General features: G+C 64.4%; 57 protein-coding genes, 1 other RNA gene and 1 pseudogene (1 of these 59 running past the window's edge). 26 read left to right on the forward strand and 33 right to left on the reverse strand.

What is annotated here, in order from left to right; translation table 11 throughout:
- Positions 1 to 138: 138 nt before the first annotated feature.
- The 8 genes from fabZ to V3H18_RS08170 all read left to right on the forward strand — a co-directional run bounded on the left by fabZ (position 139) and on the right by V3H18_RS08170 (position 9,268).
- Positions 139 to 603, forward strand: coding sequence for a 3-hydroxyacyl-ACP dehydratase FabZ (fabZ, locus tag V3H18_RS08135; protein WP_332081515.1), 465 nt, complete (start codon positions 139 to 141; stop codon positions 601 to 603).
- A gap of 22 nt (positions 604 to 625) precedes the next feature.
- Positions 626 to 1,435 carry an acyl-ACP--UDP-N-acetylglucosamine O-acyltransferase gene (lpxA, locus tag V3H18_RS08140; RefSeq protein ID WP_332081517.1) on the forward strand — a complete coding sequence of 270 codons (810 nt, stop codon included), beginning with the start codon at positions 626 to 628 and terminating at the stop codon, positions 1,433 to 1,435.
- A 26-nt stretch (positions 1,436 to 1,461) separates the two neighbouring features.
- Positions 1,462 to 2,754, forward strand: a complete 1,293-nt coding sequence (locus V3H18_RS08145) for a lipid-A-disaccharide synthase (RefSeq protein WP_332081583.1) — start codon at positions 1,462 to 1,464, stop codon at positions 2,752 to 2,754.
- 194 nt (positions 2,755 to 2,948) lie between these two features.
- Positions 2,949 to 3,782, forward strand: a complete 834-nt coding sequence (locus tag V3H18_RS08150; RefSeq protein ID WP_332081518.1) for a hypothetical protein — start codon at positions 2,949 to 2,951, stop codon at positions 3,780 to 3,782.
- Positions 3,783 to 4,134: 352 nt separating this feature from the next.
- The gene (locus tag V3H18_RS08155) at positions 4,135 to 5,574 is read left to right on the forward strand and encodes an amino acid permease (RefSeq protein ID WP_332081519.1); all 1,440 of its coding nucleotides are present in this window, start codon (positions 4,135 to 4,137) and stop codon (positions 5,572 to 5,574) included.
- A 101-nt stretch (positions 5,575 to 5,675) separates the two neighbouring features.
- Positions 5,676 to 7,097: a cryptochrome/photolyase family protein gene (locus V3H18_RS08160; protein ID WP_332081520.1), complete on the forward strand. Its 1,422-nt coding sequence runs from the start codon at positions 5,676 to 5,678 to the stop codon at positions 7,095 to 7,097.
- 82 nt (positions 7,098 to 7,179) lie between these two features.
- Complete coding sequence (cobT, locus tag V3H18_RS08165; protein ID WP_332081521.1) at positions 7,180 to 8,202, forward strand: nicotinate-nucleotide--dimethylbenzimidazole phosphoribosyltransferase; 1,023 nt, start codon at positions 7,180 to 7,182, stop codon at positions 8,200 to 8,202.
- Between the two features lie 109 nt (positions 8,203 to 8,311).
- Positions 8,312 to 9,268 carry a LysM peptidoglycan-binding domain-containing protein gene (locus tag V3H18_RS08170; protein WP_332081522.1) on the forward strand — a complete coding sequence of 319 codons (957 nt, stop codon included), beginning with the start codon at positions 8,312 to 8,314 and terminating at the stop codon, positions 9,266 to 9,268.
- On the opposite strand, the gene V3H18_RS08175 is transcribed toward V3H18_RS08170, so the two are convergent.
- From V3H18_RS08175 to mnmA, 4 genes are all read right to left on the reverse strand, one after another.
- Entirely contained in the window at positions 9,240 to 9,842 is a 603-nt protein-coding gene (locus tag V3H18_RS08175; RefSeq protein ID WP_332081523.1) for a 5-formyltetrahydrofolate cyclo-ligase, read from the reverse strand. The genes V3H18_RS08170 and V3H18_RS08175 overlap by 29 nt on opposite strands.
- Positions 9,843 to 9,865: 23 nt before the next feature.
- Positions 9,866 to 10,020, reverse strand: a non-coding RNA gene (gene ssrS / locus V3H18_RS08180) — 6S RNA.
- A 60-nt stretch (positions 10,021 to 10,080) separates the two neighbouring features.
- Complete coding sequence (locus V3H18_RS08185) at positions 10,081 to 10,803, reverse strand: class I SAM-dependent methyltransferase (protein ID WP_332081524.1); 723 nt, start codon at positions 10,801 to 10,803, stop codon at positions 10,081 to 10,083.
- Positions 10,803 to 12,032 (reverse strand): tRNA 2-thiouridine(34) synthase MnmA, encoded by a 1,230-nt coding sequence (gene mnmA, locus V3H18_RS08190; RefSeq protein WP_332081525.1) that lies wholly within the window; start codon positions 12,030 to 12,032, stop codon positions 10,803 to 10,805. Before mnmA ends, V3H18_RS08185 begins: the two co-directional genes overlap by 1 nt.
- 247 nt (positions 12,033 to 12,279) lie before the next feature.
- On the opposite strand from mnmA, the gene V3H18_RS08195 reads away from it, so the two are divergent.
- Complete coding sequence (locus V3H18_RS08195) at positions 12,280 to 13,221, forward strand: ribose-phosphate pyrophosphokinase (protein WP_332081526.1); 942 nt, start codon at positions 12,280 to 12,282, stop codon at positions 13,219 to 13,221.
- 6 nt (positions 13,222 to 13,227) lie between these two features.
- Here V3H18_RS08195 and V3H18_RS08200 read toward each other — a convergent pair whose 3' ends face one another.
- Positions 13,228 to 13,683 carry a hypothetical protein gene (locus V3H18_RS08200; protein ID WP_332081527.1) on the reverse strand — a complete coding sequence of 152 codons (456 nt, stop codon included), beginning with the start codon at positions 13,681 to 13,683 and terminating at the stop codon, positions 13,228 to 13,230.
- Positions 13,684 to 13,821: 138 nt separating this feature from the next.
- Here V3H18_RS08200 and V3H18_RS08205 point away from each other — a divergent pair, with 138 nt between their 5' ends.
- On the forward strand, positions 13,822 to 14,766 hold the full coding sequence (locus V3H18_RS08205) for a helix-turn-helix domain-containing protein (RefSeq protein ID WP_332081528.1): 945 nt from the start codon (positions 13,822 to 13,824) through the stop codon (positions 14,764 to 14,766).
- 108 nt (positions 14,767 to 14,874) lie between these two features.
- Here V3H18_RS08205 and V3H18_RS08210 read toward each other — a convergent pair whose 3' ends face one another.
- Both V3H18_RS08210 and V3H18_RS08215 read right to left on the reverse strand, forming a co-directional pair.
- Positions 14,875 to 15,294 (reverse strand): PIN domain-containing protein, encoded by a 420-nt coding sequence (locus V3H18_RS08210; RefSeq protein WP_332081530.1) that lies wholly within the window; start codon positions 15,292 to 15,294, stop codon positions 14,875 to 14,877.
- Between the two features lie 4 nt (positions 15,295 to 15,298).
- Positions 15,299 to 15,538: a type II toxin-antitoxin system prevent-host-death family antitoxin gene (locus tag V3H18_RS08215; RefSeq protein WP_332081532.1), complete on the reverse strand. Its 240-nt coding sequence runs from the start codon at positions 15,536 to 15,538 to the stop codon at positions 15,299 to 15,301.
- Between the two features lie 116 nt (positions 15,539 to 15,654).
- On the opposite strand from V3H18_RS08215, the gene V3H18_RS08220 reads away from it, so the two are divergent.
- Positions 15,655 to 17,178: a class I adenylate-forming enzyme family protein gene (locus V3H18_RS08220; RefSeq protein ID WP_332081534.1), complete on the forward strand. Its 1,524-nt coding sequence runs from the start codon at positions 15,655 to 15,657 to the stop codon at positions 17,176 to 17,178.
- Between the two features lie 114 nt (positions 17,179 to 17,292).
- On the opposite strand, the gene V3H18_RS08225 is transcribed toward V3H18_RS08220, so the two are convergent.
- Positions 17,293 to 17,697: an integration host factor subunit alpha gene (locus V3H18_RS08225; RefSeq protein WP_332081535.1), complete on the reverse strand. Its 405-nt coding sequence runs from the start codon at positions 17,695 to 17,697 to the stop codon at positions 17,293 to 17,295.
- A gap of 615 nt (positions 17,698 to 18,312) precedes the next feature.
- Here V3H18_RS08225 and V3H18_RS08230 point away from each other — a divergent pair.
- Positions 18,313 to 18,858 carry a Rab family GTPase gene (locus V3H18_RS08230; protein WP_332081536.1) on the forward strand — a complete coding sequence of 182 codons (546 nt, stop codon included), beginning with the start codon at positions 18,313 to 18,315 and terminating at the stop codon, positions 18,856 to 18,858.
- 95 nt (positions 18,859 to 18,953) lie between these two features.
- On the opposite strand, the gene V3H18_RS08235 is transcribed toward V3H18_RS08230, so the two are convergent.
- The gene (locus V3H18_RS08235) at positions 18,954 to 19,613 is read right to left on the reverse strand and encodes a response regulator transcription factor (protein ID WP_332081537.1); all 660 of its coding nucleotides are present in this window, start codon (positions 19,611 to 19,613) and stop codon (positions 18,954 to 18,956) included.
- Positions 19,614 to 19,791: 178 nt separating this feature from the next.
- Between V3H18_RS08235 and V3H18_RS08240 the strand changes: the two genes are divergently transcribed.
- Positions 19,792 to 20,130, forward strand: coding sequence for a hypothetical protein (locus tag V3H18_RS08240; protein ID WP_332081538.1), 339 nt, complete (start codon positions 19,792 to 19,794; stop codon positions 20,128 to 20,130).
- A 111-nt stretch (positions 20,131 to 20,241) separates the two neighbouring features.
- Here V3H18_RS08240 and V3H18_RS08245 read toward each other — a convergent pair whose 3' ends face one another.
- Positions 20,242 to 20,553 carry an AprI/Inh family metalloprotease inhibitor gene (locus V3H18_RS08245; protein WP_332081539.1) on the reverse strand — a complete coding sequence of 104 codons (312 nt, stop codon included), beginning with the start codon at positions 20,551 to 20,553 and terminating at the stop codon, positions 20,242 to 20,244.
- Between the two features lie 381 nt (positions 20,554 to 20,934).
- Here V3H18_RS08245 and hemN point away from each other — a divergent pair, with 381 nt between their 5' ends.
- The 3 genes from hemN (at position 20,935) to V3H18_RS08260 (ending at position 23,978) form a co-directional block, all read left to right on the forward strand.
- Positions 20,935 to 22,281, forward strand: coding sequence for an oxygen-independent coproporphyrinogen III oxidase (gene hemN / locus V3H18_RS08250; protein ID WP_332081540.1), 1,347 nt, complete (start codon positions 20,935 to 20,937; stop codon positions 22,279 to 22,281).
- A 90-nt stretch (positions 22,282 to 22,371) separates the two neighbouring features.
- Positions 22,372 to 22,761, forward strand: a complete 390-nt coding sequence (locus V3H18_RS08255) for a hypothetical protein (protein WP_332081541.1) — start codon at positions 22,372 to 22,374, stop codon at positions 22,759 to 22,761.
- 122 nt (positions 22,762 to 22,883) lie between these two features.
- Positions 22,884 to 23,978, forward strand: a complete 1,095-nt coding sequence (locus V3H18_RS08260; protein WP_332081542.1) for an ATP-dependent DNA helicase — start codon at positions 22,884 to 22,886, stop codon at positions 23,976 to 23,978.
- A 91-nt stretch (positions 23,979 to 24,069) separates the two neighbouring features.
- On the opposite strand, the gene V3H18_RS08265 is transcribed toward V3H18_RS08260, so the two are convergent.
- From V3H18_RS08265 to V3H18_RS08280, 4 genes are all read right to left on the reverse strand, one after another.
- Positions 24,070 to 25,263 carry a hypothetical protein gene (locus V3H18_RS08265; RefSeq protein ID WP_332081543.1) on the reverse strand — a complete coding sequence of 398 codons (1,194 nt, stop codon included), beginning with the start codon at positions 25,261 to 25,263 and terminating at the stop codon, positions 24,070 to 24,072.
- A gap of 191 nt (positions 25,264 to 25,454) precedes the next feature.
- Entirely contained in the window at positions 25,455 to 25,988 is a 534-nt protein-coding gene (locus V3H18_RS08270) for a hypothetical protein (RefSeq protein ID WP_332081544.1), read from the reverse strand.
- Between the two features lie 30 nt (positions 25,989 to 26,018).
- A complete protein-coding gene (locus tag V3H18_RS08275; RefSeq protein WP_332081546.1) occupies positions 26,019 to 26,591 on the reverse strand; it encodes an HNH endonuclease in 573 nt (190 codons plus the stop codon).
- Between the two features lie 368 nt (positions 26,592 to 26,959).
- Positions 26,960 to 28,192: a TCR/Tet family MFS transporter gene (locus tag V3H18_RS08280; protein ID WP_332081547.1), complete on the reverse strand. Its 1,233-nt coding sequence runs from the start codon at positions 28,190 to 28,192 to the stop codon at positions 26,960 to 26,962.
- 291 nt (positions 28,193 to 28,483) lie between these two features.
- On the opposite strand from V3H18_RS08280, the gene V3H18_RS08285 reads away from it, so the two are divergent.
- The 3 genes from V3H18_RS08285 to V3H18_RS08295 all read left to right on the forward strand — a co-directional run bounded on the left by V3H18_RS08285 (position 28,484) and on the right by V3H18_RS08295 (position 33,753).
- Positions 28,484 to 30,118 carry a porin gene (locus V3H18_RS08285; RefSeq protein WP_332081548.1) on the forward strand — a complete coding sequence of 545 codons (1,635 nt, stop codon included), beginning with the start codon at positions 28,484 to 28,486 and terminating at the stop codon, positions 30,116 to 30,118.
- A 102-nt stretch (positions 30,119 to 30,220) separates the two neighbouring features.
- On the forward strand, positions 30,221 to 30,982 hold the full coding sequence (locus tag V3H18_RS08290; RefSeq protein WP_332081550.1) for a tetratricopeptide repeat protein: 762 nt from the start codon (positions 30,221 to 30,223) through the stop codon (positions 30,980 to 30,982).
- 845 nt (positions 30,983 to 31,827) lie between these two features.
- Positions 31,828 to 33,753, forward strand: coding sequence for an OprO/OprP family phosphate-selective porin (locus tag V3H18_RS08295; RefSeq protein WP_332081552.1), 1,926 nt, complete (start codon positions 31,828 to 31,830; stop codon positions 33,751 to 33,753).
- Between the two features lie 185 nt (positions 33,754 to 33,938).
- Here V3H18_RS08295 and V3H18_RS08300 read toward each other — a convergent pair whose 3' ends face one another.
- Positions 33,939 to 34,226, reverse strand: coding sequence for a hypothetical protein (locus V3H18_RS08300; protein ID WP_332081553.1), 288 nt, complete (start codon positions 34,224 to 34,226; stop codon positions 33,939 to 33,941).
- 375 nt (positions 34,227 to 34,601) lie between these two features.
- Here V3H18_RS08300 and V3H18_RS08305 point away from each other — a divergent pair, with 375 nt between their 5' ends.
- Entirely contained in the window at positions 34,602 to 34,823 is a 222-nt protein-coding gene (locus V3H18_RS08305) for a DUF2093 domain-containing protein (protein WP_332081554.1), read from the forward strand.
- Here V3H18_RS08305 and lpxK read toward each other — a convergent pair.
- The 4 genes from lpxK to V3H18_RS08325 form a co-directional block, all read right to left on the reverse strand.
- Positions 34,807 to 35,790, reverse strand: coding sequence for a tetraacyldisaccharide 4'-kinase (gene lpxK / locus V3H18_RS08310; protein ID WP_332081555.1), 984 nt, complete (start codon positions 35,788 to 35,790; stop codon positions 34,807 to 34,809). The two genes, V3H18_RS08305 and lpxK, sit on opposite strands and share 17 nt — an antisense overlap.
- A 27-nt stretch (positions 35,791 to 35,817) precedes the next feature.
- Complete coding sequence (locus V3H18_RS08315; protein ID WP_332081556.1) at positions 35,818 to 37,095, reverse strand: 3-deoxy-D-manno-octulosonic acid transferase; 1,278 nt, start codon at positions 37,093 to 37,095, stop codon at positions 35,818 to 35,820.
- A gap of 137 nt (positions 37,096 to 37,232) precedes the next feature.
- Positions 37,233 to 37,493 carry a DUF4170 domain-containing protein gene (locus V3H18_RS08320; protein ID WP_332081557.1) on the reverse strand — a complete coding sequence of 87 codons (261 nt, stop codon included), beginning with the start codon at positions 37,491 to 37,493 and terminating at the stop codon, positions 37,233 to 37,235.
- Entirely contained in the window at positions 37,493 to 38,335 is an 843-nt protein-coding gene (locus V3H18_RS08325; protein WP_332081558.1) for a 3'(2'),5'-bisphosphate nucleotidase CysQ, read from the reverse strand. Before V3H18_RS08325 ends, V3H18_RS08320 begins: the two co-directional genes overlap by 1 nt.
- 310 nt (positions 38,336 to 38,645) lie before the next feature.
- Between V3H18_RS08325 and V3H18_RS08330 the strand changes: the two genes are divergently transcribed.
- Positions 38,646 to 39,095 (forward strand): DUF6101 family protein, encoded by a 450-nt coding sequence (locus V3H18_RS08330; protein ID WP_332081559.1) that lies wholly within the window; start codon positions 38,646 to 38,648, stop codon positions 39,093 to 39,095.
- 9 nt (positions 39,096 to 39,104) lie between these two features.
- Here the strand turns inward: V3H18_RS08330 and V3H18_RS08335 are convergent, their stop codons facing one another.
- From V3H18_RS08335 to V3H18_RS08355, 5 genes are all read right to left on the reverse strand, one after another.
- On the reverse strand, positions 39,105 to 40,205 hold the full coding sequence (locus tag V3H18_RS08335; protein ID WP_332081560.1) for a CobW family GTP-binding protein: 1,101 nt from the start codon (positions 40,203 to 40,205) through the stop codon (positions 39,105 to 39,107).
- Between the two features lie 82 nt (positions 40,206 to 40,287).
- Positions 40,288 to 41,163 carry a metal ABC transporter substrate-binding protein gene (locus tag V3H18_RS08340; RefSeq protein WP_332081561.1) on the reverse strand — a complete coding sequence of 292 codons (876 nt, stop codon included), beginning with the start codon at positions 41,161 to 41,163 and terminating at the stop codon, positions 40,288 to 40,290.
- Positions 41,164 to 41,168: 5 nt separating this feature from the next.
- Positions 41,169 to 42,038: a metal ABC transporter permease gene (locus tag V3H18_RS08345; RefSeq protein ID WP_332081562.1), complete on the reverse strand. Its 870-nt coding sequence runs from the start codon at positions 42,036 to 42,038 to the stop codon at positions 41,169 to 41,171.
- Positions 42,028 to 42,798: a metal ABC transporter ATP-binding protein gene (locus V3H18_RS08350; protein WP_332081563.1), complete on the reverse strand. Its 771-nt coding sequence runs from the start codon at positions 42,796 to 42,798 to the stop codon at positions 42,028 to 42,030. Before V3H18_RS08350 ends, V3H18_RS08345 begins: the two co-directional genes overlap by 11 nt.
- Positions 42,795 to 42,992: a hypothetical protein gene (locus V3H18_RS08355; RefSeq protein WP_332081564.1), complete on the reverse strand. Its 198-nt coding sequence runs from the start codon at positions 42,990 to 42,992 to the stop codon at positions 42,795 to 42,797. Before V3H18_RS08355 ends, V3H18_RS08350 begins: the two co-directional genes overlap by 4 nt.
- Positions 42,993 to 43,217: 225 nt before the next feature.
- Between V3H18_RS08355 and rpsU the strand changes: the two are divergent.
- Both rpsU and V3H18_RS08365 read left to right on the forward strand, forming a co-directional pair.
- Positions 43,218 to 43,442 (forward strand): annotated as a pseudogene (gene rpsU / locus V3H18_RS08360) (30S ribosomal protein S21); the annotation flags it as partial.
- A gap of 109 nt (positions 43,443 to 43,551) precedes the next feature.
- Positions 43,552 to 44,424, forward strand: a complete 873-nt coding sequence (locus V3H18_RS08365) for a tetratricopeptide repeat protein (RefSeq protein WP_332081565.1) — start codon at positions 43,552 to 43,554, stop codon at positions 44,422 to 44,424.
- Between the two features lie 168 nt (positions 44,425 to 44,592).
- Here the strand turns inward: V3H18_RS08365 and V3H18_RS08370 are convergent, their stop codons facing one another.
- Complete coding sequence (locus tag V3H18_RS08370) at positions 44,593 to 45,294, reverse strand: TerC family protein (protein WP_332081566.1); 702 nt, start codon at positions 45,292 to 45,294, stop codon at positions 44,593 to 44,595.
- 203 nt (positions 45,295 to 45,497) lie between these two features.
- Here V3H18_RS08370 and V3H18_RS08375 point away from each other — a divergent pair, with 203 nt between their 5' ends.
- Complete coding sequence (locus V3H18_RS08375) at positions 45,498 to 45,890, forward strand: PRC-barrel domain-containing protein (RefSeq protein WP_332081567.1); 393 nt, start codon at positions 45,498 to 45,500, stop codon at positions 45,888 to 45,890.
- Here the strand turns inward: V3H18_RS08375 and V3H18_RS08380 are convergent.
- Entirely contained in the window at positions 45,887 to 47,110 is a 1,224-nt protein-coding gene (locus V3H18_RS08380) for a MiaB/RimO family radical SAM methylthiotransferase (RefSeq protein ID WP_332081568.1), read from the reverse strand. The genes V3H18_RS08375 and V3H18_RS08380 overlap by 4 nt on opposite strands.
- Positions 47,107 to 47,934 (reverse strand): diaminopimelate epimerase, encoded by an 828-nt coding sequence (gene dapF / locus V3H18_RS08385; protein WP_332081569.1) that lies wholly within the window; start codon positions 47,932 to 47,934, stop codon positions 47,107 to 47,109. Before dapF ends, V3H18_RS08380 begins: the two co-directional genes overlap by 4 nt.
- A gap of 185 nt (positions 47,935 to 48,119) precedes the next feature.
- Between dapF and V3H18_RS08390 the strand changes: the two genes are divergently transcribed.
- Positions 48,120 to 48,839 carry a GyrI-like domain-containing protein gene (locus V3H18_RS08390; protein WP_332081570.1) on the forward strand — a complete coding sequence of 240 codons (720 nt, stop codon included), beginning with the start codon at positions 48,120 to 48,122 and terminating at the stop codon, positions 48,837 to 48,839.
- 103 nt (positions 48,840 to 48,942) lie between these two features.
- On the opposite strand, the gene V3H18_RS08395 is transcribed toward V3H18_RS08390, so the two are convergent.
- From V3H18_RS08395 to V3H18_RS08420, 6 genes are all read right to left on the reverse strand, one after another.
- Positions 48,943 to 49,575 (reverse strand): cupredoxin domain-containing protein, encoded by a 633-nt coding sequence (locus V3H18_RS08395; RefSeq protein WP_332081571.1) that lies wholly within the window; start codon positions 49,573 to 49,575, stop codon positions 48,943 to 48,945.
- Between the two features lie 18 nt (positions 49,576 to 49,593).
- Positions 49,594 to 50,394 carry a hypothetical protein gene (locus V3H18_RS08400; RefSeq protein ID WP_332081572.1) on the reverse strand — a complete coding sequence of 267 codons (801 nt, stop codon included), beginning with the start codon at positions 50,392 to 50,394 and terminating at the stop codon, positions 49,594 to 49,596.
- 25 nt (positions 50,395 to 50,419) lie between these two features.
- Positions 50,420 to 51,121 carry a hypothetical protein gene (locus tag V3H18_RS08405; RefSeq protein WP_332081573.1) on the reverse strand — a complete coding sequence of 234 codons (702 nt, stop codon included), beginning with the start codon at positions 51,119 to 51,121 and terminating at the stop codon, positions 50,420 to 50,422.
- 228 nt (positions 51,122 to 51,349) lie between these two features.
- Positions 51,350 to 51,568 (reverse strand): helix-turn-helix domain-containing protein, encoded by a 219-nt coding sequence (locus V3H18_RS08410; RefSeq protein ID WP_332081574.1) that lies wholly within the window; start codon positions 51,566 to 51,568, stop codon positions 51,350 to 51,352.
- Complete coding sequence (locus V3H18_RS08415; protein ID WP_332081575.1) at positions 51,568 to 52,146, reverse strand: DUF2975 domain-containing protein; 579 nt, start codon at positions 52,144 to 52,146, stop codon at positions 51,568 to 51,570. The genes V3H18_RS08410 and V3H18_RS08415 overlap by 1 nt, the downstream gene beginning before the upstream one ends.
- Positions 52,143 to 53,033 carry a hypothetical protein gene (locus V3H18_RS08420; protein WP_332081576.1) on the reverse strand — a complete coding sequence of 297 codons (891 nt, stop codon included), beginning with the start codon at positions 53,031 to 53,033 and terminating at the stop codon, positions 52,143 to 52,145. Before V3H18_RS08420 ends, V3H18_RS08415 begins: the two co-directional genes overlap by 4 nt.
- Before the next feature lie 89 nt (positions 53,034 to 53,122).
- Between V3H18_RS08420 and V3H18_RS08425 the strand changes: the two genes are divergently transcribed.
- Positions 53,123 to 53,192 carry the 5' portion of a hypothetical protein gene (locus V3H18_RS08425; RefSeq protein ID WP_332081577.1) on the forward strand. It continues 521 nt past the right edge of the window, so the window shows 70 of its 591 coding nt (coding positions 1-70); the start codon lies at positions 53,123 to 53,125; its stop codon lies beyond the right edge, outside the window.

The raw sequence follows: 53,192 nt of genomic DNA on the forward strand, positions 1-53,192 counted from the left end.
GCGGGTCGGGGGCGTCCCGGCGCGGCCCTTGCGGCGGCATTTGCGCGGCGAGGCGCTGCTCGACAGACTCGCGCGCCGCGACAAGCCGACGTAAGACAGGCTCCAAAAACGCCAATCCTGGTTACGGGGGGAACGACCATGGCCGAGGCTGCCGCCGGCGCGACGCTTGAGAGCGCCGACATTCTGGAGATCATGCGCTATCTGCCGCATCGCTATCCGTTTTTGCTCGTCGATCGCATCATCGACATTCGGGGCGACGAATCCGGCGTCGGCGTCAAGAACGTCACTGTGAACGAGCCGCATTTCCAGGGACATTTTCCCGAACGTCCGGTCATGCCCGGCGTGCTGCTCGTCGAGGCGATGGCGCAGACGGCGGGCGTCATCGCGATGCGCGCGCAAGGAGAGGTCGAGCGCCCGCGCCTCGTCTATTTCGTCACGATCGACAAGGCCAAATTCCGCAAGCCGGTCACGCCAGGCGACCGCGTGGAGTTCCACATGACGAAGACTGCGCAGAAGCGTAACATCTGGTGGTATTTGGGTCGCGCGCTTGTCGACGGCACGCTCGTCTGCGAGGCGGAAATCAGCGCCATGATGGGCGCGTGAAGCGAAAGCTCCGGGCGGGGCGATGACTGCGACGCTGCATCCTTCAAGCGTCGTCGAGCCGGGCGCGCGGCTCGGCGACGATGTCGTCGTCGGACCCTTTTGCCATATTGGCGCGAATGTCGAGATCGGCGCGGGCTCGGAGCTCGTCTCGCATGTCGTCGTCGGCGGGCGCACGAAAATCGGCGCGCGCGCGCGCATTTTTCCTTTCGCCGCCGTCGGCCTGCCCTCGCAGGATCTTAAGGCGCGACTCGCCGAGGGCGCGCTTTCGATCGGCGACGACTGCGTCATCCGCGAGGGCGTGACGATCAACGCCGGCGCGGGCGCAGGGACCGTCATTGGCGCGCGCTGCGCTTTTCTCGCCGCTTCCCATGTCGCGCATGACTGCCGTCTCGGCGACGATGTCGTCCTGTCGAACCAGGTCCTGCTCGGCGGCCATGTCGAAATCGGCGACTGCGTGATGATCGGCGGCGGGACGGCCGCGCATCAGAATGTGCGCATCGGCGCGCATGCTTTCGTTGGCGGACTTTCGGGCGTCGAAGGCGATGTCGCGCCCTTCGGGCTCGCGTCGGGAAATCGCGCGCATCTTTTCGGCCTCAATCTCGTCGGCCTGCGTCGGCGCGGCTTCGCGCAGGAGCGCATCGAGCGCCTGCGCAAAGCCTATCGTCTGCTCTTTGCACGCAATGACGCGCGCGTTTTCGCCGCGCGCATCGAGGCGCTGGCGCGCGACTTCGCCGGCGACGCCGATATCGCCGTCCTTCTCGATTTTCTGCGCGCGCCCGCGACGCGTCCGCTTTGCGCGCCGCGCGCGAAACCGGCGGCGCTCGAAGAATGACCCGCGTCATTGCGAAGAGCGGCGCGATGCGGCGATCCAGCGCGCGACGAAAATCATTGCGCATTTTTCTCGTCGCTGGCGAAGCATCGGGCGACGAACTCGGCGCGGGGCTGATGCGCGCCTTGCGCGTCGCGCGAAGCGACGTCGAATTCGCGGGCGTCGGCGGCGAGGCCATGGCGCGCGAGGGGCTCGCCTCGCTCTTTCCGCTTTCCGACATCGCCGTGATGGGACTGATCCCCGTGCTCGCGCGGCTGCCGCGCATCATGGCGCGCATCGACGCCACTGTTCGCGCGGCGATCGATTTCGCGCCCGATTGTCTCGTCATCGTCGACGCGCCGGATTTCACCCATCGCGTCGCGCGCGGCCTGCGCGCCGCACGGCGCGATGTTCCGATCGTCGATTATGTCAGTCCGACGGTCTGGGCGTGGCGGCCTGGCCGCGCCCGCGCCATGCGCGATTATGTCGATTGCATATTGGCGCTTTTGCCTTTCGAGCCTGAGGCGCATGCGCGGCTCGGCGGCCCGCGTTGCGTCTATGTCGGCCATCCGCTCGTCGAGCGGCTCGATGAATTGACGCCTGATAGTTCCGCTCAAGAGAGAGAAGAAGCACGGCCGCTTCTTCTCATTCTCCCCGGTTCGCGGCTTGCGGAAATACAGCGGATGACGCCGCTCTACGGCGAGACGCTCGAACTTCTTTTACGCGCGCGTCCGAACATCGACGTCGCCATTCCCGTTGCGCCGAATATGGAAGCGGCGCTCGCGCGCGAATTGCGCGACTGGCCGCTAGATCACGCCGCATTTGGGCGGAATCGCCCAAATGCGGATCACGTGATCGATTCTAAAAGTTTAGAGCGCGCTTTAAGCGAAAAACCGGATTCCACTTTTTCGCGGCGCGCTCTGGCGCCACGGCTCCTGAGCCAAGCGGAAAAATTCGCGGCCTTTCGCAAAGCCCGCGCGGCGCTCGTCACGTCGGGCGCGGCGACGCTCGAACTCGCGCTCGCGGGCGCGCCGATGGTCGTCGCCTACAAAGTCTCGAAGGCGGAGTCGCTATTGCGCTTTCTCGTCAAGGTCGATTCAATCGTTCTGCCCAATCTCGTCATCGGCGAAAGGGCCGTTCCCGAATTCCTGCAGGAAGCCGCGACGCCGCGCGCGCTCGTCGACGCGCTGACGCCGCTCTTCGATGACGGCCCCGCGCGCGCGGCGCAACTCGCCGCCTTTGCGCGCGTGCGCGCCAAGCTTCTCGAAGCGGGAGGCAACCCCAGCGCACGGGCTGCGGAGATTGTGCTGGAATATGCGGAGAGAGGCGCGCGGTCCATATAGAAGGTAGTGGCTCAGTTTGAATTTCGGCCTATGACCCATTGCTGTTTTGCCAAACGTCTGCTGGCGGGACCGGCTGGCCGGCCGGACGGGGCGGTTTGCAGACGAAAATGAAACGCCTACAGTGGCGCCGGTCGTCTGATCGGAGAGTTTAGAGGCCCCATCGTCGCATTCGATCATTGGATAAAGCTTTTAAAATGCGAGCAGACATAAATTCCCCAAAGGATTTGAAGGTTTGGTTGCAGGAGCGTCCGCCGGTGGTCGCCGCTGTGATCGCATCGCGACTGGGATTGCGGCTTATTCCATTCGTTATCGATCCGCTACCAGCCGGTGATCTTTCTGCCAAGGAAAGGCTTCAAATCGTTAGGGCGTTTCGCTACGTGGCAATTGGTCGCCTTGCCACGAAGCATCCGTCGGCCGCTCTAGATCAACTGATGACAGTCATTAATTCCGTTGCTCCGTCTCGGACCAATTTCGCCGGCGCCGCGATCGCAGAAGCCTCTCGTTCCGGCGTGTCGCTATTTGAGGCCGCGCGTGGAGACTTCTATGCTGACGCCCCTTCATCTCGCGCCTGGTACGCGGCAGGCCTCGCCTCCGCGGTACAAGAAGCCGGTTCGCCTTGGTTCGCGATCGCGGAAGATGCGGCGTGGATCGATAAATTTGACGATCCCCATAAGTTGCTAGCTGAACCGATCTGGCTCACCGAACGGACGTCAGCGTCAATGCCGCAGCCCTTTCTTTCTCGTTGGATTTCAATGTGCGCCTTGCTCTCGCATGATGACGATAGTTGGAAGGTCTGGACCGGCTGGTATCAGGACCGGCTCGATGGAGCGATCCCGGAAAAAGACGAAATTGAATATCTTCGACTCTCTCTCGTTCCAAATGCGGCCACCAAGGCGAATGATGACTCCGAGGAAGGCCGGCAGAATTGGTGGCGAGAAATCGAAGCTAACAGCACGATTTTCAAAAATGACCCGAGAAAAGCAAACCGTCTCGCAGCAAGATATATCGCTGATTTCAGGCAGCCGTAAATCGAGGCCAACAGGCCTCGCTCGGGTTCGCATGCGGGGGTCGTCCGGCCTTGTCGGGCTATAGCGTGCCAGAGTTGAAAGCAGCATTGTCCGCTTTCGGTCGAGAGTTCTTGTAGGCCTGCGGCCCGATAGCGGCCATTCTCGATGGCCGCGCGCCAATGTCTGGCAAGGCGATCACATTTTCAGCGAGACCGCTCTACCGGCTTGATATTGAGCGCGAATGTCCTTGTTTCCCGCCGGCTCCGCCGCGCGGCCTTTTCGCTTGTATCTTTAGGCGTCGCAACCATAATCGGCGCCAAGTTGAACGCGGCGCGAATTTCCTTGCTCCGCGCCTTTGTGAAAGGGCGACGCTTTGTCTCAATCTGCGAGCAAGAATTACCTCAACCGCAAATCCGTATATAAGCTCATCGCCGATCACGAGGCCGAACAGGGCGACGGCCTGAAGCGCGCGCTCGGCTGGGCGTCATTGATGGCGATGGGCATCGGCGGCATCATCGGCGCCGGCATTTTCGTGCTCACCGGCACGGCCGCGGCGAAATATGCGGGGCCCGGGGTCACGGTCTCCTTCCTGCTGTCGGGCCTCGCCTGCACCTTCGTCGCTTTGTGCTATGCGGAGCTTGCCGCGCTCATTCCCGTCGCGGGCAGCACTTACACCTATGCCTATGTCACGCTCGGCGAAGTATTCGCCTGGGCGATCGGCTGGAATCTCGTGCTCGAATACGCCGCGGGCGCGGCGACAGTCGCGGTCGGCTGGGGCGGCTATTTCAATCGCGTCGTGCAGGGCTTTGGAATCAATTTGCCGCCTGAACTCACCCACGCTTATTTCGCCGATCCCGGCGCGCATGGCCTGTTCAACGTTCCCGCGGCGGCGATCATTCTCATTCTGACCGCGCTCCTCGTGCGCGGCACGACCGAGTCCTCGCTCGTCAATAACATCATCGTCGCGATCAAAGTCACCGTCGTGCTGCTCGTGATCTTCTTTGGCGCGGCCGCCGTCAATGCTGCCAATTGGTCGCCGCTCATCCCCGAGAATACGGGCGAATTTGGCATTTATGGCTGGAGCGGCGTGCTCCGCGGCGCCTCCGTCGTCTTCTTCGCCTATATCGGCTTCGATGCGGTCTCGACCGCCGCGCAGGAAGCGCATACGCCGCAGCGCGACGTGCCGATCGGCATTCTCGGCTCGCTCATCATCTGCACCATTCTTTACGTCGCCGTCGCGGCGGTGGCGACGGGCGTCGTGAACTATAAGGAGCTTGGCGTGCCGGATCCGATCGCGCTGGCGATGGATCATACGGGCGTCTCCTGGCTTTCATGGACCGTGAAGCTCGGCGCGCTCGCCGGCCTCACCACAGCGATCCTCGTGCTGCTCTTTGGCCAGACGCGCGTCTTTTACGCCATGGCGCAGGACGGGCTGCTGCCGCAGATCTTCGCGCGGCTGCATCCGAAATTCCGTACGCCGGCCGTGAGCCAGATTATGATCGGCGTCGTCGTAGCCGTCGCCGCGGGACTATTCCCCATCGACATTCTCGGCGAGATGGTCAGCATCGGCACGCTCGCCGCCTTTGCGCTCGTCTGCATGGCGGTCCTTCGCCTGCGCCGCATGCATCCCGACCTGCATCGGCCGTTCCGCGCGCCGGGCATTCCCTGGCTGCCGATCGCGGGCATTTTCTCTTGCGCTGCGCTGATGGTCGCGTTGCCGCTCGACACCTGGCTGCGGCTCCTCATCTGGACAGGCATCGGCATGGCGATCTATGTTTTCTACGGCGTCAAACACGCCAAGCGCCAGCATTGACGGGAGGCTCGCACGCCTCCGGGTCGGCGGCGATCGCCGCCGACTTACCGACGAAATGTCGCGCATGACGTTTTGCATCAGTCGAGCGGAGTTCGTTAAGGATGAGCGCGCCGGCGATCGTATGGTTTCGCAACGATCTGCGCATCGCCGACAATCCCGCATTGACGGCGGCGGCGCATAGCGGCGCGCCGCTGGTCGCGCTCTACGTTCTCGACGATGACAGCGCCGGCGACTGGCGCATGGGCGCCGCGGCGCGGTGGTGGCTGCATCATTCTCTCGCTTCCTTGGCGCAGAGCCTCGCCGAGCGTGGTCTGTCGCTGACATTGCGACGCGGACGCTCCCATTATGTCTTCGAGCAGGTCGTCGCCGAAACGGGCGCGGGCGCCGTCTATTGGAACCGGCTTTACGAACCCTGGGCGATGCGGCGCGACGAGGAAATCCAGTCGCAGCTTAAGGAAGACGGCGTCGAAACGCATTGCTTCCACGAGTCGTTGCTGTTCGAACCCGGCAAGCTGCGAAACAAGATGGGCGAGGTCTTTCGCGTCTTCACGCCGTTCTGGCGCGCCTGTCTCGCCGCGCCGCCGCCAGCGCCGCCTTTGCCGGCGCCGAAAAAATTCGACGCCGCGCCGCTTCCGCCCGAGAGCGACGATCTCGACGCCTGGCGCCTTCTGCCGATAAATCCCGACTGGGCAGGCGGCATGCGCAAGGTCTGGCTCGTCGGAGAGTCGGCGGCGCGCGCGGAACTCGCCGAGTTCGCGCGCAATCATGTCGCCGACTATAAGGCCGAGCGCGACTTCCTCGGGCGCGTCGGCGTTTCGCGCCTTTCGCCGCATCTGCATTTTGGCGAAGTTTCGCCGCGCGACGTCTGGCATGCGATTACGGAGCCCGATAGCGTCGGCGGCGCGGCTTATTTGCGCGAACTCGGCTGGCGAGAGTTTTGCCATCATTTGCTCGTCGCCCATGGGGACATGCCCGAGCGTCCGCTGGACAAGGCGTTTGAGAGATTTCCCTATCGCCATGACGTCGACGCGCTCGACGCCTGGCGGAAGGGCGAGACGGGCTATCCGCTCGTCGACGCGGCGATGCGCGAATTGTGGATCACGGGGTGGATGCACAATCGCGCGCGTCTCGTCGCCGCGAGCTTTCTCATCAAGCACCTCCTGATTGATTGGCGCCAAGGCGAACGCTGGTTCTGGGACACGCTGGTCGACGCCGATCTCGCCAACAACAGCGCCAACTGGCAATGGGTCGCGGGCTGCGGCGCGGACGCAGCGCCTTATTTTCGCATCTTCAATCCGGCGCTGCAGGGCGAGAAATTCGATCCCGACGGCGCTTATGTTCGGCGGTTCGTTCCAGAGCTCGCGGCGCTCGACGCCCGCTATATTCATCGCCCCTGGCAGGCGCCGGAGAATTTGCTGCGCGACGCGGGCGTTCGGCTTGGCGAAACCTATCCGCGCCCGATCGTCGATCATGCGACGGCGCGCGCGCGGGCGCTGGCGGCTTTTGCGGAGATGCGACGTTAGCCCCTTATTGCGAGGAGCTAGCCCCCAATGACGCAGCTGCGACATCTCGCCAATCTCCTTGGAACCCGCTAAAGCCTGCCGTATGCCCCCCGACATCCGTCCTTTTGAAGAAATCCGCATGTTGTTCGCCAATATGCCGGCGCCGGACGCGCAGGCCCTCGCGGCCGTCCGCGCGCGCGATAGCGAACTCACTAAGCCGCCGGGCGCGCTCGGACGTCTCGAGGAAATCGTCGAATGGCTCGCCGCCTGGCAGGGCAGGGCGGAGCCTGTCATCGAGCGTCCGCTCGTCGCCGTCTTCGCCGGCAATCACGGCGTCGTCGCGCAGGGCGTCTCCGCCTTTCCCGCGAGCGTCACGCAGCAGATGGTGGCGAATTTCCAGAGCGGCGGGGCGGCGATCAATCAGATTTGCAAGATCCATGGCCTCGGGCTGAAAGTCTTCGAACTGGCGCTCGAACGTCCGACGGTGGACTTCACCGAGGCGCCCGCCATGGACGAACGCGAAGCGGCGGCGACTTTCGCCTATGGCATGGAGGCGGTCGGGGGCGGCGTCGATCTCCTCGCGCCGGGCGAGATGGGCATCGGCAATACGACGAGCGCCGGCGCGATCTACGCCGCCCTTTATGGCGGGCCGGCGTCGCGCTGGACCGGGCGCGGCGCGGGCGTCGACGCCGCCGGCCTTGTCCGCAAGAACGCGGCGATCGAGAAGGCGCTGGCGCTGCATGGCCCGCATCTTTCCGATCCGCTGGAAATTTTGCGCCGGCTGGGCGGGCGCGAGATCGCGGCGATCATGGGCGCGATCATGGCGGCGCGCCTCAACCGCATTCCCGTCGTCCTGGACGGCTATGTCGCCTGCGCGGCGGCGGCGCTGCTCCACGCGCTGTCGACGGAATCGATCGCTCACTGCGTCGCCGGCCATGTCTCCGCCGAGGGCGCGCATCGCGACATATTGGCGCGCTTGGGCAAGCGTCCGCTGCTCGATCTCGATATGCGGCTTGGGGAAGGCTCGGGCGCGGCGCTCGCCATCGGCGTCGTCAGGGCCGCGCTCGCCTGCCATCGCGACATGGCGACGTTCCAAAGCGCCGGCGTTTCGGGTAAAACGCAATAAAGGCGGCGCGCGGCGCGCGCGCCCTTCGCCCCTCAAAAAACTGTCACATCCACATGCGCATTGAAGGCGCCGCGTGGGCGATGCGCGGCGCGATGAAGGAATGAACGGCATGAATTGGGATCTTCCCTCGGCCTATCTCCCGATGATCTTCATGGCCGTCCTCGCGGCGGCGTTCGTCTTTCATCTCACCCGACTCTTGGGACCGGGGCGTTTTCTGCACGCGGCCTATGCGGCGAGCGCCGCGGGCCTGATCTACATCCTGGGGGCGGAGCGGTTCGGCTGGCGCACCGCCGGGGAGCCCGCGCTGTTCTGGGTCTATGTCGCGCTTTTCGCGCTCGTGGCGGTCTATGTCGCGCGGCGGCGGGCTCAATATGGCCTCATCGGCCTGCCTTGGCTCTCCGCGCTCATCCAGCAGGGCGTGGTGGCCTACATGTTCGCGCCGGATTCGTTCCGAAAGCCGCCTGTGACGGCCATCCTCTTTCTCTATTTCGCCTTCGAGGCGGTCGCTTGGCTGCGCGGGCGCGAGGAGGAGGAGAAGGGCGCGGTCGCCGTCGCGGACGCTGCGGCGCGTCCGCCGCTTTTCCCGCCGAAGCGCCGGCGCGGGCCCGCCGAAATTTCGCTGGCGGCCGTGGCGCTGGCCATCGCCTATCTGCTTTTCATCGGCCCGCATCCGGTCGTAGAGGCGCCGGAGGCCGCGACGGCCGAGGGGACGACGGGCGCCGAAGGCGAACAATCCGTCGCGAGCGAGGAGCCGGCCGCTCCCGAAGGACAGGAAACCGCCTCCGCCGAGACGCAGCGGAGCGAGGCGGAAAGCGAGAAGGCGCTCGGGGCCGCGCCAGAGTCGTCTTCGACCGTGGCGGCGCGGGAGCCGGAAGCCGCTCCCCGAGCGGCGAAGGCGGACGAGGTCTATGCGGCGCGCGCGGGCGACACGTTCAAATCCATCGCCAAGCGCGTCTATGGGACCGCGAATAAATGGCGCGCGCTCGCCGACGCCAATCCCGAGCTGAAAGCGAAGAAATTCCGCGCCGGCCAACTCATTAAGCTGCCGTCGCCGCCGACGCGGTGATCGTTCCGCGCTCCGTCATCACGAAATCGAGCGGCTGATCATGCGGCTCGATCGGCACATGATCCGCTTCCTGGCAGGAATAGGCGACGCCGATGGCGACGACGCGCTTTCCGGCGCGAATCTCGGCGAGCGTCGCGTCGTAAATGCCGCCGCCATAGCCGAGCCGAAAGCCCCGCCGATCGAAAGCGGCGAGGGGCGAAAAGATGATGTCGGGATCATAGGCCGGCATGTCTTCCGCCGGCTCCGAAAGGCCGAAGGGCCCCTTGACCAGATCGTCGCCCGGCGTAAAGGCGCGGAAGACGAGCGGATGACGCACCTTATGCATCACCGGCAGCGTGACGCGATAGTCCTTCGCCGCGAGCGCCTCGATGAGCGGACGCGTATTGAGCTCGCTGCGGATCGGCCAATAGACCGAAACGACCGGCCCCTCGATCTGCGCGTCGCGGGCAATGCGCTCGACCAGCGCGAACCCCTGCGCGGCGATCGCGGCGGCCGCCTCATGCGCTTCCTGCGGCGTCACGAGATCGCGCCGCGCGAGAAAGCGTCGGCGCAGTTCGGCTTTCAAATCGCTCATGCGCAAGGAATAGGAAAAGGAAGCGCGGGCCACAAGAGCCGTGGGACATCGATCCCGGGAACCTACAACGTAGGTGGGCGCCGTATGGCCAAGCCCACGGGCAAGGCCAGGGACAGCTCCCATAAGGATCGATAAGGCCCCGGGGAATAATAGTCCTGCACGCACCCCGCAGCGCCGCGAAGCCAATGTAGCGCCCCGGCCGCGCGGGCGCCAGTGGCCCCGAAGGGATCTCGCCTGTTTATGCGAAAGCCAAATCCGACGGCGTCGCCTGCTTCGGCGTTTCCGAGTCGACGGGCAGCCGCGCGATCCGCGTCAGCGTGAAAAGGCCGAAGGGCGGCAGCAGCCGGCGCTCGACGAGTTTCATTTGCGGATTTTCGTCGATCCAGTCGCCGATGATCGACCAGGGAAACTGCGGGCGCCAGCCGAGCTTGGGCGCCATATGGCGGTCGAGCCAGGCCTCGAAGAGCGCGATGGCTTCGTCCTTGCCGCTGACATGGTTGACGAGCACGATCTCGCCGCCCGGCCGCAGCACCCGCGCGAGTTCATCGAGCAAGGCTTCGGGCTCAGGCACGACGGTGAGCACATAGGGCGCGACCACGCAGGCGAAACTCGCGTCGGCGAAGGCCATGCGCGTCGCGTCCATTTTTGAGAGGCCGGCGATATTGCCAAGGCGCTCGCGGCGCACGCGCTGCGCCGCGCGGCGCAGCATGGGCTCGGAGAGATCGACGCCGAAGACCTGCGCATGGCGGTCGAAGAGCGGCAATTCGAGGCCCGTGCCGACGCCGACGTCAAGGATCGGACCCTGCGCCTTGGACGCCGCCGTCGCCGCGGCGCGCCGGCCGGGCTTTAACAGCGTCGCGAAGGTGAGGTCATAGATCGGCGCCCAGCGCGCATAGGCGGCTTCCACATCGCAATTGTCCGGACCATCGACATCAGGCGCATCGTTTCTTACTTGGCTCATCAAGGCGCCCTTCGCGCATATGCGGGCCGCTCCTGCGGCGGCTTGGCTGAATTGGTCAGGATCGCCGGCTCGACCGCGGCGATGAAGCCGCCGCCGAGCACGCGCGTCTCTTCTTCATCGGCGTCGTAGAAGACGCAGGCCTGCCCGGGCGATACGCCGAATTCGCCCGCCGCGAAGACGACGGACGCGGCCCCCTCCGCCTCGGGGATGAGGCGCGCGGGAACCGGCGGGCGGGTGGAGCGCACGCGCGCCATGATGTCGATCCCGCCGGCGGGCAGGGACGACAGCTCGCCTTCGCCGATCCAGTTCACGTCGCGCAATTTGACGGCGCGCGTCTCCAGGGCTTCGCGCGGGCCGACCACGACCTGCGCCCGCGCGGCGTCGAGACGCAGGACGTAAAGCGGCTCGGCGTCGCGTCCGGCGACGGCGGCGCCAAGGCCAAGCCCGCGCCGCTGGCCGATGGTGTAGTGAATGACGCCGGCGTGGCGTCCCAGCACGCGGCCATCGATATGCACGATCTCGCCCGGCACGACGGATTCGGGCGCGAGCCGCTCGACAACGTCGGTATAGCGCCCGCTCGGCACGAAACAGATGTCCTGGCTGTCGGGCTTGTCGGCGATGTCGAGTCCGAAGCGGCGCGCCATCTCGCGCACTTGCGCCTTGGTGTAGTCGCCGAGCGGGAAGCGTAACGCGCGCAGTTGCTCGCGCGTCGTCGCGAAGAGGAAATAGCTCTGGTCGCGGGAGGCGTCGCGGGCGCGATAAAGCGCGCGTCCGCCGCGGCCGTCGTCGCGGGCTGAAATGTAATGGCCGGTCGCGAGCGCCGTCGCGCCAAGGTCCTTCGCCGTATCCATGAGATCGGCGAATTTGATGAATTGATTGCAGGCGACGCAGGGCACCGGCGTTTCGCCGCTCGCGTAGCTCGCGGCGAATTCGTCGATCACTTTCTCGCGAAAGCGGTCCTCGTAATCGAGGACGAAATGCGGAATGCCGAGCCGCGCCGCGACCTGTCGCGCATCATGAATGTCGCGGCCGGCGCAGCAGGCGCCCCGGCGATGCGTCGCCTCGCCATGGTCGTAGAGCTGCATGGTGACGCCGACGACGTCATAGCCCTGCTCCTTGAGCAGGGCGGCGACCACGCTCGAATCGACGCCGCCCGACATGGCGACGACGACGCGGGCGTCGCGCGGCGAGGCGGGCGGGAACGCATGATCCGATACGCTATTCGTCATAATCGGGCGACGCCTATCAATTATGCAAAGGGCCGGGTTGGCGAAGGCGCGACCGCGCGCGTTCGTCCGCCGGCTCCGCCCGCCGCGCATGGAAGAGGCCGACCGCCTTCATTTAGAGCATTCCTCGACCGGGAAGCAATCTTATCGGCGCCAAGAGCGCAAAATCTGTCATTTCCGCGTCATGTTGTTCGGAACCGTCATCGCTGCTATGACGCCGCGGCGTTTTTGGGGCGCGGGGACGATTTCCATGGCGGCGATGAAAATTCTGGCCGGCAATTCGAACCGGCCGCTGGCCGAGGCGATCGCGGCGCATCTCGCGATTCCGCTCTGCCGCGCCCAGGTCCGCCGTTTCGCCGATCAGGAGATCTGGGTCGAAATCCTGGAGAATGTGCGCGGACAGGACACATTCGTGATCCAGTCCACCTCGGCGCCGGCCAACGATCATCTGATGGAGCTCCTCATCATGATCGACGCGCTGCGCCGCGCCTCCGCGCGCCGCATCACGGCGGTCATTCCCTATTTCGGCTACGCCCGGCAGGATCGCAAGCAGGGGCCGCGCACGCCGATTTCGGCCAAGCTTGTCAGCAATCTCATCACCCGCGCGGGCGCCGACCGCGTGCTCACGGTCGATCTCCACGCCGGACAGGTTCAGGGCTTCTTCGACATTCCGACCGACAATCTCTTCGCCGCGCCGGTGATGGTGGTGGACATAAAGTCGCACCTCCAGCTCAACAACGTCATGGTCGTTTCGCCGGACGTGGGCGGCGTCGTGCGCGCCCGGGCGCTCGCCAAGCGCATCGACGCGCCGCTCGCCATCGTCGACAAGCGCCGCGAGCGCGCGGGCGAATCCGAGGTGATGAACATCATCGGCGAGGTCGAGGGCCATAATTGCATCCTCGTCGACGACATCGTCGATTCCGGCGGAACGCTCTGCAACGCCGCCGACGCCCTGCTCGCGGCGGGCGCGCTCTCCGTTTACGCCTATATCACCCATGGCGTGCTGTCCGGCGCGGCGGCCGAGCGCATCGCCAACTCCAAGCTCAAGCAATTGGTCGTCACCGACACGATCCGCGCGACGGCGGCGGTCGAGTCCGCGCATAACATCCGCGTCATCCCGATCGGCCATCTGATCGGCGAGGCCATCGCGCGCACCGCGAAGGAAGAGAGCGTGTCAAGCCTCTTCGATTGATTTCGATCAATCAGCGCCAGGGCGGAGACTGGCGCGGAACACGGTGAGACATGCCCCCGCGAAGCCGAAGGTGGTCGTGACGATGCTCGCCTTGAGATAGACGCCGAATAAAGCCGGGCCGAGACCTTCCGCCGCGCCGCCATCGAGGACCGGGAAAACCCCCATTAATACAAATAGGCTGGAATTGGCGAAGGCGCCGATGACCATCGCCCAGCGCACCGGCCAGGCGAGCGGAACGCGCGCCCCATAGAAGCCGAGAAGGAGCGCGCTCATCAACAGAAAATCGATATGGGCTTGCAGGACTCGCGTGAATTTTCCGGCAAAGATTCCCGCCATCAGCGGCGCTTCCATTTTAAGGCCTACGAGACACCAGGCGAGAACAAGCGCGACGATAATCCAAAGGGCTGCGCCCCTGAGTAGAATGATGTTCGTCTTTTGGGCCGATTGCGCATGTTCCGTCATCACGACATCCTCGATGGTCTCGGCGGATCGCCGAACGCTCGATAAATGCCGCGTTCGGCAAGAACGCGCTTGACCGGGACGGCTGAAAAACTTGTCTGAAACGGATGCCGTCTGCGGGGGTTCGAAGAGAATTATCTCATGACGAAGGCGCAGATTTTTTCGACTGAGCAAGCGGCGCCGAATCGCCGCCGCGAATGGCTATGCGAGGTGATCGGACGCGAATATGCCCGCGTCGATGTCCGCCCGCTTCCGGAGCAGCGGCTGTTCAACGAAATGACGATTCATGCCGGAGCGGACGTTCGACTCTCAACGATCCGCTCGAATGGCATCTTTATAGAAAGGCCAAAAAGGCCAGCGTTGCCCGATAGCCAGGACGTTTATCTCGCGGTTGTATTGCTGTCCGGCGAGTATTTTCTCGAGCAGGGCGACCGCCAAGTCTCGCTGCGTCCCGGCGATATGGCGATTTACGATGCGACGCTGCCGCACAAAATTTACTGCCCCGAAAAATTCTCTAAGCTGATTGTCTCTTTGCCGCATGCGACAATGAGATCGCGTTCCTTCGGCATAGACCGCCGTTTGGCCTCGCCGATCGACGGCGGTCAGGGCGTCGGCGCGATAGCTGCGTCTTATGTCCGGTCCTTTACCGCCCATGCGGGCGAGTTGACCGACGAATTCTTCGCTGCGATGGCCGATCACTGCGCCGATCTGGTCGCATTGTCCCTGTCGGAGCCAAGCGAATATTTCCGCGCAAACCGGGGCCGGGAAGCGACGCTGCGGCGGGTGAAGCGATTCATCGACGGCCGCCTCCGCGACCCGCAGCTCGATCCTGCGATGGCGGCGCAGGCGCTCGGCCTTTCAATACGTTATCTCAACGCGCTCTTTGAAGCGGAGGGCCTGTCGCTCATGCGTTATGTATGGGCGCGGCGTCTGGAAAATTGTCGCCGCGACCTCGCATCTGACGCTCGGGCGTCGATCGGCGAGATCGCCTATCGTTGGGGGTTCAGCGATCTTTCGCATTTCAGCCGCGCGTTTCGTCGGCGATTTGGATTATCGGCGCGCGAGGCGCGGATGCAGAGTGAATAGGTAGCGGTCGAGTCCGCGCGTAACCCGCGTCATTCCGATTGGCCATCTGATCGGCGAGACCATCGCGCGCCGTGAACGAAGAGAGCATGTCGACCCTGTCCGATTGAGTTAGCGATGCAAGAAGGGATCGATCAATGGCAGGCCGAGGCCTTCGAAGTCCTTCACGTTTCGCGTCGCCAGCGGGACAGCTTTAGCAAGCGCCGTCGCCGCAATAAGCGAGTCGCTCACGGTTAGGACGCGTCCTTGATCTTTCGCAAAGGCGCGCAAACCGCCGGCGGTCTCGGCGATTGCGACATCCACGGGAATCGCCTTTGGGCCGAAGCGGTCGCGCATCGCGGCGAGAAAAGCCGCGAGGCGAAACTTCTGTTCGCGACTTGCGATTTCGAGTCCATAGTTCAATTCGTGAAAGAGAATGACGCTCACGAGAATCCGTGGCGTCGCCTCGACAAAGGCGACAACGCGGGCGTCGGGTCGTTTGCGCGCGAGTTCCGAGATAATATTCGTGTCGAAAAGCGCCGCGTCGGGCATCGGTTCAGTTCTTGAATTCGGGCGCCGGCCGATCCTCGCTCCGGTCAGGTAAGGGAATATCCACGCCGACGCGGCGGGCGACTTCGAGCAGCCAGCGCCCGTCGTGAGGCGCAATGGCTTCTTCGTAAGTCTTGACCGATACGACGACGCATGGGTCCTGCGCGCCAATGACCTGCGGCTCTCCGGCGCGCGCGCGCCGAAGAATTTCAGAAAGCTCCGCCTTCGCTTTTGCGACCGACCACATTGCTATCTCCCTATATGGACTAATATAGACTAGTCTTTGTATGGTTGGCAATCCATCCTTCCACCCGCTCTGCGCCCGCTTGCCCAACCCGCGCGGGCGATGCGAGAAGACGCCGCATGACGCCAAGCGCCGCCCTTAACCCCGTTCCCGCCCGCTTCAATCTCGCCCGCTATTGCCTCGCCGAAAACGCGCGGCTGCGCCCCGACGCTCCGGCGCTGACCGTCGTCGGCGACAAAGCGGCGCGGCGCTGGACCCACGCGGAACTCGATCTCAGGGTGCGCCGTCTCGCCGCCGGCCTGCGCGCTCTCGGCCTCCCTTCGGGCGCGCGCGTCATGATCCGCATGGGCAATGAGGCGAACGCCGCGCTCTGCTACTTCAGCGCCATTGCGGCAGGCTATGTGGCGCTGCTCGCCTCCTCGCAGCTCACCTTCGAGGAAGCGGCCTTCCTCCTGCGCGACTGTGGCGCGTCGGCGCTGGCGCTCGGCGCCGCCTTCGAGAAGGAGGCGCATGAGGGCGAGGCGATCGTCCTGCGCGGCGCCGATCTGGAACGCCTCGGCGAGAGCGATCCGCTCGACGATTACGCCGACACCGCCGCCGACGATCCGGCCTATCTCGTCTATACGTCGGGGACGACCAGCCGGCCAAAGGGCGTGCTGCACGCGCATCGCGCCGCCTGGGGGCGCCGGCCGATGCGCGAACATTGGACGGGGCTCGGCCCCGGGGACGTCATGCTGCACGCCGGCGCGATCAACTGGACCTATACGCTCGGCGTCGGCGTCGTCGATCCGCTGTCGGCGGGCGCTTGCGCCGTGCTCTATAACGGCCATCCGGATCCCGCCGTGTGGCCGCGGCTGATCGAAACGCGCCGCGCCACCGTCTTCGCCGCTGTGCCCGGAGTCTTCCGGCAAATTCTCAAATATGGCGCGCCGGAGCGGGCCGATCTCTCCAGCCTGCGCCATGCGCTCTCCGCCGGCGCGGCGCTGCCGCCGAGCCTCCTCGCCGAATGGCGCGCCCGCACCGGCAAGGAGATTTACGAAGCCTTCGGCATGAGCGAAATCTCGACCTTCGTCTCGAGCGGGCCGACGACGCCGGTGAGGCCGGATTCGCCGGGCCGGCCGCAGCCGGGCCGGGTCGTCGCGGCGCTGCCGCAGGAAGGCGGCGCGACGCCCTTGCCGGCAGGCGAAACCGGGCTTCTCGCCGTGAGGCGGGACGATCCGGGCATGATGCTGCGCTACTGGAATCGGCCGGAGGAGGAGCGCGACGCCTTTCGCGGCGACTGGTTCGTGTCCGGCGATCTCGTCGAGTTCGACGCGGATGGCTATATGTGGCGCCATGGCCGCGTCGATGAAGTGATGAACGCCGGCGGCTATCGCGTCTCGCCCGCCGAGGTCGAGAAGACGCTGCTGGATTTCGACGGCGTGACCGAGGCCGCCGCCGCCGAGCGGCCGGGCCGCGACGCCGACGCCACGATCATCAAGGCCTATGTCGTGATGCGCGACGGCGCGCCCCAAGACGAGCAGGCGCTGCTCGCGCATTGCCGCGCGCATCTTGCCGCCTATAAATGCCCGCGCGCGGCGATCTTTCTCGACGCGCTGCCGCGCAACGCCAATGGCAAGCTCAATCGCGCGGCGTTGCCTTAAAAGCATGCGCCGCCGAGGACCCGACCGCGCCAGGGCGGGGTCGGGCCCTCTTCCGCTCACAGGTCCGCGTGCGGGGAGGAGGAATGCGGACGCCGGCGGAAAATAACGCGTCGATTAGGGGTGTCGACGTTTTCCATTGGGCGCCGGCGGCGCGCCATCGACGATGGCCTTCATATTGGGCGACGCCTTGAACACGACGACGCGGCGGGCCTCGATCGGCACCGGCGCGCCCGTGCGGGGATTACGGCCGGAACGCTCGTTCTTGGCGCGCACGATGAAAGAGCCGAAGTCGTGGAGCTTCAACGACTCGCCCGAGGCGAGCGTCGCCGCCATCTCTTCAATGACGCTGTCGGTGAGGCGTTTCGCTTCACGACGCGACATGGCGTTGAAGCGGCGATGAATCGCGGCCGCAAGATCTTCTCGCGTGAGCGTTCCGCGCCCGTCTGCGCGTTGGTCGGCGCTCTCGAGGTTCGAGTCCTCGCCGTCCGGTTCTATTCCCGGCGGCTCTGCTTTCTTCATCGTGGCGGTCCACATGTTCAACGGCCCTGAGTTGCGGCCGTCGCGTCGCAGTCGCTAACCGCTTACGGCCTCGTGAGTTTGTTTCGAAACTGCGCATCGAAAGGCCGTCTTGTAAGTGCGCCAGGTCACATCCCACGAATGACTTTCGTCATAAGCTTCGCTGACGACGTCGACGGCACGGTTCGTTTCGGCGTCCAAAACGGGCGTAAATCGGCGCGCCAATTCGTGTTTGCGGATGCGGCGTGCTAAGAGTTGCGGCTCAAAAACAATTGAGCCGCTTCAGCTTAGCTGTCGCGCGCATTCCGCGTTCCTTTGCAGTCGCACTGCCGTTCTTGTGCGCGACGATTTTTATGGGCGCGCCGCGAAATGCGGCGGAAAACGCATGAAGCACATTCATCGAGAGGAAGAGGGCGCCAGGCGACTCAAGGCGCCGTCGAGCGCGGTTCCGTGCGGGCGACGCGATGCGTTCGAAACGCAGAGAACTCGCGCTGCGTTTGGGCGGAATCGTCCAAATGCGAATAACGTGAACGAGTCAAAAAGTTTAGAGCGCGCTTTGCGCGAGAAGCTGGATTCCGCTTTTTCGCAGCGCGCTCTCAAGCGGGAGCGCGTCGTCGAATGATCCCCGCGCCAACCCAATCCGCCAAAGTCATGTTGCTCGGCGACATCGGCGTGGGAAAGACGTCGCTTGCGGAGCGTCTCGTCTTCGATCGCTTCGACGCCGACTATAAGTCGACGCTCGGCGTCGACGTCTTCACCCATGACGTCGACCTCGGCCCCGAATGCGACGACGCCAAACTGCGTTTGGTGCTTTGGGATACGGACGGCGATTTCGGCCCGTGTATTTTGGATACCGTTTATCTTACGGGCGCTTCGGCGGCGATCGGCGTCGCCGACGCCACGCGGCCGACGACGATCGTGACGATGACCGCGCTGCTGGCGCGTTTCGAGGAAGATTTCCCCGGCCACGCGACGGCGGCCATCGTCAACAAGATCGATCTCGCGCCGCATATGTCGCGCGCCGCCGTCGCGCCGCAGCTCGAGACGATTTACACAAGCGCCAAGACGGGCGAAGGAGTCGAGCAGATATTTGTCGACGTCGGGCGCGCCGTCTGGCGGCGCGGCTTTGACTCCCGGCTGATTGCGTCGCGCCGTCACGGTTGACTGGATCGCGCGGATGTCATTCCCGCAGCGGGCTCGCCTGTAGCGTGCCGCGAATGACGACTTTAGTCAGGCGAACCGCTCGACCGGTTGCGATGCTATCGATGCGCCAGCGCGCGAATGGCGAGTTCGGTGCGACTGCGCAAATGGAGCTTCGCCAATATGGCGCTCACATGATTTTTGACCGTGCCTTCGGCGAGGCCTAGCTCCTCGGCGATGGCGCGATTGTTCTTGCCGGCGGCGACGCCGTCGAGCACTTCCTTTTCGCGCTCCGTGAGCGATTCTTCGTCCGCGGCGGTCTGGCGCGCATGCGCGCCGCCCTTGAGGCGCCGGAATTCTCCCAGCACTTTCTCGGCGATGCGCGGCGAAAGGCAGGGTTCGCCCTGCGCGACGGCGCGGATCGCCTTCAAAATTTCGTTCTCTTCGGCGTCCTTCAGGAGATAGGCCTGCGCGCCGGCGAGAAAGGCGTCGAAAACGAGTTCGTCGTTTTCGAACGTCGTCAGCGCGATCACATGCGTCTTCGGATTTTCGGCGACGATCGCCTGGGTGGCGGCGACGCCGTCCATGCGCGGCATCTTCATATCCATGAGCACCACGTCGGGCTGGAAGGCGCGCGCGGCCCTGACCGCCTGCTCGCCGTCCGCCGCCGTGGCGACGACATCCATGTCCGGCTCCAATGCGAGCAACGCGGCCACGGCCTGGCGGACCACCGCGTGATCCTCGGCGATGAGGAGCCGAATAGGCTTTTTCTCGCTCACGACATCTATTTCCTATAATATAGTCGAACATAAGGCGCCGGGGCGCAGCCGCAAAGATGAATGGCGGATGAATGGCTCCGCCACACGCGGTTCAGGCGCTGCGCGCGATCATCGCGCTTAAAGGGGCGGTCGGGCGTTGCGCGTGCGCCTTTCCCGTCAGGTCGATAAGGAGATCAGCATGTCCGGCAAGCCGCCGCTCGCCCTCGCCGCGCTTTTCGCCGCCGCCCTTCTCGCGACGCCCGCGCTTGGCGGCGAGCGAAAATATAACGGCGATCTCGATCCAGGCGACTCTCTGACCGATACCCCGCGCCAACGCGAGCGCGGAGGTCGCGAGGATGACGACTTCGACCCTGGGCCGGACGATTGGCGCGCCACCCGCTCTTCTCCTTATAGCGGCTCTTGGGAGGATCACGCCGACGCCTATTACGGTTATGGCGGCTGCCGCTTTATCGAGCGGCCGATCTTCGACCGCAACGGGGCGATCCTCGATTACCGCCGCTTCCGAATTTGCGATTAGGCGCGGAAACGCGCCGCCCCATCCGTCGCCGGCACCCCGCCCCTCTCGCGCGGCGACGGGCATAGAGCCTCCCGGAGCGATCCGGGAGGCTTCTTTTTGGATGGCGCGAGGTTAGATCGGCCTCAGGCCGAGCGCCTTGCCTTCCTTGGGGTCGCGCCGCCAGACGCCGCCGACGTCCTTGTCGAAATAGGCCTTATGGCCCTTGCGGGCGGTGAGCGCCAGCCGGCCTCGCTCGATGCTCCAGCCGATGGGATCGAAGATCACCACCCCATTGTCGCGGCAGGCGGGGGCGAGCTGCGCCTTGAAGCCGGCGCGTCCGCGCACGCGCGCGTCGAGCGTCAGCATGCAGCCCGTATCCTTGTCGGCGTCGCGCAGGATCGTATAGCGGCCCGAAATATTTTCCGCGGCGGGCGCAATCCCCATCTGCGCGATGAGACACGCCGCCGCCGCGAAAAGCCGGAGAGGCCGCGATTGAATACGCCGATCTGAAGCGCGCCAAAAGGAATTCGTCATTCGCCCAAGCTCCCGCCAAACGTAAGTCGATCCTAGATGCATTTGGGCGGAACCGCCCAACTGCAGATAACGTGATCGACTCCAAAAGTTTAGAGCGCGCTTTACGCGAAAAACCGGGTTCCACTTTTTCGCAGCGCGCTCTAGTTTGCCTTCTTCGCGCCCCTCGGCCAAGCCGACTCGCCAAGAGCCGCGTCAAATTGCGGCAGCCGAAGCTTTTGCCCGGCGCCCTTCCGCCCGTTAAGTGTAGGGCTCCGGCCGCGTCGCGGCGCCTTATTTAAAAGAGTTCGACGGATGGACGCCGTCTCCCTGAGCTTGGCGGAACGCTCGGCGCCAAGATACACGAGCTATCCCACCGCGCCGCATTTCTCAATGGCGATCGGCGATGAGGAGATGCGCGCCTGGCTCGCCGCGCTCGACGCCGGCGCTTCGCTCTCGCTCTATTTTCATGTGCCCTTCTGTCGGGAAATCTGCGCCTACTGCGGCTGCCATACCAAGGCGCTGCGCCAGGAAGCGCCGCTCGACGCCTATGCCGAAACGCTGATGCGCGAGATCGCGCTCATGGCGGACGCGACGCCGGCGCGGCGCGTGACGAGCGTGCATTGGGGCGGCGGCACGCCGGGCATCCTTGGCCCCGAGCGCTTTTCGAGGATCGTCGCTCGGCTGCGCGGCCATTTCGCGCTCGACGCCCAAACCGAACATGCGATCGAACTCGATCCGCGGTTGGTCGACGCGTCCCTTGTCGAGGCGCTCGCGGCCGCCGGCGTCAATCGCGCATCGCTCGGCGCGCAGGATTTCAATGCGCATGTGCAGGAGGCCGCTGGCCGCGTCCAGCCCTATGAGACCGTCGCAGGCGCCGTCGAAACGCTGCGCGCGGGCGGAATAGGGGCCATCAATCTCGATCTGATGTACGGCCTGCCGCGCCAGGGCGTCGAGGACGCCGCGCGCACCGCGTCGCTCGCGGCGGACCTCGCGCCGCGACGCCTCGCGGTCTTCGGCTATGCGCATGTGCCCTGGTTCAAGACGCATCAGAAGCTCATTGACGCGGCGGCGCTTCCCGGCGCCGGCGCGCGTCTCGCCCAGGCCGCCGCCATGCGCGAGACGCTGGCGGGCGCGGGCTTTGAAGCGATCGGCCTCGATCATTTCGCCCGAGCCGACGATCCGCTCGCCATCGCCGCGCGCGAAGGGCGGATGCGCCGCAATTTCCAGGGCTATACGATCGACGCGGCCGACGCTTTGCTGCCCTTCGGCGTCTCGTCGATCGGCCGTCTGCCGCAGGGCTACGCCGGCAACGCCGTCGATCTCGCCTCCTGGCGACGGGCGATTGAAGTCGGGCGCTTCGCTGTGACGCGCGGCCTCGCCTTAACGCGCGAAGATCTGGCGCGGGGCGAAATCATCGAGCGACTGATGTGCGCTTTCGCCGTCGATTACGCCGCCGTGGCGGCGCGGCACGGCTTCGCCGCCGACGCTTTCGACGCCGCGCAGGCGCCGCTGGAAGCGCTCGCGGCGGAAGGCGTCGTCGAAACGGCGGGCCGATGCGTCACTATGACGCCGCGCGGAAAGCCTTTCGTGCGCCTTGCCGCGGCGGCCTTCGACGCCTATCACCAAGCTTCGCCCGCGCGCCATTCCGCGGCGGTTTGAGCGGCGGCGCACTCGATTTTCTTGAATTGACGCATTTTCCACGCCGAACCGGCTCCACTTCGGCGGAAAATGCTCTTGAAGGAGGCGTTGATGACGCCGCTCACCCTGTTTCTCGCCAAGCTCATCGGCGCCTATGCGCTCATCATGTCGGCCTGGATTCTCGCGCGCCGCGACGTGGCGGCGCAAATGATCGAGCGCGTGTCGAACGAACCTTCGGCGATCGCGCTCATCGGCATGGTGAGATTGGCGATCGGGCTCGCCATCGTGATCGGCCACGATTTATGGAGCGGCAGCCTCGCGATCCTCGTCACGCTTGTCGGCTGGGTCACGCTGGCGAGCGGATTGCTGACGCTGTTCCTGCCGCCGCAAATGGTGCGCGAGATTTTCGCGCGCATGCGCTTCGAGAAACGTTATCCTCTCTTCGCGCTTATTTCCTTCTCGCTGGGCGGCGCGCTGCTGATTGTCGGCTTCAGCGGATAAGTTCGACGCGCGTCGACGCCGCGCCTTCGCGCTTCCCTTGAAGGGAGGATGTGTAGATCCGTCCTTGTTCGCCGCCGCCGGCTCCGGCATCGTGGCGCCTTCGCGATTCGAACCCGCAGCCCATGCCCGTCTGGACGCCCGAACAGGATCAAGCGCTGACCGAAGTCGCGCGCTGGCTGGAGACGCCACGCGGGCCGCAGGTCTTCCGCCTCTTCGGCTACGCCGGCACGGGGAAATCGACGCTCGCGCGCCATCTTGCGGAACATGTCGACGGCGATGTCGCCTTCGCGGCCTTCACCGGCAAGGCGGCGCTGGTCATGCGCTCCAAGGGCTGCAAAGACGCGCGCACCATCCACAGCCTCATCTATCGCGCGACCGATTCCGAGACCGAGGAGCCATCCTTCGTCCTGAATGAGGAGAGCGACGCGGCGCGCGCCAAGCTCATCGTCATCGACGAATGCTCCATGGTGGACGAGGAGCTTGGGCGCGATCTTCTCTCCTTCGGCAAGAAGGTGCTGGTGCTCGGCGATCCGGCGCAATTGCCGCCGGTGAAGGGCGGCGGCTTTTTCACGGAGGCCGAGCCCGACGTGATGCTCAAGGACGTGCATCGGCAGGCGGCGGATAATCCGATCATCCGGCTCTCCATGGCCATTCGCGCCGGCGAAGCGATCGAGAAAGGCGTCTTTGGCGACACGCGCATCGTTGCGCGCGAGGCGCTCGACCCGACGCTCGTCACCGGCGCCGACCAGGTGCTTGTCGGGCTCAACAAGACGCGGCGCGCCTATAATGGCCGGCTGCGGCAGTTGCGCGGCTTTACCGGCGAACTGCCGCAATCGGGAGAGAAGCTCGTCTGCCTGCGCAACAATCGCAAGAAGGGCTTGCTCAACGGCGCGCTGTTTACGGTCAAAAGCGCCGGCGCGCTGCGGCGCGGCAAGGTGCGCATGCTAGTCACGCCGGAGGAGGGGGAGGCGGGCAAGTTCCAGCGCGTCGCCGTCATTCCGCAATTCTTCGGCGCCGAGAGCGATATCCCTTATGCGCTGCGCAAGGATTCGGACGAATTCGATTTCGGCTATGCGCTGACGGTGCATAAGGCGCAGGGCTCGCAATGGGACGATGTGACGCTCTTCGACGAATCCTTCGCCTTTCGCGAGCATCGCGCGCGCTGGCTTTACACCGGCGTCACGCGCGCCGCGAAGAGACTGACGCTGGTGACGTAACGTCCTCTGCCGTTGATCCGTTTCGATGTCGTTTCCGACGCTTCGCGATCGCGAATGACGCCTTACGCAAACCGCTCAACCCGATCGAATGTCACTTGCCCCAGGCGTCGATGGCCTCGGAGAAAATGCGTTCGCCCGACGGTCCCTTCTCCATATTGATCGTCGCGGCGCGTCCGTCGTTGAGCTGCAAGGGAAGATCCATGGCGGCGAGCGTGCGCAGCAGCGTGACGTTGCGCGCCTCGCGGTCGCCGCGCATCAGACCGATGAGGAAGTTATTGTCGGTGATCGGCACGGGAATGCCCGCGACCTGCTCGCCTGACTGCGCATCGGCGCGGCGCATCTGAATGGGTCCGATCGCCTTGACGCCGCCGAGCGGACTATCGGCCGCCGGCATGAAGGAGACGTTGATCGTATGCGAGGCGGAGAGCGTCGCATCCGTATTCTTGCGGAACAGCAGCGTCATCTTCAGCTTCGCGTCCGGCACGTCGACGTCGGCTCTGACCGCCGAGCCGACAGGCTCCCCGGGGCCGCCGACATTCTCGAGCCGCCAGACGACCGCGGCATTATAAATCTTGTCGACCTTGGTCGGTTCGCTGAGCGAGCCGACCCACATTTCCGCCTTTTGAGCGACTGGCGCAACGGGGCCGCGCTGGCTCGCGACCGGCCCCTTGGCGGAGGTCTCGCCATCGCCGCCGACGCGATCATTGATCTTGCCGGAGGCCGACCCCTCCGTCGCGGCGTCATCCGGCTTCAGTTTGGCGAGGTCTTCGGGCTGTTCGCGCAGTTGGAAGGCCAGAAAGCCGACGATGGCGACGAGCGCCACGACCACGCCCACAATGGAGAAGATGAGGCGTTTCGAACGCCGCGGGGCAGGGGCGGGCGGCAAGGGCGCCGCGGGGCGCTGCGGTTCGCGCGGCGGCGCCGCTTCTCGTTCGTTGAGCGCGGCGGCGTCTTGCGCCTCGCGCCGCGCAAAGGGCGCTTCGCGCGGCTTTGACGGCGGCGCCTCGGCTGGCTTTACGGCTTCCCGCGCACGCGCCGGTTCGGCCGCGGGCGTCGTCGCCGGCTGCGTCCCTTTCCCGGAGAGCTCCTGTTCGATGCGGGCGATGGCCTCCTCGAGCGCGCGCCCTTCCGCGACAATGTCGGCGTCGGCGACAGGCGGCTGAATGCCGCGCAACTGATTGAACAGCGCCTTGCGCGCGCGCTCATAGACCGTCTGCCGAGCGTCTGGCGTCGACTGTGGAAGAGCGGCGACCGCCCGGGCGATCAATGAGTGGTAGTCTGCCATGGTCGGTTAAGAGCATTTCCGGCTGGGAGCGTCAATCCTGACGCCCTTTGCGATTGCAGGAGATTCAGGGGATTTCGAGGCGCCTACGCCCCATTCGACACTGTCTCATACGCGCGCCTTGAAAAGGTCTTGAAAGGAACCGCGGAGGATCGGGGATCGCGCCGCGTCCATTAATTTGGAGCGATTTCCTATCAATCGGACGATTTCGTCCGATCGGAAAGCGGGCGGGACGCCGGACGTGCGTCGAGGCGCTCGGGCGCCGCCGGCGCGGCGATCAGCCAATAGACCGCGCCCGTGACCGCGCCAGTAAGAAAGAACAACAGGGCGATGCGGCTTTCGAGCGGATTTGCCTCCCTTGTAGGCTCGAGCCCTTTCGCCGCGCGGGCGATCCAGGGCGAGGCGCCGGCGAGCGTCGCGCTGACGCCCGAATACCAAACGAGCGTCCGCGCGCCGGCGATTTCGCCGATCAACGCCGCGACGGCGAGCGGCGCGACGCAGGTCGCGACGACGATCGCCCAAAGCACGAAGCCGAAAGCCGCGAAAGGGGTCTCGGAATCGCCTTCGCGCAGTCCCTCGTCGATGAAGGCGAAAACGCCCGCGATCGCCGCCTCGAACCCGAGTTCGCGCGTCGCCGGATCGAACAGCGCCGAGACGAAGAGAAAGATCGCGCCGACGCCGATGGCGACGACGAAGCCGAAAGCCATGACGATGAGGCGACGAATCATCGATGCGATCTCGACGGGAGGGCGCTGGCCTTACGGCTCCAGCACCGAATCCCAGTAGAGATAGTCCATCCAGCTCTCATGGAGATAGTTCGGCGGAAACCGTCGCCCGTTGCGATGCAGATCGGCGATGCTCGGCTGATAGGGCGCCTGCGCCGGCGTCATATGCGCTTCATTTGGAAGGCGGTCGCCCTTGCGCAGATTGCAGGCGGAGCAGGCGGCGACGACATTCTCCCAGGTCGTCGCCCCGCCCTTGGAGCGGGGGATGACGTGATCGAAGGTCAGTTCGTCATGCTCGCCGCAATATTGGCAGGTGAAGCGGTCGCGCAGGAACACGTTGAATCGCGTGAACGCCGGCTGCCGCGTCGGCCGCACATATTCCTTGAGCGACACGACCGAGGGCAGCCGCATCTCGAAGCTCGGGCTTTTGACCGTCTTGTCGTATTCCGAGACGATGTTGACCCGGTCCAGAAACACCGCCTTGATCGCGTCCTGCCAGCCCCATAGCGAGAGCGGATAGTAGCTGAGGGGCCGGTAATCGGCGTTGAGGACGAGCGCGGGACAGGCCTGCGGCGACACGGTCTGTTGACGGAAGTGAGCGGTCACCCTTTGCCTGCCTCTCGGATTGAGAAGGGCCTTTCGGACCGCGCCAAGGTCCAGGCCTTTTGCGTCGGCGCATAGTTTACAGGGAGGACGACAGAGTTGTGAAGGCGCCGCGAAAAGTTCCGCATGGCGCCGCAGCGCCGACGCCTCAAAGTTAAAAAATTGTTTAGAGAGCGTAGGTTAACGAATAGATTGCCAATTATTCGTGAAATATATCATGATTAGCTTGGTTTATTGGAAATAGACGCCATTTTAATAAACTCGTCAATTGTATTCCATCAACGAAAAAAAGTATTAAAAATGTCGGCTGGCGTCGCCTGCGACGCTTTTATTTGGCGCTTGGCGCGGGGGCGCGCGTCTTGCGCGCCGGGTTACGCCGAATCCGCCCTGTCGGCGCGCCGCATCGCGGCGGCCGCCGTCACAAGCGCGGCGAGGAGCAGCAGGGCCGAGACGAAATAGCCGGCGCCCGGGAAAAAACCGACGGCGATGGAGCCCGCGAGAATCTGGGTGAAGAAGAGCGGGCCGATCATTCCCGAGACGCCGCGCAGGCTTCCCAGCGCGCCCTGCAGGCGGCCCTGTTCCGAAGCGCTCGCGAAGCGCGTGGCGACGCCTTGAAAAGAGGGATTGGCCATGCCCCAGAGCGCGATGAGCGGCGGCGCCGCCATGAAGATCGCGCCGCTTGGGGCGAAGGCGTAGACCGCGAAGCCGGCGGCGCCGCAGACGAGCGCGACGGCGAGCGTCGTTTTCTCGCCGAGCCGCGTCACGGCCGGCCGCACCAGCGCGCCGGACACGACGGTCTGCGATACGCCGACGATGGTCAGCGCCCAGCCGGTCGTCGCGGCGTCCCAATGATAGCGATATTGGGTATAGAGCACGAAAAGCGCCGGCAGCGACTCATGCGCCAGAAAGGACAGAAATATGGCGCCGGCGATCAGCGCCAGGGCGCGCTTGCGCCATAGAAAATCCAGCGAGCCGAGCACATTGGCGCTCCGCCACCGAATCGTGGGCGTTCGTTTCTCGGGCGGAAGCGATTCCGGCAGGATGAAGTAGCCATAGAGCGCATTGGCGAGACTGAGCGCCGCCGCCGCCCAGAAGGGCAGGCGCAAGCCATATTCGCCCAGCACGCCGCCGATCGCGGGGCCGAGGATGAAGCCGACGCCGAAAGCGGCGCCGATCAGCCCGAACTGGCCCGCGCGCTTCTCGGGCGGCGTGATGTCGGTGACATAGGCGTTGGCGGTCGAGAGGCTCGCCGCGGTGATTCCGGATATCAGCCGGCCGATGAAGAGAAAGGCGAGCGAGGGCGCGAGCGCCATGAAGATGTAATCGAGCCCGAGCCCTAGATTCGACAGGAGCACGACCGGGCGGCGGCCATAGCGGTCGGACAGCGCGCCAAGAACCGGCTGAAACAGAAACTGCATCAGCGCCCAGGCGAAACCGAAAACGCCGGTCGCCCCGGCGGCCGCGCGCAGATCGCCGCCTTCGAATTCGGCGATGAGCATGGGCAGCACCGGGATCATGACGCCCAGCGCCAGCATGTCCAGCGCAATGGTGATGAGAATGAAGACGAACGCCGCTTTGCGGGGCCGCTTCGGCGCAAACGTCATATGGGGCCTTCACGAGGGCGGGATGAATTCCGATAGCAGCGAATCTAGCCGGCAAGCAAGGCGCGCCGCGCCCTTTCGGAGAGGCGAATAAATTCATCCAAACATATAAGAAACAATTTGTCTGTGGCTTGAAAGCCACAAAAAACAAGGGAAAGCGGCGAGGATTGTTGCAAGAGAGCCACAGCTCCGCCGTCGCAGAATGTCACATTGAGTCCAGACCCCCAATTGTCACGGCTCCGTCATGTCCGGCCGGCTTTTCTCCCGCATCACCAATTAGCAGGGGTAAGCCAAATGAAACTCGGAGTTGGACAATACGCGCTCGCCATCGCGGCGTTCGGCCTCTATGCGATGGCCGAGGCCGCTCCGGCGAAGGCCGATACGGCCTCTGAAATCCGCGCGCTGAAGGCGCGGCTTTCGAAGCTCGAAGCCGACGAAGCTCAGGCGAAAAGAGAAGCGAAAGCTGCGGCGCAACATGTGGCCTCGGCCCATGCGGCGCCGGCCGGATCGCCGCCTCCGCCCCAGCACTGGTACGAGCGGCTCAGCCTGCGCGGCTATACGCAGATGCGCTATAACGACATTCTCAACGGCGGGCCGTTCTATAACGACATCAGCACCGTGGGCGACAAATCGGTGGGACCGCGCCAGAACTTCTTCCTCCGCCGCGCCCGAATGATCCTGAGCGGCGACGTTTCCGAACACCTCTATCTCTACTTCCAGAACGACTTCGCGAGCTCGCCGTCGGGCACGTTCTCGAACTCGCCGGGCGCCGCCGTCTATTCAAACTTCGCGCAACAGTCGGTCTATTATTATTATAATCCGGGCGTTCTTTTCCCCTATCCGGGCTATAATCAGGTCGGCAACTACAGCTCCGCGCCCGGCAATTTCGGCCAGATCCGCGACCTTTACGCGGACATCTACTTCGACAAGGACAAGGAGTTCCGCGTCCGCGCCGGCCAGTCGAAAATCCCGTACTCCTTCGAAAACCTGCAGTCGTCGCAAAACCGTCTTGCGCTCGACCGCGCCGACGCCGTCAACAGCTGCTGCAAGGACGAACGCGACATCGGCCTGTTCTTCTACTACACGCCGAAACATCTGCGTCCGATCTTCCGTGACCTCGTTAAGAACAATCTGAAAGGCTCCGGCGATTACGGCATGTTCGCCTTCGGCGTCTATAACGGCCAGGGCGCCAACCGCATCGAACTCAACAAGGGCACGCATCTCGTCGCGCGCTTCACCTATCCTTACGTCTTCGAGAACGGCCAGATCGTCGAAGGCAGCGTCGCGGGCTATACGGGCCGCTTCGTGCCCTATACGACGGGCATCCGGCCGTCTCTTGGCGGGGGCACGAATTGGGCGGGCTTCATTCCGCTCAACATTCCCTACTCGGGCATCGGCTCGGGCTTCACGCCCTATGTCGCCGGGTCGGGATGGAACAATCTTGGCAATTACCAGCTCGCTCAATATGGCGCGACGAACGGCTGGGGACCGGTGGTCGCCAATGGCGCCGGCGTCCAAGACTCGCGCGTCGTCGTCAACGGCGTGATCTATCCGCAGCCCTTCGGTCTGCGCGCTGAATGGAACTGGGGCGTCGGCCCGCAACTCAATGCGACGCAGACGGCGATCGAAGTCAAGCGGTTGACCGGCGGCTATGTCGAAGCGACCTATAAATATGAGGATAAGGAGTTCGGCACGGGCACCTATTTCCCCTTCGTGAAGTGGCAGTATTACAATGGCGGCTCGAAGTTCGATAACAACGCGCCGATGATGCGCATCAACGAATGGGAGGCGGGCATCGAATATCAGCCTCTGCCGGAGCTTGAATTTACGGTGAACTATTCGAAGATGGACCGCACGAACACTCAGGCTGCGCCTTACCGTCAGTTCCAGGCCAATCTGGTTCGCATGCAGTTGCAGTGGAACTACTGATCCTTCGTCGGAAGGCTCGCTGACATCGAACGCTCCCGGCGCCGCCGGGGGCGTTTCCTGCTTTGGAGCTTAAATTTTGTTTCGCCGTGGAAAAGAGGGACGATGTTTGTAAAAGACGCTTTCCCAAGCGTTTTCGGAACGCTCTGGGACAGAAGGCCGGCGACGCGCGTTTTGGCGGCTCTTCTTTGCGCCTGCGCCATGACCGCGGCGCGCGCCGGCGAATATGAAGACGCCGCCGCCGCCGCGCGGCGCGGCGATTTCGCGGCCGCTTTCAAGCAGCTTAAACCGCTCGCCGATAAGGGCGACGCGCGGGCGCAGGCCGATCTCGGGGTGATGTATTTTGCCGGGAAAGGGGTCGCCGCCGACCCCAAGGAAGCGCTGAAATGGACGCGGCGCGCCGCCGAGCAGGGCAGCCCCTCGGCCCAGTTCAATCTCGGCTCCATCTATCTCGAAGGGCAAATCGTCCTGAGAGACGCCAAGGAGGCGATGAAGTGGAATCTCCTGGCCGCCGGTCAGGGCCTCGCCGCCGCGCAAGTGAATATCGCCAGCATGTATTATGATGGCGACGGCGTCGCCCAGGATTACAAGGAAGCGGTCAGATGGCTGCGGCTCGCGGCCGAGCAGGGCGATCCGGAGGCGCAGCTCAATCTCGGCAACATGTATGTCGCGGGGCAGGGCGTCGAGCGCGACTTGCTGCGCGGATATATGTGGACGCGAATCGCGAGCGATTCCTTGTCCATGAGCGACGCCGACAAGAAGTCGCTGCGCGACCTGTCGGCGAAGACCCTGTCGCCGGAGGAGCTCGCCAAGGGGCAGGCGATGGCCGCCAAGTGCCAGGAGTCGAAATTCAAGAATTGCGATTGACGCAGGCGCATGCCTGACGCGGGGAGCGCTCCAGAGACGCTGGAGCGCTCCCTTTATTTTGCGCCTCATTCGACATTAATTCTTTCCGCCCGATCTCTCGCTCTCGGGAGCGCCCGCAGATTTCCACTCTGCGAGAGGCTGATCGACGAGGGTTGTTGCAGCCCCGTTCAGCCAAGTCCGCCACCACGCCCCTCTGGCGATAAGCATTGCGCCCGTTAGGCGGCCATGGACGGCGGGCTCGATCCACGGTCGGCAGGTGAGAAGCCTGCTACTGTTTCGGTTTCCTTCGCCAAAACGCCTTTCCTGCGCTCCCCGAACGCCTTGCGGGCGTGAAGGGAAGAGCGGGCCGTCGCGCCGCTATGCTTGACGCGAGTCCGCTTCCGTCACGGCCGACAATTGCACGCTTATGTTGCCGTAGCATTTCTCAAGAGCATAGTTTATTTCTTGAATATTTTCGAATAGTATATATTTCGTGATATCATTTCCAGTACGTTTCATATCAAAGGTTATTTCGTGACATATATCGCGTTGACACAAAACATATAACAATGAGCGCCTATCGTTCCTACCGGATGAGTCTCATGTTGGATATATAGTACATATGTACGTACATTTTTAAACGTTAGCGTCGATAACCCGTAAAATATGCGAATCATGCGAACGCGAGTACGTACGTCACAATTCAGTATGAGTAGAAACTGTGCCAAATAGGCAACATGCCGGCCTAATATAGGATGTATGACTTACATTGATTGCTTCAAAGCTTAGATTGTCACGCATCTGTCATTCGCCGAAGGTCTAAGTCGCGCTGTCTTCAACAGACAAAACCATGGCGCGAGGCTGACATGAGAATATCGACGAAGAAACAGGCACTTGCCGGGGTGGCGCTGGGCGTTCTGCTTTCGGCGACCGGCGCGAAGGCGGCTGGAGACGGCAGCGCTATCGAGGCGCGGCTACGGGCTTTGGAAGCCGAGATTCACAAGCTGAAGCAGGAAGCGCGGGAGGTGAAATCGCAAGCGCAGCGCGCGACCAATGTCGCCAACGCGGCCGTTGCGAAAGGCCCGCCCGGCCCGCCCCCGCCGCCGCCCGTCTTCGTCAGCTTGAAGAGCGGCCTTCTCATCGAGACGGAAGACAAGGCCTTCGCCTTCAAGATCGGCGGCCGCCTCTTCGTCGACGGAGGCGGCACCGCCGGCTCTCCGGGCAATGGCTGGCAGGGCAATGTTGGTTTTGGCCAGGCGCGCCTCGAGGTCGAAGGCAGGGCGAAGCCTTGGTTTTATAAGATCCAGTATGATTTCGCGAATTCCACAACGCAGCTGTGGAATACAAATCTGCCCAACGCGAACACGCTCACGGGTCTCCAGTTCTGGTCAAGAAACTACGTCACCGACCGCAACTTCCTTTGGGGCGGATTCCGCGATGCATATCTTGGTCTGCAAGACCCGCGTTTGTCTCATCCGCTGCTCGCCGAGCCGGTCTATTTCAAGATCGGCAGCCAGTACGAGTCGTTCAGCTTGGAGGCGTTGGCGTCCTCGAAATATCGCGACACCATCGAGCGGCCGCTTGCGGTCGACGCCATCGCGCCCTTCCGTCATATTGGCGTGGCGGCCGGCATGATCGGCAAAGACAATTGGACCGCTCACTTCGGCCTTTACTCGCTGAGCTTCCAGGATCTCAACACGCGTCCGGTTAATACGTCGTCAGGAAATGTGGGCGTTTTGGTGCCTGCCTATAATGGCTACGGGGTGAAAAACGCCAATTGGTATCAACCCTGGGGAGGCGGCGCCTATTGGGAGACCACCGGCCGCGTAACCTGGGCGCCCATCTTGGACGAGCACCAACTTGTGCATATTGGCGTCGCCGGAAGCTACCATCAGCCGAATAATTCGACGGCCTACAACGACGATCGTAACTCGGCCCCGGGAAATCGCCTCGGGTCGGAAGCCAATATCCTCGGCACGACCTTCCTCGGCACGACCGATCTTTCGTGCGGTCGTTTCCCTCAGCCGGCCGCCTTCGTGACGCCTGCGGTGACCTTCAACCAGTATAACGCCGCAGGCAACTGTATAAAGGATATCGAAAAGATCGATCTTGAGGCCGCATTGTCCTACGAAAACTACTTCGTCCAGGGCGAGTGGCTCATGGCGAACTATAACCGTAACACGTCCGGCGCTCAGCAGTTTGCGCTGGCCCAACTGGGTCAGTTGGGCACTGGCTCGCCCACTCAGGGGCTGTTTATCTCCCCCGGCAATTCCAATTACGTGGCCAGCGGCGGCTATGTGCAAGGCGAGTGGTGGATCACGGGCGAAGAGAAAGCTCAATCCTACGATATGAAAGACAAGAACGGCGTCACGTTTGGCCAGCTGAAGATCAAGGATCCCTTCTCCAAGGGAGGCTGGGGCGCTTGGGGTCTGGTCGGACGCTGGAGCGTTCTTAATCTGAACAACGGGCCCTACCAGGGAGCGTCCCTCTACAACAACCTGGCGGTCGCCAATAACGCTTTCGGTTTGTTCGGGGCCCTCCCGGGAACGCCCGCCCAGATCGCCAATGCGACTCTCCTGCAAAACGTCATCGCGAATTCCGGCGTCTATGGCGGCTACCAACAAAATGTTACGGGTGGCATCAACTGGTACCCGGATAATGGCTTCGCCTTCCAGTTCAACGCGACTCATGTGATGTCTCTGAAATCGCCGTTGAACTGGAACAATCAGTCTTCCTACGAGAGTGGCTCCCACCCGACGTTCCTGGAAATGCGGGCGAAGGTCTACTTCTAGTCCTTGCGTCTCGAAAATTTTCTGCGCCCCCTCTGGGGGGCGCAGAAGCATTTTTGCGGCATTGGAAGATGTCGCGCGATGCGGCCGCCGCATCGTCTCAACGCCGAGCGTTACAGGCGATATAGCGCGCGTCGCGGATATGCGCGGCGGACATCAGGGCGCGAGCAGGCGCCCCGCGGCGAAAATCAACAGACCCGGTCCCAGTCCCAGTCGCGGTCATTATAGACGTAGCAAGGGTCTCCGCCGTAAGTCCGATAGCCGTCGCTCCAATAACCATAGGTGGCGCCCAGCACTGCGGAGGCGAACGCTTCGGCGGGAGCGGCCGCGACTCCGTTGTAGCCGCGATAGGCTTTTCCGCTGGAGCCTCGGCGATAACCTTCCTCATAGCCGGCGTGATATCCGACATCGTAGCTGCGGTGGTAGCCGACGCCATAGCGGCCATGAGAGCCGGCGATCGCTTCTGTCGCAGGCATGGGCAGAGCTGCAGCGATCGCGGCGGACAAACAAATTTGGCGGAGCATCGCTTCCCTCCGAATTGACCTGGAAAGGCTGTGTCGCGGGGATCGCCAGCTGATCAGCCGGTAGATCGAAAGAGTGAGCCGGTTTTCCCATTTTAGCAAGAACGAAACGCCGTAGCGCGGCGCCGATCGTTAAACCCCCAGCGTGAGATGGAGCTTGCCGGGCCGAATGCTCGGCGGGCTTTTCCATTGGCCTTTGCGGATGCTATTGTCGGCCGTATGAGTTCGCCGCGAGGAGGCGCTTGAAGCTCGCCCATGAAGTCGTTTATCTCGACGCTGGGCGGCTGGGCGCGACGCCCGTTCCCCCGGCGATATGGTTTGAGAACGCGCATGAACCGTTATGAACGCCAACCGCAGCCGGCCGACGAGGCCGTCGTCGAATATCTCGACGGCGAATATCGCGTGCGCAAGCCTGGCGCCTATGTGCGCTGCGCGGTGACGGGGGAGCCGATTCCGCTCGAGGATTTGCGCTACTGGAACGTCGATCTGCAGGAGCCCTACAGCGGCCCGCACGCCAAGCTGATGCGCCTCGGGATCAAGAAGCCCGATTGAGCCGCGCAAGCGCCGCGTCGAGGGCGCCGACATCGTCGAACGCCAGCGTTACGGGAAGCGTCGAGGCGCCGAGCGTCGCCATCCGCGCGCCGATGCGCGCTGCGTCCTTCTCCGTCGTTACGAGATGCGCGCCGAATTTTTGCCGAAGCGCGGAAAGCGCGGCGTAATCATTGTCCGTGAAGCGATGATGATCCCCGAAAGGAGCGCGCGCGACGATCTCGGCGCCGCATGCCTCAACCGTGCGAAAGAATTTCTCGGGCCGCGCAACGCCGGCGAAAGCGACGACTCGCGCATCTTTGAGCGCCTTCGCCGCCTCGGGCTCGGCGACGAGCCGCGCGCGCGCATAAGGCTTATGCGCCCCCTCCGCGATCGCCGTCCCCCGCGCGCCGTCGCCGATGACGACAAGCATGTCCGCCGCCGTGAACTGGGCGTCGAGCGGCGCGCGCAAAGGCCCCGCCGGTAGGCAGCGGCCATTGCCCGCGCCATAGTCGGCGTCGATCGCGAGGAGCGCGAGATCGGCGGCGACGCGCCTGCTGTGAAAGCCGTCGTCGAGAATAAGGCAGGTCGCGCCGCGCCTTTGCGCCAGCGCCGCGCTCGCGAGACGATCCGCCCCGACGATCGTGAGCGCCGCGCGCGCGAGCAGCAGCGCTTCGTCGCCGACGTCGGCGGCCTGATGACGGTTCAAATCGACGGCGATCGGCTGCGCCGTCTCGCGCTTGCGCCCGAAGCCGCGGGTGAGAAGCGCCGGCTTTTCGCCCCTCGCGGCCAGAAGCCGCGCGAGCGCGAGGACGAGCGGCGTCTTGCCGTCGCCGCCCGTCGTCAGGCCGCCGACGACGATCGCTAGAAGGGGCGCGCGCGGCGCCTCGCGCGACAGGCGCTCGCCGGCGAAGCGCCCATAGATGGCGCCGAGCGGAGAGAGAAGGCGCGACAATGCGCAGTCGTCCCGCCAGAACGCGGGCGCGCGCATTTTAGAAAGCGCCGGCGCGGGCCGCGCTCATTGCTGGGCGATCGCCAATTGCGCGAGATAGGGCTCGACCGCGTTCATGACGCCGCGCGAGGCGCCGCCGAGCTTTTCGACCGTCTCCGCGCCGGCGCGGCCCATCTTGCGCATGCGCGCGGGCTGGGACAGCAGATAATGCGCCGCGCGCGCGAGCGAGGCGGCGTCGGCGACGCGCGCGGCGGCCTTGGCGGCGGCGAGTTCCCCATAAACTTCCGCGAAATTCTCGACATGCGGCCCGTAAAGAATGGCGCAGCCGAGTTTCGCCGGCTCGATCGGATTTTGCCCGCCGCCGGGGAGCAGCGATTTGCCCATCAGCACGACGCCGACGCTGCGGAAAATGAGGCCGAGTTCGCCGACGCTGTCGGCGACATAGATTTGCGTGTCGCGGCTGGGCTCGCCGTCGCGCGAGCGCAGCGCCGCGCGAAGCCCCCGGGCGCGCGCCGCCTCGACGATTTCTGCGCCGCGCTCGCAATGGCGCGGCGCGATGACGGTAAGGAGCGAAGGCGTCTGCGCGGCGAGTTCGACATGCGCGGCGAGCGCGATCTCTTCCTCGCCCGGATGGGTCGAGACCGCCGCCCAGGCCGGCCGCGCCCCGACCGCGCCGTTGAACTCCGCGAGCCGCGCCGAATCGGCGGGCGGCGGCGGCACGTCGAATTTGAGATTGCCGGCGATGCGCACGCAGCGCGCCCCGAGCGCGAGGAAGCGCGCGGCGTTGTCGGCGTCCTGCGCGAGGCAGAGATCCACCGCGCCGAACACGGATTTCGCGGCGCCGGGCGCTCTGCTCCAGCGCTCCGCCGATTGGCGCGAGATGCGGGCGTTGGCGAGGACGAGCGGCGCGCCGCGGGCCTGCAGCGCGGCGACGACATTGGGCCATAGCTCCGACTCGGCGAAAACGGCGATGTCGGGACTCCAATGGTCGAGGAAGCGCTCGATGAATTTCGGCGCGTCGAGCGGCGCATATTGATGGAAGGCCCCGGCGGGCAGGCGCTCCGTCAGCACGCGCGCCGAAGCGACCGTGCCGCTCGTCACCAGCACTTCGAGGCCGCGCTGGACGAAGCGTTCGACGAGCGGCAGCAGCGAGATGCTTTCGCCAAGGCTCGCGCCATGCAGCCAGACGAGACGCCCGGGCGGGCGCGAGCGGTCGGAGAACCCCATGCGTTCGCTAAGCCGCGCGGGGTCTTCCTTGCCAAGGTTCGCGCGCCAGTTCAGCGCCGCGCCGGCGAAGGGCGTCGCCGCGATGGTGCCAAGCCGGTACAATTTCAGAAGCGGCATATCGTGATCAATATGTTCGCGCGTCCCTGGACGTCGGCGGGCGCCGTCTTTTCGCTCGCGATTGGGAGCGAAGCAACGACTCTATACTTCGCAAAACGGCCAAATTTAGGAAAGCCACTTTTGCCGTTCATCCACGCCTATAAGCTCTCGACGTCGGGATCGAGCAGCCGATGGAGATGGACGACGAAATAGCGCATATGGGCGTTGTCGACGGTCGAATGCGCCTTCGCCTTCCATGCCGCGAGCGCCGAGGCGTTGTCGGGATAGATGCCGACGATGTCGAGCTTTGCGGGATCGCGGAAGGTGACGCTGTCGAGCGTCTCCAATTCGCCGCCAAATACAAGATGCAGCAACTGTTTTTGGTTTTTCGCCTGTTTGGGGCGCGCCGTATCGGTCATCATTTTCCTTTCGAAACGTCTCGCGCCAGCGCGAGGCTTTCGTCGAAGAGCGACGTGGGCGCCGCGATCAGCATGTCGCGCGCGAGCGAGACGCGATTATAGGTCAGGGCGACCCCTTCCGGCTCGCTGAGTCTTGCGCCCGCTTCTGCGAGAAGAATATCCGCGGCGGCGATGTCCCAGTCGCGCGCATTGGGCCCCGCCACCACCACATCATGCCGGCCGGAGGCGATGTCGGCAAGCCGCAAGGCGAGGGAGGGCGTGCGCGGCGCCATGACGAAGCCCTGCGGCGACGCCGCAAGGCGCTCCTGCATGGCGCGCGGGGCGACGAACGAAGCGCCGGCGATTTCGGCGCGTTGCGGCGCGAAAAGGCGCGCCCCGTTAAGGAAGGCGCCGAGGCCCCGGCCGCCGACATAGGTCTCGCCGAGCGCCGGCGCGTGGATGACGCCGGCGACGGGGCGGCCTTTCGCCACAAGCGCGATGGAGACGGACCAACGGTCGTCGCCGCGCGTGAAGGCGTGCGTTCCGTCGATCGGATCGAGGACGATCAGCCGCTCGCGCGAGAGGCGCTCGGCGGTGTCGACGGTCTCTTCCGACAGCCAGGCGGCCTCCGGCGCGAGCCGGGCCATTTCGTCGTAGAGAAAGCGATCCACGGCGAAATCCGCCTCGGTGACCGGCGAGCCGCCGCCCTTGTAAGAGACCTTGGCGCTCGTCCGCTGGCCGGGACGGAAATAGGACATGGCGATGTCGCCGGCCCGCCGTGTGACGCTTTCGAGTTGCGGGAGAAAGGCGGCGAGTTCTTCTTGGCTGGGGCCCATCATGGAGAGCACTAGATCACGCCGCATTTTGGCGCAATCGCCCAAATGCGGATAACGTGATCGATTCAAAAAGTTTAGAGCGCGCCTTACGCGAAAAACCGGATGCCACTTTTTCGCTGCGCGCTCAATTGGAGACGTCCCGCGCCCGCAAGCGGGCGCACTGCGCGGAATAGATGCAATTTGATCGAATCCATTTTACGAAGCTTCACCCTCATCGCTGAAAGCGACCTAAAAAGCAATGGTTTACGTGTGATTCACCAGGCTTTTTAGCGTCTTCGCGCCGCGCCTGGGGCAGGATGCCTGCGACAAGACGTTCACGAGTTTTGAGGAGGGATCCATGGTCGAGGCCGGCAATGCGCGCAAGGTCCAGGAAAATGTCTTCATTCAGCCGGATTGGCGCGCCGACGGCGGCGCGCGGCGCATCCGCGTGACCCGCGACGGGGTGCTCATCGCGCGGCGCCTGTCGGGCGTCGCCATGAAGATCAGGGTGCCGCTCGACGCCTATCAGGGCGTCGCGCTCGACGTGCTCCCGGCCGAGGACGGCTCGCCCCTTTATCTTCTCTCGCTCGCCCATCGCGACTCCGATTTCGACATTCTGCTCTGCAAGACGCAGGACGGCGGCGCTGTCGCCGCCGACTGGAAATATTGGGCGTCCTGGCTCGGGCTGCCGCGCCTTTCGGCGGAAGAGGGCGTTTTGCGGCCGCTCGAGGCCGGCGCGCCCGTCGCGCGGCGGCGCGACGCCAATGTCTCGCAGCGCCGCCCGCGCTTTCTCGCGCGCCGCAAATGATGGGCGCAATCAGCCGAGACCGAGCACGTCCTTGGCGAAGCCTTCGCGGATCGCCTCTTCCTTCAGCTTGCGGCCGATGAAGACGAGCCGCGACTCGCGCTTCTCGCCTCCATGCCATTCGCGTTGCAGATCGCCGTCGAGAATCTGGTGAACCCCCTGAAAGACGAAGCGCCGCGGCTCGTCCTTGAAGGCGATGATGCCCTTGCTGCGCAGAATGTCGGGACCTTCGCGCTGAATGAGATCGTTCAGCCAGGGCACGAAGCGCTCGGGATCGACCTCGCCCTCGTGACGGATTGAGACCGAATGCATGTCGTCGTCGTGGAAATGCTTCACGCCCTGGACATGGTCGTGATGTTCGCCATGCCCGTCATGATGATGATCATGGTGGTCATGACCGCAATCCGGCCCGCATTCATGGTCGTGATGGCCATGGTCGTGATCATGATGGTCATGATCGTGCTCGTCCGCTTCGAGAAAGGCGGGTTCGAGCGTCAGAATGCGGTCGAGATCGAAGGCGTTGCGCTCCAGCACTTCCTTTAGCGGCACGTGGGATTTTACGGCATGGTGCAGCGCGGCGTATGGGTTGATGGCGCGGATGCGGCCTTCGACCTCCGCGAGCTCCTCATCCGAGACGAGATCGATCTTGTTCAGCACGATGACGTCGGCGAAGGCGATCTGGCTTTTTGCCTCGGGCGCGTCCTTGAGGCGCTCGCCTAGCCATTTGGCGTCGGCGACCGTCACCACCGCGTCGAGCCGCGCGGCGTCCTTCACATCCGCGTCCATGAAGAAGGTCTGCGCGACGGGCGCCGGATTGGCGAGGCCGGTCGTCTCGACGACGATCGCGTCGAATTTGCCGCGCCGGCGCATCAGCCCTTCGAAGATGCGGATCAGATCGCCGCGCACGGTGCAGCAGATGCAGCCATTGTTCATCTCGAAGACTTCCTCGTCGGCGCCGACGACGAGATCATTGTCGATGCCGATCTCGCCGAATTCGTTGACGATCACGGCGTAGCGTCGGCCATGCTCTTCGGTGAGGATGCGATTGAGAAGCGTCGTCTTGCCGGCGCCGAGATAGCCGGTGATGACGGTGACGGGGATTTTGTCGGTCATTTTTTCTCCTGCGGAGAAGCCAGTCGGCGTTAGGCGGTCGGAGAATTCGCGCCTCCGCCGACCGCCAATCGCCTAATGCCGCTTAGGGTGCCAGGGCTTTGGCCAATTCTCTAGCATTATGGCGCATCATGTCGATATAGGTCGCGCCGTCGCCTTTCGCATCGGAGAGCGCGTCGGAATAAAGCTCGCCGCCGACGCGCGCGCCGGTTTCCGCCGCGATGCGCTTGGCGAGCCGCGGGTCCGCGATGTTTTCGAGAAAGACCGCCGACACTTCGTTCTGCTTCACCGAGCGGATGATTTTCGCGAGGTCGCGCGCGCTGACGTCGGCTTCGGTCGAAAGCCCTTGCGGCGCGATGAATTCGACGCCGTAGCGCTGGGCGAAATAGCCGAAGGCGTCATGCGTCGAGACGACGCGGCGCCGTTCCTTGGGAATATTCGAAAAAGTCTTCACGATCTCGGCGTCAAGCGCGTCGAGCTTAGAAAGATAGGCGGCGGCGTTGGCCTCATAGGTCTCCGCGCCTTGCGCGTCGACAGCCTTGAGCGCGTCGCGAATGGCGCTGATATAGATTTTGGCGTTCCCCACGTCCTGCCAGGCGTGGGGATCGGCGCCTTCCTCGCCCGCGCGAGCCGCGACGCCCTTGCCGAGCGTGACGACCGTTCCCTTGCCCTTCGCGGCGGCGATCAGGCGCTCGATCCACCCTTCAAAACCCAGCCCATTGACGAAGATGAGCCGCGCCTGCGCGATCTTGCGGCCGTCGGCGGGGCTCGGCTGATAGACATGGGCGTCGCCGTCGGGGCCGACGATGGTCGCGACCGATACGCGGTCGCCGCCGACCTCGCGCACGAAATCGCCGATGATCGAAAAGCTCGCGACGACGGGGATTTTTGGCGTTTCGGCGACCGCCGGCGCGACGAAAGCGGCGAGGGCGAGGGCGATGAGGCCGCGTCGAGAGAGCATGGGCGTCATCCTTCGAGATGCCGGCGCGGGCGCCTTAGGCGCAGCAATCCGCCGGCGGGGCCGAAAATCATCGAGGCGAAATAGGCGAGGCCCGCGGCGAGAACGATGGCGGGGCCGGTCGGCGTTGAGGTTTCGTTGGAAAAGATGAGGCCGAAGTAAGAGCATAGAACCCCGATCGCCGCGGCGAGCGGCAGGGCGGCGGCGAGCTCCCGCGTCCAGAGCCGCGCCGCGGCGGCGGGCAGCATGATGATTCCGACCGCCATCAGCGTGCCGAGCGCGTGAAAGCCCGCGACGAGATTGAGCACCACAAGCGCCAGGAAAAGGAAGGGCGTGAGTTCGCCGAGCCCGCTCACCTGACGCAGGAACAGCGGATCGAGCGTATCCATCACCAGCGCGCGGTAGAAGACCGCGAGCAGGACGAGCGTCAACGTCGTCACGCCGCCGAGCAGCAGCAGCGCCGCATCGTCGAGGCCGACGACCGAGCCGAACAGCACGTGCAGCAGATCGACATTGGAGCCGCGCAGCGACACGAGCGTCACGCCGAGCGCGAGCGAGACGAGATAGAAGGCGGCGAGCGACGCATCCTCGCGCAGCGGCGTGAAGCGCGAGACGGCGCCCGCCGCCAGCGCGACGATAAGGCCGGCGGCGAGGCCGCCGATCGTCATCGCCGGCAGGGAGAGGCCGGCGACGAGATAGCCGACGGCGGCGCCGGGCAGAATGGCGTGGGAAAGCGCGTCGCCCGCGAGCGACATGCGCCGCAAAATGAGAAAGACGCCGAGCGGCGCGCCCGAAAGCGCCAGCGCGAAGGAGCCGATGAGCGCGCGGCGCATGAATTCGTAATCGACGAAAGGCGCGACGAAAACCTCAATGAACATGGCGCGTCTCTTCGTCCCGAAGACATTCGCGCGCGCTTTCGTCGAAGGCCGCCGACATGGCGCGGGCGCGGGCGAGATTTGCCTTGCAAAGAGCGTCGCGCGTGTCGCCCCAGGCGATGCGCTCGCGGGCGAGCAGCAGAGTTTGTGGAAAGGCGCGGCGGGCGATGTCGAAGTCGTGCAGCACGGCGACGACCGTGCGCCCTTCCGCCCGCCAGCGCGAGATGAGCGCCAAGAGATCGTCGATCGTCGCCTCGTCGATCGCCCCGAAAGGCTCGTCGAGCAGGATGACGGACTGATCCTGAACGATGAGGCGCGCGAAAAGCGCGCGCTGCATCTGACCGCCGGACAGCGTGTCGAGCGCGCGCTCCTCGAAACCCGAGAGCCCGACTGTCTCGATCGCCTCGGCGACGCGGGCGCGTTCGGCGGCGTCGAGCCCGCCGAAAAGGCCGATGCGCGTCATGGCGCCCATGGCCACGAAATCGCGCAAATTGATCGGGAAGGCGCTGTCGATGTCGACGATCTGCGGCAGATAGGCGACGTTGCGGGGCGAGGCGCCGCCGCGCTCTATACTGCCGCCGAGCGGCGCCAGAAGGCCCGCGAGCGCCTTGAGCAGCGTGGATTTACCGGCGCCGTTGGGGCCGCAGACGGCGAGCCCCGCGCCCGGCGCGATTTCGCCCTCCAGATGATGGACAGCGGGGCGGCGGTCATATCCAAGCGTCAGATTGACGAGCCGGATGGGCGCCGGCGCCGGAGCGTTCAATGGAGCGCCCAATAGACGCCGGCCCAGAGCGCCGCGAGCGCGAGCGCGACGCCCGCGAGCCGCCCGCCGGCGGAAAGCCCGAGCATGGAGACGCCGTCCCTCCCTAGCGAGGCGGCTCCCGCGTTCTCGCTGCCGTTCAGCTCGATCGGGGCGTCCACGGCCTTGATCTCGTCATGCGTCGTCATATCGGTCATGCCCATTGTTATAATATAACGCTGGCGCTGGACAAGCATTCTCGTCCGCCGCCGCGTCGGCGCGCCAGCAAATCGCGGCGATGGGGCATGGACAGGCCGGGGCGACTCTGTTATCCCCTGCGGCACGGGTCAGGCGCTCCGTCAGCGCCCGCTGGCCTGTTCCCTATTTCGGCCGCCCTTGTCGCGAGTTTCTTGCACGGGCCGCCTCAGACACAGGATGGATTCGTGCAAGTTCTCGTTCGCGACAATAATGTCGATCAGGCCCTTAAAGCTCTGAAAAAGAAGATGCAGCGCGAGGGCATCTTCCGCGAAATGAAACTGCGCGGCCATTATGAAAAGCCTTCCGAAAAGCGGGCCCGCGAAAAGGCCGAGGCGGTCCGCCGCGCGCGCAAGCTCGCGCGCAAGAAGCTGCAGCGCGAGGGCCTGCTGCCGATGAAGGCCAAGCCGGTCGGCCGCTGAGTTCAAGGCCGTCTGTCGAATTCTCGCCGGATTGCGGGCGCTTTCTATACCGACGCGAGACAAACCAAGACGAGCTTTTGCGGCTGGGAGACCTTGAAGCATGGGCTTTCGCCTTGCGGCGACGCAGAGTCGCCCCCTTCCGATCCCTTCGCGAGAGACCCTGATTCGCGGCGCGGCGGCGCTGGCGATGCTGGCTTTGGCGGGATGCGAGACCGCGAGCGGAATTCGTCCGCCGGGACGCGGCATTGCCGAGATCGCCGACACCGATCCCAAGGCCGCCGCCGTCAATATCGATTCGCTCAGCGAAGTCATCCGCCGAAATCCTTCAAGCGCCGAGGCCTATAATACGCGCGGCGTCGCCTACGCCCGAGTCGGACGCTTTCAGGAAGCGGTGGGCGATTTCTCGCAGGCCGTGAAGATCGATCCCAATAACGCCGCGGCCTATACGAATCGCGCGCTCGCCTACCGGCAAATGGGCCAGAACGAGGCCGCCCGCGCCGATTTCGATCACGCCATCGAAGTCAACTCCAAACATGCGCCGGCCTATGTCGGCCGCGCCAATCTTCTGCGCGCGCAGGGCAATCTCGATCAGGCGCTCGCCGATCTCGACCAGGCGATCCGCCTCAATCCCGAGAGCGCGCAGGCGTTTCACGCGCGCGGGCTCATCCATCAGAAGCGCGGCGACGACGCGCGCGCAGTGACGGATTTCGACAACGCCATCGACCGCGATCCGTTCGCGGCCGCGCCTTATCAGGCGCGCGGCGAAAGCTTCATCGCGCTCGGCAAATACGACAAGGCGGTCGAGGACTTCAACGCCGCGCTCAACGTCGACAATAAGAGCGCGCTCGCCTGGGCTTGGCTCGGCCTCGCCTATGACAAGAGCGGCAATCGCGCCAAGGCGCAGGAGTCCTATCAGCGCGCGCTGCAGCTCGATCCGCAGCAGCCGGTCGCCAAGCAAGGCGCGCGCGGTTAACCCGCGCTGCACTCCGGCGGCATCGCCCCGATGCGGATAAGCCGATCAATATCGTCAGGAGCGTGATCTGAGTTGGCGCGCGTCAATGCCGACAAGCCGCCGCGCGACCGTCAATGCGCCGCTCTTGAGTGAACGCGCGTTGCGCTTCCCATCGGCGATTATCAGGTCTTACGGCCTTTTGCGGCCGCGCTGATCTTCCCGCCACTGGCGATAGGCCTGCACGGCGAAAGCGATGATGAGCACGATGGCGCAACCCGCGATCGACAGGCCAAGTTCGAGCGACTTGTGATCGGCGACATGCACATAGGCGGCAAGCGCCGAATCGCTCGCCGTCATGTCGCCCGCGACCCAACCGAGGACGCCGGCGCCGGCCCAGACGAGGATGGGAAATCGCTCCAGCGCCTTGAGCAGCGCGCCGGCCCCGAACATCACGATCGGCACGGATAAGACGAGACCGAAGACGATGAGTTGCGTCGAGCCGCGCGCCGCCGCTGCGATCGCGAGCACGTTGTCAAGCGACATCACCGCGTCGGCCATGATGATGGCGCCGACCGCGCTCCACAGATCTGGCTTGGCCGTTACGTCGGAATGGCCCGTTTCGTCGATCAGCAGCTTGATCGCGACGACGAGCAGCATCAGCGAGCCGACGATCCTGAGATAGGGAATCCCCATCAGTTCGACGACGACAAGCGTGAAAGCGATGCGGAGGATGACGCCGCCGAGCGCGCCGAGAAATACCCCCCAGCGTCGCTGCCGCACTGACAATTGCCGGCATGCGAGCGCGATCAGAATGGCGTTGTCGCCTGAAAGCAGAATATTGATCCAGATGATCTCGAAGACTTCCCAGCCGATGGCGAGATCCAGAGTCATGCGCGCAAGTTCCTGCTGGGCGACGACGCCCCTTAGGCGTTGCATTAACGCGTTTTGCGTTGAGATGAAACCCGCGGTTCAGCTTATGAAATGACGGCTTTTCTGCGCCGGAGCGGAACATAGGACTATACCAAACGTTTTTTCCGACAAGCGCGGCAAATCCGACAATAGCGTCGCTTTGCGGCGCGCTGAAGGAGGTTACCATGGGCATGGCAGAGCCAAACGCCAACCTTATTTCCAGCGACAAGGTCGAGGGCACGAGCGTATTCGACGTTCGCGGCGATAAAATCGGCGAAATCGAGCATCTGATGATCGATCGCGTGTCTGGAATGGTGCGCTATGCGATCATGACTTTCGGCGGCTTTCTCGGCTTCGGCGAAAGCGAATATCCGCTGCCGTGGAAAGCCTTCCGCTACGATACGAATCTGGGCGGATATGTCGCCAATGTGACGGAAGAGCAACTGCGGAACGCGCCGGAATTCAACGAGGACAGCTGGCGCGATCGCGACTGGGAGACGCGGCTGCACAAGAATTACGGTTCGGCTCCTTATTGGGAAGACGCGACGACGATGCGCGACCCGTTCCCCCGCTACTAGTCGTATGCGTTGCTGAGCAGGGCAGGGCCAAAACCTTGGCCCTGCTTTGTCATACCCGTCACTTGCGTCGCCAGCGCGCGTCCGTCGTGGCCCGTCGCGAGCGCTTCGATCATCTTTCCCGCTTCCAAGCCCGGCAAGCGCGCGAGCGTGAAATCGGCGGCGCGCGCGGTCCCGCCGCGCTCGGTCAACAACTGCAAGTTTTTGCCGATCTGCGCGTCGAGATGGCGCGCAAGCGCGGCATCTCCCTTTTCGCGCAAAAGCGCCGCGCGTCGCTTGACGATATCGGGCGCGACCAGCGGCATCAGCGCGGCGGGAGTGCTGGGGCGCGGCGAAAAAGGGAAGACATGAAGATGCGTCAGCCCGCAGGCGTCGACGAGATCGAGCGTCGCTTGAAACATTTCTTCCGTCTCCGTCGGGAAGCCGACGATGAAATCGGCGCCGAAGACGATGTCTGGCCGGGCCCTACGGAGCCTGAGGCAGAGATCGATCGCCGCCGCGCGCGAATGACGCCGCTTCATGCGCTTCAGGATCAAATCGTCGCCCGATTGCAAGGAGAGATGCAGATGCGGGCAGAGCCGCGCATCTTCCGCTAGCGCGGCCTCCAGCTCGTCGTCGACTTCGACGCAGTCGATGGAGGAGAGCCGCAGGCGCGCGAGTTCTGGAGCTTCGCGCAGCAGCAGGCGCACGAGGCGTCCGAGCGTCCAGCCCTCGCCGAGATCGGCGCCATAGCTCGTTAGATCGACGCCCGTAAGCACGATTTCTTTCTTTCCGGCGGCGACGAGCGCGCGGGCCTGCGCGACAGCCTCTAAAGGCGACGCCGAACGCGAAGCGCCGCGGCCGAAAGGAATGATGCAGAAGGTGCAGCGATGGTCGCAGCCGTTCTGCACGGCGAGGAGGCCGCGCGTGCCTTCAGCGCCTGTGCGCGCGCGATTCGGCGCATGGTCGGCGATGACGCGCGTTACCCCTTCCATATCGGCGAAGCCTTGCGGATCGAGCCGCGCCGCGCAGCCGGCGACCACGATCTCGGCGTCGGGGCGTTCGCGATGCAGGCGGCGGATGGCCTGGCGCGCCTGCCGCGTCGCCTCGTTCGTCACGGCGCAGGTATTGACGACGACCGTCTCCGGCCCGCCGACATAGGCGCGGGCAAGCTCCTGCGACTCGACGATATTGAGGCGGCAGCCGAAGGTGATCGCTTCCGCGTGGCGCAGCGGCGCGTTCACGCGGCGACGTCCTGAAAGATGCGCGGATCGAGCGTCGTTTCAAATTCAAATTCGACCGGCCCGGTCATGGTGACGTGATCGTCGGCGCGCCAGTCGATTTCGAGATCGCCGCCCGGCAGCCGCAGGCGCGCGGCGCGTTGCGTGAGCCCCGCGCGGGCGGCGGCGACGAGCGTCGCGCAAGCGGCCGAGCCGCAAGCCTTGGTCGCGCCCGTTCCGCGCTCCCAGACGCGCAGCAGAATATCGTCGCGGGCGAGAATCTGCGCGAAGGAAATATTGGCGCGCTGCGGAAAGAGCGGATGATGTTCGAGCGCGGGTCCGAGCGCCTCGAGATCGACAAGCGCCGCATCGGCGACGAAGAACACCGCATGGGGATTGCCCATGCTCACGGCGGAAAAATGCGTCGGCGCGCCCGCGACCGGAGGTTCGAGCGCGACGCTGCGCGTATCGGCGACCTCATGGGCGAGCGGTATGTCGCGCCACTCGAGGCCTGGGCGCCCCATGTCGACGGCAAAGACCCTTTCCGCCAACCGCCATGTCTCGACGAGACCGGCGTCGGTTTCGAGACGCAGCGCGTCCTTGCCTTCGCGCGCCAGCGCAAAAGCGACGCAGCGCGTGCCATTGCCGCAGGCCGCCGAGAGCGAGCCGTCGATATTATAGATGCGCATGAAGGCGTCGTCCTCGGCGCGGCGCGGCGCGTGGAGCGTCATGAGCTGATCGAAGCGCAGGCCGGGCGCCCGGGCGATGGCGCGCGCGTCCTGCGGCGCGACCTCATGGTCGAGCCCGCGCAGATCGAGAATGAGAATCTCGTTTCCCGCGCCGTTCATGCGCCATATGGGAAGATGAGCAAGGGGGTGCGGCGCTGTGGACAAGCTTTGGCCTATTTTCCGAAAGACGCGCTCGTATATAGAGAATGCCGGGACGGCGCGCCACCGCCGCAAAGCGCCGGAAAGGCGTCGCAAAAAGGCGCGAAAAGGCTGATTTGAACACGCCATTGGGAGAGGCTTGGCGCATGGACGAGGAACCGGGCTTGCTGGACAGTCTGCGCCGCCACTGGCGGGCGCTGGCGATTTTCACCATCCTTGTCGCGGGGGCGGCGATCTATTCGGAGCGCGCGCTTTTTACCCGCGACGTCGAAAACGCCGGGGACAAGCCCGCGACGCCGGCCAAGCCCGCCGCCCCGCCGGCGGGCGGCGACGCCAAGCCTGCCGAGCAAAAGCCGGCCGATTCCGGCGAGACGAAGCCAGTCGACGAGGCGGCGCAGGCGGTCATGAGCCAGGCCGTCGTCGTCGACGCGCGCCCCGCTCTCGTCATCAAGGGCCAGGGCAGCAAATGGGAGGACGCCGCCGCGACGCTCGCCGACGCCATCGCCAAGCTCAACGCCGTCGTCGGCAAGGGGGGGCTTGTCGCCAACGGCCGGCCCATCGCCGTCTTCACCAAGACCGACGACGCTGGCTTCGAGTTTGAGGCGATGGCGCCGCTCGCCGCTGCGCCGGAGGGCAAGCTCAAACTGCCGGAGGGCGTCGCCGTGGGCGCTTCGCCCGCCGGCAAGGCGCTTAAATTCCAGCATCGCGGCGCCTATGACGAGATCGAGGCGACCTATGAGGCGATCGCCGCCTATCTCGACGAGAAGGGCGTCGATACGAAGGACCTCATCGTCGAGGAATATCTCACCGACTTCAAAGGCGACGACGCCAGCGTCGATGTCGATATTTATGTGTTCTTGAAGTGAGCCTTCCGATCAACTTGCTTGTCGATCGGGCGATTCCGTCCGATCGTAAGGCGCGCTAACTGGGGCGCGCCGCCGGTTTTGTCGCAAGGACCCCGCGATCGTCTCATTTTCGTTTTTCAAGCAGCCTCTCGTCGGTGATCGACAATCCCCGACTCTTGGTGACGGCGAAGAACACAGTCTGGCCGACCATAATATCGACTTCCCTCGGCTTCGCCTGCTGGTCATCGACCATCACCAGCGTTCCCTGCGCGAGCGTTTCGCGCCACTTACTGAGATCGGCTTCGGTCTTCACCCCCGGATCGCGCACGCGGATCACGCCGCCGACGGGGCCGCCAAAGGCGTCGACCCAACGATACTCGCCCGGCAGGCCGAAGGCGTGGGAATAGCCGCATTCGTTGACGAGGCGACTGCTGGCGAAAAATTCCTTGTCGCCGACGACGGCGTAGGGCGTCATCGCCTTCTCCGGGCAGTTCCACACCACCATATCGCCCGCGTCGATACCGATCTCCGCCTTGTCCGGCTTAAAGCCGCCTTTCGTGGCGGAAAGCATGATATTGTGCTGCTTCATCTTCTGTCCCGGGCGTCCCTCATCGACCTTGATGACATAGGGACGCTCCTGCGACAGATGCTGGCCGCTCGCGGGAAACACGCCGTAGCGATAAGTTCCCGGTTTCATGAAGCGCTGGCCAAAGCAGTCGGTGCGACGCAAGGCGCGGCTGTCGAAATCGTCGAACATCGAATGTCTCCTCAATGCTTACGGTGAAACGTCGGCGGTCAGCACAAGCTCGTCTTCGCCGCTGTTGGCGACGACCGCGGCGATCGCGTCAATGGTGATGTCGACGGCGGGATCGAAGGCGCCGGCGGCCGGCAGCACCGGGAATTTTTTGGGCTGCTTGTAGATCTCAAACGTCAGCCCCGACACGAAGGGCGTGATGATCGGTCCCAGGAAGCCCGTCACGCCGGCGACGCCGATGGCCAGAAGAATCGCATTGACGGCGATCGCCAGAAACGGACCAAGGAAGGGTATGGCGAGCAAGATCGGCGTCACCGCGAGGCCGATGGCGGCGAGGAGCGCCGCCGTCGTCGCGCCGAACTGAAGATTGGGCACGCCCAGCACCTTGATCGACACGACCCAGTCGGCGCCGACGAGATTGACGACAATCTGGAAATCGGCCGTGGTCTTGACGAAGTCGCCGAAGGAAATCGGAACCGAGATCGTCGGCCAGTCGATGCAGATTTTCGGCGTGCAAACCTCGCCGACGCAGGGAATGTCGATGCAGATTTGCGGGAGGCAAAAATCCGGCAGGATGTCGCTCAGATCGATGCCGAAACTGAAATCGAGGTGCCAATCGAGACGCAGATCGACGATGCGAATCGTCGAGGGCGGAATGAGATCGACGTCGCCATTGGTCAGCGTTCCAGAGACAGTGTAACTCGCGACGAAGGGACCAAGGCTTCCCGATCCGCTCTTGACCTGCGTCCCGATGGCGGCGATGGCGCCGTCCAGCAATTTATTGGCGCCCTGTTCGTCGAGGGCGGCGGTAATCTCAGCCATGATGAAATCTCCCGATCAAAAGCCTTTAGAAATTGCCGCGCGCCTTGATCTGATCGTCCTCGATCAACGGTCCGACCGTCATCGACAGATTGAAGGCGCCGACTCGCAAGGACCGCAGCGGCAGGCGCACATCCGCCAGCACCGCCTGCAGGATCATGAAGAGCAGGCATTCGAGGATGGCTTCCACCTCGGGCGGCGCGATGTCGACGATCTCGACGCCGTCGACGGCGAGAGCGATGGCGTCTTCGCCATTTTGCGCTAGAACATGCTCGAGATGGCCCACGGCGAACACTTCCAGCTTGCAGCACGTCGCCTCTCTTAACGGATGAGTCGGCTTGTCATCCGGCTTGCCTTCGGGCTGACCTGTCGTGCCGCCGCGCGGGGGGCGCGGGTCGATCTTCAGGCGCCGGCAGTCGAGACACAGCTCCGCAGTGATGGCGGCGCCGAACTGGCCCGGTTGCAGCGATAATTCGGGCGGCAGCGGGCTCGTCTGCTTGTAGAGATCGACGCGCGGTATCGACAGCGCGACGCGCCATTCGATGCCGCCGGGAACGCCCGGAAAGGGTATCGCCGCCATGTTCGTTTCGGCGACGGTCGTCGTCGGGACGAACGCCGGCGATCCATATACGAGGTGGCGCGGCCGGTCGGTGAAGAAGGCGGTGAGGAAATCGTTCAATCCGTTTTCGTGAACGCTCGCGAAAACGGTTTCGGCTTGAGTGAGGCTCATGAGTCATCCTTTCCGATCCATAGGATGGATCGTTCGATCAATGCTCGTGGCGATGAAGACAGTCTGAGGCGCAGCAGCCGCGCAGACCGCAATTATTTAACTATGGTTTTGGCGCGTTCGTCGCGCCGCCGAAATTATATGTTCAATATGGGCGTCGCCCGACTCGACAACGCGGAATCGTTTGATTGGTTCCAAGCCTGCGCGAAAAAGCCCCGCGCGGCGCGCCTCTCAAGGCTCCGCGCTCTCGCGCCGATATTCCAGAATGTCGCCGGGCTGGCAGTCGAGAATTTCGCAAATTTTCTCCAGCGTGTCGAAGCGCACGCCTTTCACCTTGCCCGATTTCAAGAGACTGACATTCTGCTCGGCGATGCCGATTTGCGCCGCGAGATCGCGCGAACGCATCTTGCGCTTGGCGAGCATCACATCGAGATTGACGATAATCGGCATCAGACGAACTGCGCATGTTCGTTTGCGATATCGGCCGCCGTCTTCTGAATATGCGCGAGCGCGAGAAGCGTCGCGAGCAGCAGGGCGGTGGAGAGATCCTCGGGTCTGAAAAAGACCGAGACCATATGCTGGCCCGCCTCCTTATGGGCGGTGACGATGAGCGAGACGAGCGGCCGCGTCGCAATGTCGATGAGCGCGGCGAGGAGGCCAAAGAGCGCAAGACGGCGCAGCCAAAGCGCCGCCTCGGGCGCGAAGATGCGGCCGGCGAGATAGATCGAGAACAACCGCCAGCCGCTGTAGCAGGCGGCGGCAAGCGGCAGCCAGACGATGAAGCTGACGCCGAAGGCGGCAAGGCGCTGCGCCGCGCCGAGGCCGGCGACGTCGACGCCGAGATCGTCGAAGCGCGCGGCGACGCGCGCGCCGTCGCTCCAGAAATAGGCGAAAGCCGCGAAGGTCCATGCGCCATAGGCGATGGCGGCGAAGCGCAAGAGCTGACAGAGCCAGCCGATGCGCGCGCGCAGCGCGTCGAATTTCGGATCGTCCGAAGCGGCGGCGGAAAGCGGTAGCGATTCTATCATGGCTGTTTCTCCATGGCGCTGGATTGCTGCGAGAGAGAGGAAACGAAAGTGCGCCAGAGCCGCGGCGCGCCGTCGCCATAGGCGGACTCCAAGGACTCGTCGAAAGCGTCGCCCGCCTCCAGCGTGCGCAAAAGCCGCAAGAACGCCGCCTCGTCGCGCCCGCGCAGCCAGCCGACGAACATGCCCGCCTGCCGATAGGCGAGGCGCTGGCGTAGCGTGAGCGGGTCCAGCGTCGGACTATGCGGCGGTTCGCGCTCGAAGCCGAGCCCGGCGAAATCGATCCAGCGCCGCCCGTCGAGCACGACGCGATAGCCTTCGCCAATGGCTTGCGTGGCCTCGGCCTCGCTGACGCCCTCGGCGCCGCCGCCTTCCGACGCCATCACCGCGAGCCCCTCGGTGAACCATTGCGGCGGACGCGGCGCGCCAAGCGTCCGCCAGCCGGAAAAATGCACATGCGACAGTTCATGCGTCACGACGCCTTCGAGGCGATCGCGCTCCTCGCCGCAAAGCGTCGGCGACAGAAGCGCGGCGCCGGCGCGCGTCACGGCGGCGACGCCCGGATCGCCCATGCCATTGGCGCGCGCGTAATGCTCATAAGACGCATAGAGGCCGATGACAGGCCTTTGCGCGAAGGGCCGCCCATGCGCGGCCTCGATGCGCGCGATGGCTTTCGGCGCCAGCGCCGCGACAGCCTCCGCGCAGGCCCGCGCGCGCGGCTCGTAATGCACGCGGGCGGCGCCTTCGAGCGCGGGAAGATTGGCGGGATCGTTCAGCAGCGCCGCGACCGCGTGGCGCAGCGGCGGGCGGATGGCGAAAGCGAGCGTCACGGCGACGGCGAGCGCCGCGCTCCATATTCCGGCGATTTTTATGGCGCGCGACGCGCTCATGCCGTCACTCTCCTTTTAGACGAGCTACAATTGACACATAAAAAATTTAATGTAAAACATTAAAAAATTAATGCGAAAATGAGGTCAAAATGACTCGCCGTCTCCTGTTGCTCCCTCTGCTCTGCGCCGCCGCGCTCGCGGGCTGCGGCCATGTGCCTG

Source organism: Methylocystis borbori, assembly GCF_036576025.1.
In the GTDB taxonomy this organism is placed as follows: domain Bacteria; phylum Pseudomonadota; class Alphaproteobacteria; order Rhizobiales; family Beijerinckiaceae; genus Methylocystis; species Methylocystis borbori.

What these genes read in the sequence shown, in the direction of transcription:
- fabZ (WP_332081515.1), top strand. Translation starts at nt 139, where the DNA reads ATGGCCGAGGCTGCCGCCGGCGCGACGCTTGAGAGCGCCGACATTCTG.
- lpxA (WP_332081517.1), top strand. Translation starts at nt 626, where the DNA reads ATGACTGCGACGCTGCATCCTTCAAGCGTCGTCGAGCCGGGCGCGCGG.
- V3H18_RS08145 (WP_332081583.1), top strand. Translation starts at nt 1,462, where the DNA reads ATGCGGCGATCCAGCGCGCGACGAAAATCATTGCGCATTTTTCTCGTC.
- V3H18_RS08150 (WP_332081518.1), top strand. Translation starts at nt 2,949, where the DNA reads ATGCGAGCAGACATAAATTCCCCAAAGGATTTGAAGGTTTGGTTGCAG.
- V3H18_RS08160 (WP_332081520.1), top strand. Translation starts at nt 5,676, where the DNA reads ATGAGCGCGCCGGCGATCGTATGGTTTCGCAACGATCTGCGCATCGCC.
- cobT (WP_332081521.1), top strand. Translation starts at nt 7,180, where the DNA reads ATGCCCCCCGACATCCGTCCTTTTGAAGAAATCCGCATGTTGTTCGCC.
- V3H18_RS08170 (WP_332081522.1), top strand. Translation starts at nt 8,312, where the DNA reads ATGAATTGGGATCTTCCCTCGGCCTATCTCCCGATGATCTTCATGGCC.
- V3H18_RS08175 (WP_332081523.1), bottom strand. Translation starts at nt 9,842, where the DNA reads ATGAGCGATTTGAAAGCCGAACTGCGCCGACGCTTTCTCGCGCGGCGC.
- V3H18_RS08185 (WP_332081524.1), bottom strand. Translation starts at nt 10,803, where the DNA reads ATGAGCCAAGTAAGAAACGATGCGCCTGATGTCGATGGTCCGGACAAT.
- mnmA (WP_332081525.1), bottom strand. Translation starts at nt 12,032, where the DNA reads ATGACGAATAGCGTATCGGATCATGCGTTCCCGCCCGCCTCGCCGCGC.
- V3H18_RS08195 (WP_332081526.1), top strand. Translation starts at nt 12,280, where the DNA reads ATGGCGGCGATGAAAATTCTGGCCGGCAATTCGAACCGGCCGCTGGCC.
- V3H18_RS08200 (WP_332081527.1), bottom strand. Translation starts at nt 13,683, where the DNA reads ATGACGGAACATGCGCAATCGGCCCAAAAGACGAACATCATTCTACTC.
- V3H18_RS08205 (WP_332081528.1), top strand. Translation starts at nt 13,822, where the DNA reads ATGACGAAGGCGCAGATTTTTTCGACTGAGCAAGCGGCGCCGAATCGC.
- V3H18_RS08210 (WP_332081530.1), bottom strand. Translation starts at nt 15,294, where the DNA reads ATGCCCGACGCGGCGCTTTTCGACACGAATATTATCTCGGAACTCGCG.
- V3H18_RS08215 (WP_332081532.1), bottom strand. Translation starts at nt 15,538, where the DNA reads ATGTGGTCGGTCGCAAAAGCGAAGGCGGAGCTTTCTGAAATTCTTCGG.
- V3H18_RS08220 (WP_332081534.1), top strand. Translation starts at nt 15,655, where the DNA reads ATGACGCCAAGCGCCGCCCTTAACCCCGTTCCCGCCCGCTTCAATCTC.
- V3H18_RS08225 (WP_332081535.1), bottom strand. Translation starts at nt 17,697, where the DNA reads ATGAAGAAAGCAGAGCCGCCGGGAATAGAACCGGACGGCGAGGACTCG.
- V3H18_RS08230 (WP_332081536.1), top strand. Translation starts at nt 18,313, where the DNA reads ATGATCCCCGCGCCAACCCAATCCGCCAAAGTCATGTTGCTCGGCGAC.
- V3H18_RS08240 (WP_332081538.1), top strand. Translation starts at nt 19,792, where the DNA reads ATGTCCGGCAAGCCGCCGCTCGCCCTCGCCGCGCTTTTCGCCGCCGCC.
- V3H18_RS08245 (WP_332081539.1), bottom strand. Translation starts at nt 20,553, where the DNA reads ATGGGGATTGCGCCCGCCGCGGAAAATATTTCGGGCCGCTATACGATC.
- hemN (WP_332081540.1), top strand. Translation starts at nt 20,935, where the DNA reads ATGGACGCCGTCTCCCTGAGCTTGGCGGAACGCTCGGCGCCAAGATAC.
- V3H18_RS08255 (WP_332081541.1), top strand. Translation starts at nt 22,372, where the DNA reads ATGACGCCGCTCACCCTGTTTCTCGCCAAGCTCATCGGCGCCTATGCG.
- V3H18_RS08260 (WP_332081542.1), top strand. Translation starts at nt 22,884, where the DNA reads ATGCCCGTCTGGACGCCCGAACAGGATCAAGCGCTGACCGAAGTCGCG.
- V3H18_RS08265 (WP_332081543.1), bottom strand. Translation starts at nt 25,263, where the DNA reads ATGGCAGACTACCACTCATTGATCGCCCGGGCGGTCGCCGCTCTTCCA.
- V3H18_RS08270 (WP_332081544.1), bottom strand. Translation starts at nt 25,988, where the DNA reads ATGATTCGTCGCCTCATCGTCATGGCTTTCGGCTTCGTCGTCGCCATC.
- V3H18_RS08280 (WP_332081547.1), bottom strand. Translation starts at nt 28,192, where the DNA reads ATGACGTTTGCGCCGAAGCGGCCCCGCAAAGCGGCGTTCGTCTTCATT.
- V3H18_RS08285 (WP_332081548.1), top strand. Translation starts at nt 28,484, where the DNA reads ATGAAACTCGGAGTTGGACAATACGCGCTCGCCATCGCGGCGTTCGGC.
- V3H18_RS08290 (WP_332081550.1), top strand. Translation starts at nt 30,221, where the DNA reads ATGTTTGTAAAAGACGCTTTCCCAAGCGTTTTCGGAACGCTCTGGGAC.
- V3H18_RS08295 (WP_332081552.1), top strand. Translation starts at nt 31,828, where the DNA reads ATGAGAATATCGACGAAGAAACAGGCACTTGCCGGGGTGGCGCTGGGC.
- V3H18_RS08300 (WP_332081553.1), bottom strand. Translation starts at nt 34,226, where the DNA reads ATGCCTGCGACAGAAGCGATCGCCGGCTCTCATGGCCGCTATGGCGTC.
- V3H18_RS08305 (WP_332081554.1), top strand. Translation starts at nt 34,602, where the DNA reads ATGAACCGTTATGAACGCCAACCGCAGCCGGCCGACGAGGCCGTCGTC.
- lpxK (WP_332081555.1), bottom strand. Translation starts at nt 35,790, where the DNA reads ATGCGCGCGCCCGCGTTCTGGCGGGACGACTGCGCATTGTCGCGCCTT.
- V3H18_RS08315 (WP_332081556.1), bottom strand. Translation starts at nt 37,095, where the DNA reads ATGCCGCTTCTGAAATTGTACCGGCTTGGCACCATCGCGGCGACGCCC.
- V3H18_RS08320 (WP_332081557.1), bottom strand. Translation starts at nt 37,493, where the DNA reads ATGACCGATACGGCGCGCCCCAAACAGGCGAAAAACCAAAAACAGTTG.
- V3H18_RS08325 (WP_332081558.1), bottom strand. Translation starts at nt 38,335, where the DNA reads ATGCGGCGTGATCTAGTGCTCTCCATGATGGGCCCCAGCCAAGAAGAA.
- V3H18_RS08330 (WP_332081559.1), top strand. Translation starts at nt 38,646, where the DNA reads ATGGTCGAGGCCGGCAATGCGCGCAAGGTCCAGGAAAATGTCTTCATT.
- V3H18_RS08335 (WP_332081560.1), bottom strand. Translation starts at nt 40,205, where the DNA reads ATGACCGACAAAATCCCCGTCACCGTCATCACCGGCTATCTCGGCGCC.
- V3H18_RS08340 (WP_332081561.1), bottom strand. Translation starts at nt 41,163, where the DNA reads ATGCTCTCTCGACGCGGCCTCATCGCCCTCGCCCTCGCCGCTTTCGTC.
- V3H18_RS08345 (WP_332081562.1), bottom strand. Translation starts at nt 42,038, where the DNA reads ATGTTCATTGAGGTTTTCGTCGCGCCTTTCGTCGATTACGAATTCATG.
- V3H18_RS08355 (WP_332081564.1), bottom strand. Translation starts at nt 42,992, where the DNA reads ATGACCGATATGACGACGCATGACGAGATCAAGGCCGTGGACGCCCCG.
- V3H18_RS08365 (WP_332081565.1), top strand. Translation starts at nt 43,552, where the DNA reads ATGGGCTTTCGCCTTGCGGCGACGCAGAGTCGCCCCCTTCCGATCCCT.
- V3H18_RS08370 (WP_332081566.1), bottom strand. Translation starts at nt 45,294, where the DNA reads ATGACTCTGGATCTCGCCATCGGCTGGGAAGTCTTCGAGATCATCTGG.
- V3H18_RS08375 (WP_332081567.1), top strand. Translation starts at nt 45,498, where the DNA reads ATGGGCATGGCAGAGCCAAACGCCAACCTTATTTCCAGCGACAAGGTC.
- dapF (WP_332081569.1), bottom strand. Translation starts at nt 47,934, where the DNA reads ATGAACGGCGCGGGAAACGAGATTCTCATTCTCGATCTGCGCGGGCTC.
- V3H18_RS08390 (WP_332081570.1), top strand. Translation starts at nt 48,120, where the DNA reads ATGGACGAGGAACCGGGCTTGCTGGACAGTCTGCGCCGCCACTGGCGG.
- V3H18_RS08395 (WP_332081571.1), bottom strand. Translation starts at nt 49,575, where the DNA reads ATGTTCGACGATTTCGACAGCCGCGCCTTGCGTCGCACCGACTGCTTT.
- V3H18_RS08400 (WP_332081572.1), bottom strand. Translation starts at nt 50,394, where the DNA reads ATGGCTGAGATTACCGCCGCCCTCGACGAACAGGGCGCCAATAAATTG.
- V3H18_RS08405 (WP_332081573.1), bottom strand. Translation starts at nt 51,121, where the DNA reads ATGAGCCTCACTCAAGCCGAAACCGTTTTCGCGAGCGTTCACGAAAAC.
- V3H18_RS08410 (WP_332081574.1), bottom strand. Translation starts at nt 51,568, where the DNA reads ATGCCGATTATCGTCAATCTCGATGTGATGCTCGCCAAGCGCAAGATG.
- V3H18_RS08415 (WP_332081575.1), bottom strand. Translation starts at nt 52,146, where the DNA reads ATGATAGAATCGCTACCGCTTTCCGCCGCCGCTTCGGACGATCCGAAA.
- V3H18_RS08420 (WP_332081576.1), bottom strand. Translation starts at nt 53,033, where the DNA reads ATGAGCGCGTCGCGCGCCATAAAAATCGCCGGAATATGGAGCGCGGCG.